General features: G+C 61.7%; 47 protein-coding genes (1 of these 47 running past the window's edge). 9 read left to right on the top strand and 38 right to left on the bottom strand.

The features are described 5' to 3' along the window. From E8F11_RS24440 to sstT, 5 genes are all read left to right on the top strand, one after another. Positions 1–1,034: the 3' portion of a 3-hydroxyacyl-CoA dehydrogenase gene (locus tag E8F11_RS24440; RefSeq protein ID WP_280291494.1), read on the top strand. 205 nt of this gene lie to the left of the window's left edge; only the last 1,034 of its 1,239 coding nucleotides appear in the window; its start codon lies off the left edge, out of view; the stop codon is at positions 1,032–1,034. 2 nt (positions 1,035–1,036) lie between these two features. Beyond that, on the top strand, positions 1,037–2,827 hold the full coding sequence (locus E8F11_RS24435) for an acyl-CoA dehydrogenase C-terminal domain-containing protein (protein ID WP_280291493.1): 1,791 nt from the start codon (positions 1,037–1,039) through the stop codon (positions 2,825–2,827). A gap of 62 nt (positions 2,828–2,889) precedes the next feature. Continuing rightward, on the top strand, positions 2,890–4,053 hold the full coding sequence (locus E8F11_RS24430; RefSeq protein WP_280291492.1) for an iron-containing alcohol dehydrogenase: 1,164 nt from the start codon (positions 2,890–2,892) through the stop codon (positions 4,051–4,053). Positions 4,054–4,146: 93 nt separating this feature from the next. Further along, complete coding sequence (locus E8F11_RS24425; RefSeq protein ID WP_280291491.1) at positions 4,147–4,584, top strand: thioesterase family protein; 438 nt, start codon at positions 4,147–4,149, stop codon at positions 4,582–4,584. Between the two features lie 312 nt (positions 4,585–4,896). Then, positions 4,897–6,141, top strand: a complete 1,245-nt coding sequence (sstT, locus tag E8F11_RS24420; RefSeq protein WP_280291490.1) for a serine/threonine transporter SstT — start codon at positions 4,897–4,899, stop codon at positions 6,139–6,141. 57 nt (positions 6,142–6,198) lie between these two features. Here sstT and E8F11_RS24415 read toward each other — a convergent pair whose 3' ends face one another. The 6 genes from E8F11_RS24415 to yrfG form a co-directional block, all read right to left on the bottom strand. Next, complete coding sequence (locus tag E8F11_RS24415; protein ID WP_280291489.1) at positions 6,199–6,591, bottom strand: hypothetical protein; 393 nt, start codon at positions 6,589–6,591, stop codon at positions 6,199–6,201. 172 nt (positions 6,592–6,763) lie between these two features. Beyond that, positions 6,764–7,252 carry a hypothetical protein gene (locus E8F11_RS24410; protein ID WP_280291488.1) on the bottom strand — a complete coding sequence of 163 codons (489 nt, stop codon included), beginning with the start codon at positions 7,250–7,252 and terminating at the stop codon, positions 6,764–6,766. A 422-nt stretch (positions 7,253–7,674) separates the two neighbouring features. Beyond that, a complete protein-coding gene (locus E8F11_RS24405; RefSeq protein WP_280291487.1) occupies positions 7,675–9,996 on the bottom strand; it encodes an FdhF/YdeP family oxidoreductase in 2,322 nt (773 codons plus the stop codon). Next, positions 9,993–10,838, bottom strand: coding sequence for a formate dehydrogenase accessory sulfurtransferase FdhD (gene fdhD / locus E8F11_RS24400; protein ID WP_280291486.1), 846 nt, complete (start codon positions 10,836–10,838; stop codon positions 9,993–9,995). Before fdhD ends, E8F11_RS24405 begins: the two co-directional genes overlap by 4 nt. 95 nt (positions 10,839–10,933) lie before the next feature. Beyond that, positions 10,934–11,830, bottom strand: a complete 897-nt coding sequence (locus tag E8F11_RS24395) for a LysR family transcriptional regulator (RefSeq protein ID WP_280291485.1) — start codon at positions 11,828–11,830, stop codon at positions 10,934–10,936. A 30-nt stretch (positions 11,831–11,860) separates the two neighbouring features. Then, positions 11,861–12,523, bottom strand: coding sequence for a GMP/IMP nucleotidase (gene yrfG, locus E8F11_RS24390; protein WP_280291484.1), 663 nt, complete (start codon positions 12,521–12,523; stop codon positions 11,861–11,863). 130 nt (positions 12,524–12,653) lie between these two features. Here yrfG and nudE point away from each other — a divergent pair, with 130 nt between their 5' ends. Together nudE and cysQ are read left to right on the top strand one after the other, a co-directional pair. Continuing rightward, positions 12,654–13,220 (top strand): ADP compounds hydrolase NudE, encoded by a 567-nt coding sequence (nudE, locus tag E8F11_RS24385; protein WP_280291483.1) that lies wholly within the window; start codon positions 12,654–12,656, stop codon positions 13,218–13,220. Beyond that, complete coding sequence (cysQ, locus tag E8F11_RS24380) at positions 13,217–14,038, top strand: 3'(2'),5'-bisphosphate nucleotidase CysQ (protein ID WP_280291482.1); 822 nt, start codon at positions 13,217–13,219, stop codon at positions 14,036–14,038. Before nudE ends, cysQ begins: the two co-directional genes overlap by 4 nt. Positions 14,039–14,096: 58 nt before the next feature. Here cysQ and E8F11_RS24375 read toward each other — a convergent pair whose 3' ends face one another. The 11 genes from E8F11_RS24375 to rfbB all read right to left on the bottom strand — a co-directional run bounded on the left by E8F11_RS24375 (position 14,097) and on the right by rfbB (position 29,450). Further along, positions 14,097–16,004 carry a beta-ketoacyl synthase gene (locus E8F11_RS24375; RefSeq protein WP_280291481.1) on the bottom strand — a complete coding sequence of 636 codons (1,908 nt, stop codon included), beginning with the start codon at positions 16,002–16,004 and terminating at the stop codon, positions 14,097–14,099. Between the two features lie 359 nt (positions 16,005–16,363). Continuing rightward, the gene (gene arcC / locus E8F11_RS24370) at positions 16,364–17,296 is read right to left on the bottom strand and encodes a carbamate kinase (RefSeq protein ID WP_280291480.1); all 933 of its coding nucleotides are present in this window, start codon (positions 17,294–17,296) and stop codon (positions 16,364–16,366) included. Positions 17,297–17,368: 72 nt separating this feature from the next. Then, positions 17,369–18,379, bottom strand: coding sequence for an ornithine carbamoyltransferase (locus tag E8F11_RS24365; protein ID WP_280291479.1), 1,011 nt, complete (start codon positions 18,377–18,379; stop codon positions 17,369–17,371). A 102-nt stretch (positions 18,380–18,481) separates the two neighbouring features. Next, positions 18,482–19,732 (bottom strand): arginine deiminase, encoded by a 1,251-nt coding sequence (arcA, locus tag E8F11_RS24360; RefSeq protein WP_280291478.1) that lies wholly within the window; start codon positions 19,730–19,732, stop codon positions 18,482–18,484. A gap of 18 nt (positions 19,733–19,750) precedes the next feature. Further along, a complete protein-coding gene (gene arcD, locus E8F11_RS24355; protein WP_280291477.1) occupies positions 19,751–21,178 on the bottom strand; it encodes an arginine-ornithine antiporter in 1,428 nt (475 codons plus the stop codon). 957 nt (positions 21,179–22,135) lie between these two features. After that, positions 22,136–23,509: a sigma-54 dependent transcriptional regulator gene (locus E8F11_RS24350; RefSeq protein ID WP_280291476.1), complete on the bottom strand. Its 1,374-nt coding sequence runs from the start codon at positions 23,507–23,509 to the stop codon at positions 22,136–22,138. Beyond that, positions 23,506–25,317: an ATP-binding protein gene (locus E8F11_RS24345; RefSeq protein WP_280291475.1), complete on the bottom strand. Its 1,812-nt coding sequence runs from the start codon at positions 25,315–25,317 to the stop codon at positions 23,506–23,508. The genes E8F11_RS24350 and E8F11_RS24345 overlap by 4 nt, the downstream gene beginning before the upstream one ends. 794 nt (positions 25,318–26,111) lie before the next feature. Continuing rightward, complete coding sequence (gene rfbD, locus E8F11_RS24340) at positions 26,112–26,978, bottom strand: dTDP-4-dehydrorhamnose reductase (RefSeq protein ID WP_280291474.1); 867 nt, start codon at positions 26,976–26,978, stop codon at positions 26,112–26,114. After that, complete coding sequence (gene rfbC / locus E8F11_RS24335; protein ID WP_280291473.1) at positions 26,975–27,520, bottom strand: dTDP-4-dehydrorhamnose 3,5-epimerase; 546 nt, start codon at positions 27,518–27,520, stop codon at positions 26,975–26,977. Before rfbC ends, rfbD begins: the two co-directional genes overlap by 4 nt. Beyond that, positions 27,517–28,389 (bottom strand): glucose-1-phosphate thymidylyltransferase RfbA, encoded by an 873-nt coding sequence (rfbA, locus tag E8F11_RS24330; protein ID WP_280291472.1) that lies wholly within the window; start codon positions 28,387–28,389, stop codon positions 27,517–27,519. The genes rfbC and rfbA overlap by 4 nt, the downstream gene beginning before the upstream one ends. After that, on the bottom strand, positions 28,386–29,450 hold the full coding sequence (rfbB, locus tag E8F11_RS24325; RefSeq protein ID WP_280291471.1) for a dTDP-glucose 4,6-dehydratase: 1,065 nt from the start codon (positions 29,448–29,450) through the stop codon (positions 28,386–28,388). Before rfbB ends, rfbA begins: the two co-directional genes overlap by 4 nt. A 393-nt stretch (positions 29,451–29,843) precedes the next feature. On the opposite strand from rfbB, the gene E8F11_RS24320 reads away from it, so the two are divergent. After that, on the top strand, positions 29,844–30,638 hold the full coding sequence (locus E8F11_RS24320; protein ID WP_280291553.1) for a MinD/ParA family protein: 795 nt from the start codon (positions 29,844–29,846) through the stop codon (positions 30,636–30,638). 763 nt (positions 30,639–31,401) lie between these two features. Here the strand turns inward: E8F11_RS24320 and E8F11_RS24315 are convergent. The 21 genes from E8F11_RS24315 to E8F11_RS24215 all read right to left on the bottom strand — a co-directional run bounded on the left by E8F11_RS24315 (position 31,402) and on the right by E8F11_RS24215 (position 55,773). Further along, positions 31,402–31,797, bottom strand: a complete 396-nt coding sequence (locus E8F11_RS24315; protein ID WP_280291470.1) for a VanZ family protein — start codon at positions 31,795–31,797, stop codon at positions 31,402–31,404. Then, positions 31,794–33,884, bottom strand: coding sequence for a YjbH domain-containing protein (locus E8F11_RS24310; RefSeq protein ID WP_280291469.1), 2,091 nt, complete (start codon positions 33,882–33,884; stop codon positions 31,794–31,796). The genes E8F11_RS24315 and E8F11_RS24310 overlap by 4 nt, the downstream gene beginning before the upstream one ends. Continuing rightward, positions 33,881–34,651: a capsule biosynthesis GfcC family protein gene (locus E8F11_RS24305; protein ID WP_280291468.1), complete on the bottom strand. Its 771-nt coding sequence runs from the start codon at positions 34,649–34,651 to the stop codon at positions 33,881–33,883. The genes E8F11_RS24310 and E8F11_RS24305 overlap by 4 nt, the downstream gene beginning before the upstream one ends. Then, positions 34,648–35,304: a YjbF family lipoprotein gene (locus tag E8F11_RS24300; protein WP_280291467.1), complete on the bottom strand. Its 657-nt coding sequence runs from the start codon at positions 35,302–35,304 to the stop codon at positions 34,648–34,650. Before E8F11_RS24300 ends, E8F11_RS24305 begins: the two co-directional genes overlap by 4 nt. 11 nt (positions 35,305–35,315) lie before the next feature. Then, positions 35,316–36,422: a polysaccharide biosynthesis/export family protein gene (locus E8F11_RS24295; protein ID WP_280291466.1), complete on the bottom strand. Its 1,107-nt coding sequence runs from the start codon at positions 36,420–36,422 to the stop codon at positions 35,316–35,318. Between the two features lie 244 nt (positions 36,423–36,666). Further along, positions 36,667–37,035 carry a hypothetical protein gene (locus E8F11_RS24290; protein ID WP_280291465.1) on the bottom strand — a complete coding sequence of 123 codons (369 nt, stop codon included), beginning with the start codon at positions 37,033–37,035 and terminating at the stop codon, positions 36,667–36,669. 124 nt (positions 37,036–37,159) lie between these two features. Then, complete coding sequence (locus tag E8F11_RS24285; RefSeq protein ID WP_280291552.1) at positions 37,160–38,569, bottom strand: mannose-1-phosphate guanylyltransferase/mannose-6-phosphate isomerase; 1,410 nt, start codon at positions 38,567–38,569, stop codon at positions 37,160–37,162. Between the two features lie 33 nt (positions 38,570–38,602). Then, positions 38,603–39,070: a GDP-mannose mannosyl hydrolase gene (locus tag E8F11_RS24280; RefSeq protein ID WP_280291464.1), complete on the bottom strand. Its 468-nt coding sequence runs from the start codon at positions 39,068–39,070 to the stop codon at positions 38,603–38,605. Positions 39,071–39,075: 5 nt separating this feature from the next. Further along, a complete protein-coding gene (locus E8F11_RS24275; RefSeq protein ID WP_280291463.1) occupies positions 39,076–40,284 on the bottom strand; it encodes a glycosyltransferase WbuB in 1,209 nt (402 codons plus the stop codon). Further along, positions 40,284–41,261, bottom strand: coding sequence for a GDP-L-fucose synthase (locus tag E8F11_RS24270; RefSeq protein ID WP_280291551.1), 978 nt, complete (start codon positions 41,259–41,261; stop codon positions 40,284–40,286). The genes E8F11_RS24275 and E8F11_RS24270 overlap by 1 nt, the downstream gene beginning before the upstream one ends. A 2-nt stretch (positions 41,262–41,263) precedes the next feature. Beyond that, positions 41,264–42,382, bottom strand: coding sequence for a GDP-mannose 4,6-dehydratase (gmd, locus tag E8F11_RS24265; RefSeq protein WP_280291462.1), 1,119 nt, complete (start codon positions 42,380–42,382; stop codon positions 41,264–41,266). Positions 42,383–42,425: 43 nt separating this feature from the next. After that, on the bottom strand, positions 42,426–43,451 hold the full coding sequence (locus tag E8F11_RS24260; RefSeq protein WP_280291461.1) for a glycosyltransferase family 1 protein: 1,026 nt from the start codon (positions 43,449–43,451) through the stop codon (positions 42,426–42,428). Further along, positions 43,435–44,643 (bottom strand): hypothetical protein, encoded by a 1,209-nt coding sequence (locus E8F11_RS24255; RefSeq protein WP_280291460.1) that lies wholly within the window; start codon positions 44,641–44,643, stop codon positions 43,435–43,437. The genes E8F11_RS24260 and E8F11_RS24255 overlap by 17 nt, the downstream gene beginning before the upstream one ends. After that, entirely contained in the window at positions 44,633–45,667 is a 1,035-nt protein-coding gene (locus tag E8F11_RS24250; protein WP_280291459.1) for a polysaccharide pyruvyl transferase family protein, read from the bottom strand. The genes E8F11_RS24255 and E8F11_RS24250 overlap by 11 nt, the downstream gene beginning before the upstream one ends. Beyond that, positions 45,630–46,214, bottom strand: a complete 585-nt coding sequence (locus tag E8F11_RS24245) for a hypothetical protein (RefSeq protein ID WP_280291458.1) — start codon at positions 46,212–46,214, stop codon at positions 45,630–45,632. Before E8F11_RS24245 ends, E8F11_RS24250 begins: the two co-directional genes overlap by 38 nt. A gap of 1,525 nt (positions 46,215–47,739) precedes the next feature. Further along, positions 47,740–49,131 carry an undecaprenyl-phosphate glucose phosphotransferase gene (locus E8F11_RS24240; RefSeq protein WP_280291550.1) on the bottom strand — a complete coding sequence of 464 codons (1,392 nt, stop codon included), beginning with the start codon at positions 49,129–49,131 and terminating at the stop codon, positions 47,740–47,742. A gap of 789 nt (positions 49,132–49,920) precedes the next feature. Continuing rightward, entirely contained in the window at positions 49,921–50,427 is a 507-nt protein-coding gene (rfaH, locus tag E8F11_RS24235; protein ID WP_280291457.1) for a transcription/translation regulatory transformer protein RfaH, read from the bottom strand. A gap of 78 nt (positions 50,428–50,505) precedes the next feature. Next, the gene (locus E8F11_RS24230; RefSeq protein WP_280291456.1) at positions 50,506–52,749 is read right to left on the bottom strand and encodes a polysaccharide biosynthesis tyrosine autokinase; all 2,244 of its coding nucleotides are present in this window, start codon (positions 52,747–52,749) and stop codon (positions 50,506–50,508) included. Between the two features lie 22 nt (positions 52,750–52,771). Continuing rightward, positions 52,772–53,206: a low molecular weight protein-tyrosine-phosphatase gene (locus tag E8F11_RS24225; protein ID WP_280291549.1), complete on the bottom strand. Its 435-nt coding sequence runs from the start codon at positions 53,204–53,206 to the stop codon at positions 52,772–52,774. A 249-nt stretch (positions 53,207–53,455) separates the two neighbouring features. Beyond that, on the bottom strand, positions 53,456–54,661 hold the full coding sequence (locus tag E8F11_RS24220; RefSeq protein WP_280291455.1) for an ISL3 family transposase: 1,206 nt from the start codon (positions 54,659–54,661) through the stop codon (positions 53,456–53,458). A gap of 509 nt (positions 54,662–55,170) precedes the next feature. Then, positions 55,171–55,773: a S1C family serine protease gene (locus tag E8F11_RS24215; RefSeq protein WP_280291548.1), complete on the bottom strand. Its 603-nt coding sequence runs from the start codon at positions 55,771–55,773 to the stop codon at positions 55,171–55,173. Between the two features lie 699 nt (positions 55,774–56,472). Between E8F11_RS24215 and E8F11_RS24210 the strand changes: the two genes are divergently transcribed. Further along, the gene (locus tag E8F11_RS24210) at positions 56,473–57,612 is read left to right on the top strand and encodes an IS481 family transposase (RefSeq protein WP_280287593.1); all 1,140 of its coding nucleotides are present in this window, start codon (positions 56,473–56,475) and stop codon (positions 57,610–57,612) included. The last annotated feature ends 59 nt before the right edge of the window (positions 57,613–57,671 follow it).

Below are 57,671 nucleotides of genomic sequence, written 5' to 3'. Positions count from 1 at the left end.
CCACCGAGCGCCTGGCGCGCATCATTCCGGTGGAGGGCATTGAGGCCCTGGCCGATGTGGACCTGGTGATCGAGGCCGTCTTCGAAAACCTCGAAATCAAGCAGGGCATCTTTCGCGAGCTGGACGTCCACCTGAAACCGACGGCGATCCTCGCCAGCAATACCTCGGCCCTGGATATCGACGCCATCGCCGCCGTCACCCAGCGCCCGCAGCAGGTCCTCGGCCTGCACTTCTTCAGCCCTGCACACATCATGAAGCTGCTGGAGATCGTCCGCGGCGCACACACGGACCCGGCCGTGCTGGCGGCCGCCCTCGACCTGGGCCGGCGGATGGGCAAGGTCAGCGTGGTGGCCGGCAACTGCAAGGGCTTCATCGGCAACCGCATGCTCCACACCTACGTGCGCGAGGCGCGAATGATGCTGCTGGAGGGTGCCTACCCGCACCAGGTGGACGGCGCCCTGCAGGGCTTCGGCTTCGCCATGGGGCCGTTCCGTATGTACGACGTGGTGGGCATCGACCTGGAATGGCGCGCCCGCGAACTGGCCGGCAAGGGCCAGGACGTCCCGGCGGTGCAGGTGGACAACCGCCTCTGCGCACTGGGCCGCTTCGGCCAGAAGGCGCGCATGGGCTATTACCGCTACGCCGAGGGCAGCCGTCACGCCGAGCACGACCCGGAGGTGGATGCCCTGGTCCTGCAGGTCTCCGAGCAGCTCGGCTTCGAACGTCGCGACATCGGCGCCGAGGAAATCCTCGAGCGTTGCCTGCTGGCCCTGGTCAATGAAGGGGCGAAGATCCTCGAAGAGGGCATCGCCGCCTCCAGTGCCGACATCGACACCGTCTACCTCAACGGCTATGGCTTCCCGGTCGACAAGGGCGGGCCCATGACCTGGGCCGACAACCAGGGTCTGCCAGCCATTCGCACACGCCTTGAGGCCTTGGCCGAGCGCTTCGGCCCCCATTGGCAGCCAGCGGCGCTGATCCGCCGCTTGGCCGATTCCGATCGCCACTTCACCGATTTCCAACAGGAGGCCTGAACATGACCTACAAGGCGCCCCTGCGCGACATGCGCTTCGTGCTCCATGAACTCTTCGACGTTGCCACCCACTGCGAGCTGCTGGGCAATGGCCTGGACCGCGAGCTGATCGACGGCGTGCTGGAAGAAGGCGCGCGCTACGCTGGGGAAGTGGTATCGCCGCTGAACCGCACTGGCGACGAGGAAGGCGTTACCCTGGAGCAGGGCGCCGTGACTACGCCCAAGGGCTTCCGCGAGGCGTACCGGCAGTACTGCGACAACGGCTGGGCGAGCATGACCGGTCCGGTCGAGTACGGTGGCCAGGGTTTCCCGCAGATGGTCGCGTTCAATTTCCACGAAATGCTGATGGGCGCCAGCCTGTCCTTCCGCGTCTACTCGGGCCTGACCGAAGGCGCCGTGCTGGCGCTGCACAAGCACGGCAGCGAGGCGCTCCGCGAGGCGTACCTGGGCAAGATGGTGAGCGGACAGTGGACCGGCACCATGTGCCTGACCGAACCCCAGGCCGGCACCGACCTGGCCCTGCTGCGCACCCGCGCCGAGCCCCAGGCCGACGGCAGCTACAAGCTTAGCGGCAGCAAGATCTTCATCAGCGGCGGCGAGCAGGACCTGTCCGAGAACATCATCCACCTGGTGCTGGCACGCTTGCCGGATGCACCCGCCGGGGTGAAAGGCATCAGCCTGTTCCTGGTACCCAAGTTCATCGCCAATTCCGATGGTACGCCGGGGAACAGGAATGACCTGTCCTGCGGCGCCATCGAGCACAAGATGGGCATCAAGGGCGCTGCCACCTGCGTGATGAACTTCGATGGCGCCACCGGCTGGCTCATAGGCGAAGCCAACCAGGGCCTGGCCTGCATGTTCACCATGATGAACGACGCGCGTTTCCAGGTCGGCCTGCAGGGCCTCGGCATCGGCGAACAGGCCTTTCAGGGCTCGCTGTCCTACGCCCGCGAACGCCTGCAATCGCGCGCCCTGCGCGGCCCGGCGGCGCCGGAGAAGCCGGCCGACCCGATCATCCACCACCCCGATGTGCGACGCATGCTGCTCACCCAGAAGACCCTGGTGGAAGGCAGCCGCATGCTGGCCGCCTACTGCGCGCGCCAGCTGGACCTGGAGCACGGCCATCCGGATGCCGAGCAGCGCAAGGCGGCCAGCCGCCGTGCGGCGCTGCTGATCCCCATCGTCAAATCCTTCCTCACCGACATGGGCCAGGAAGTGGCCAGCCTCGGTGTGCAGGTCTACGGCGGCCACGGCTACATCCGCGAGTGGGGCATGGAGCAACTGATGCGCGACAGCCGCATCACCCAGATCTACGAAGGCACCAACGGCATCCAGGCGCTGGACCTGATCCGTCGCAAGCTGATGGGTGACGGCGGCGCGGAACTGGCCGCCCTGCAGGACGAATTTGCCGCCCTCGCCGACGCCCAGGCCAATCGCACGGAACTGGCCGAACTGGCCGGTGCGGTGCTGGCGCGCCTGCAGGAGTGGCGTGCGCTGACTGCCGCCCTGCTGGATCGCGCGCGGGAAAACCCCGAGGAAATCGGCGCCGCCTCGGTGGATTTTCTCCAGTACTCGGCCTATGTGTTGCTGGCAGGCTTCTGGCTGCAGGCCGCGACCCGCGCGCAGGATGCCCTGGAGGCCGGCAGCGGTGAGGCGGATTTCTACCAGGCCAAGCTGCACAGCGCGCGCTTCTACCTGCGCCGTGTGCTGCCGCGTGCGAGCAGCCACCGCGAAGCCCTGCTGGGCGGCGCGGATTGCCTGATGGCCCTGCCCGAGGCGCATTTCGCCTTCTGACGATGCGAGCCCGGCGCGCCGCATGACGGCGGCGCGCCCCGACAACAAAGGAGGACGCCCAGATGCAGCCCTTCAGCTTCGCCACCACCGCGCAGATCCTCTGCGAATCCGGTTCCGCCGTGCGCCTGGCGGAGCTCTGCCACGAACGCGGCGCCAGCCGGGTGCTGCTGGTCACCGACCCGGGCATTACCCGTCTCGGCCTGCTCGACGAGATACTCTCCGGCTTCGCCGCCGCCGGCCTGACGGTGGCGGTCTACGACCAGGTCCAGGCCGATCCGCCGGAATCGGTGGTGCTGGAGGCCGTGGAGCTGGGGCGGACCCTGGGTGCCGAGCTGGTAGTGGGCTTCGGCGGCGGCAGCTCCATGGATGTGGCCAAGCTGGTGGCGCTGCTGGCGCATCCGGAGTGCCGCCAGGGGCTGGCGGACATCTATGGCGTGGGCAATGCCCGTGGCAGGCGCCTGCCGCTGCTGCAGGTTCCGACTACCGCCGGCACCGGCTCGGAGGTGACGCCGATTGCCATCGTCACCACCGGCGAGACGACCAAGATGGGCGTGGTTTCACCGCTGCTACTGCCCGATCTGGCTGTGCTGGATGCCGACCTTACCCTCGGCCTGCCGGCGGCGGTCACTGCGGCCACCGGCATCGACGCGATGGTCCACGCCATCGAGGCCTACACCAGCAAGCTGAAGAAGAATCCGCTGTCCGACCTGCTGGCGCGCGAGGCGCTGCGCCTGCTGGCCGGCAACCTGGATGCGGTGGTGCACAACGGTCGCGACCGCGAAGCGCGCCAGGCCATGCTGCTGGGCGCCTGCCTGGCCGGCCAGGCCTTCGCCAATTCTCCGGTGGCGGCAGTGCATGCCCTGGCTTATCCGCTGGGTGGGCATTTCCACATTCCCCACGGCCTCTCCAACGCCCTGGTGCTGCCCCATGTGCTGGGCTTCAACGCCGAGGTGGCGGCGCCGCTTTATGCGGAGCTGGCGCCCCTGGTGCTCGGGCGCAAGCTCAAGCCCGGTAGCGAGGCCCATCTGACCGAGCAACTGATCGTCGAACTGGCCGATTTCAGCAGCCGGAGCGGCCTGCCGACCCGCCTGCGCGAAGCCGGCGTGCCGGAAGCCATGCTTGGACAACTGGCCAGCGACGCCATGTTGCAACAGCGCCTACTGGTGAATAATCCGCGCGAGGTCAGCGAGGCCCAGGCCCTGGCCATCTACCAGGCGGCCTATTGAGCCTTCTGTAGGAGCCAGCTTGCTGGCGAATGCTTCCGTTCGCGAGCAAGCTCGCTCCTACATGAATCAATCCAACCGAACCCAGGGAACCCCATGAGCCAGCCCCAGCACCTGCGCGGTGACTACCGCCATTTTCAGCCCATCACCACGCGCTGGCACGACAACGACGTCTACGGCCATGTGAACAACGTGGTCTATTACGGCTACTTCGACAGCGCGGTGAACGCCTATCTGATCGAGCAGGGAGGGCTGGATATCCACGACGGCACCGTGGTGGGTTTCGTGGTCAGTTCCTCCTGCGACTACTTCGCCTCCATCGCCTTCCCCGACCGCATCGAAGTCGGCCTGCGGGTGGGCAAGTTGGGCAACAGCTCGGTGCAGTACGAACTGGCGATCTTCAAGCAGGGTGAAGACGAGGCCTGCGCCGCCGGACGCTTCGTACACGTTTTCGTCGACCGTGAGAGCAACCGGCCGGTGGCGATCCCTGAGCCGCTGCGGGCGGCATTGGCGGAGTTGCTGGTAGCGGGCTGATCTGCTTCTTTCCCACACAGTCGTCCCACCGCCATATATGGCCTGTGGACAACTTTCAGCATTTCGGCCTGAAACCGCCGGAATGGCGACATCCACGGGGCCAACGGTCCGCCCGGTCTACCCATATCGGGCGCGAATCAGCACAATGCGCGCCAAACCCGAACGTCCCGACCGGCTGCGAGGTGAAACACCGCGCGGCATGGTTATTTCTTTTCCGCTTGATCTGCGGCAGTGAAGGCGGGGCGCCATCGGGATTCAATTTCCACCTGGGGCCGGCCCGTCGTGCGGCCCGAACGTTCAGCGGTACCTGCAATGACCCATGCAAACGGCTCCATCCTGCAACGCTTGAAACGCACCAGCCTGGTGACCCGGATCCTCATCGGCCTGCTCGCCGGCATCGCCCTCGCCCTGACCTCGCCCGAGTCCGCCAGCGCGGTCGGCCTGCTCGGCAAGCTCTTCGTCATGGCGCTCAAGGCCGTGGCGCCGGTGCTGGTGTTCGTCCTGGTGATCGCGGCCATCGCCAACCACAAGCCGGGCGAGCGCACCCATATCCGCCCGATCCTGTTCCTTTACCTGATCGGTACCTTCTCCGCCGCGGTGGTGGCCGTGCTGGCCTCCAGCCTGTTCCCCTCGACCATCGCCCTGTCGACCGGTGCCGCCGACCTGGCGCCGCCCGGTAATATCTCCGAAGTACTGCTGAGCCTCTTGGGCAGCGCCGTGGCCAACCCGGTGACCGCGCTGATGGAGGCCAACTTCATCGGTATCCTGGTCTGGGCCATTGGCCTGGGCATCGCCATCCGCCAGGGCAGCGAAACCACCCGCAATGTGTTCAGCGACCTGTCCCACGGTGTCTCGCTGATCGTGCGCGTGGTGATCAGCTTCGCCCCGCTGGGCATCTTCGGCCTGGTGGCCTCCACCCTCGCGGAGAACGGCGTCGGCGTACTGGCCGACTATGCCCATCTGCTGGCGGTGCTGCTGGGTTGCATGCTGTTCGTGGCGTTCGTGGTCAACCCGCTTATCGTGTTCTGGAAGATTCGCCGCAACCCCTATCCGCTGGTGCTGACCTGCCTGCGCGAAAGTGGCATCACGGCTTTCTTCACCCGCAGCTCGGCGGCGAACATCCCGGTCAACCTGCAGCTGTCCGAAAAACTCGGCCTGCACGAAGACACCTACTCGGTATCCATTCCGCTGGGCGCCACCATCAACATGGCCGGTGCGGCCATCACCATCACGGTCCTGACCCTGGCAGCGGTGAAAACCCTCGGCATCGCGGTGGACATCCCTACCGCCATCCTGCTCAGCGTGGTGGCCTCCATCTGCGCCTGTGGCGCGTCCGGCGTGGCCGGCGGCTCGCTGCTGCTGATCCCGCTGGCTTGCAGCCTGTTCGGCATACCCAGCGAAGTGGCGATGCAGGTGGTGGCCGTGGGCTTCATCATCGGCATTCTCCAGGACGCCGCCGAGACCGCGCTGAACTCTTCCACCGACGTGCTCTTCACCGCGGCGGCCTGCATGGCCAGCGGCGACGTGACCGAGGCGCGCGCCGAACAGCTCGGCTGATCCGTTGCCCGAAACGAAAAAGCCCGGCAGATGCCGGGCTTTTTCATGGGCGCACACTTAGTCGTGGCGATGCTTGCGGTGGCGATGGCCGTCGCCCTTGCTCAGCTCGGTGGCGATGGCGCCACCGGCTGCGCCGCCCAGGCCCGCGCCGATGGCGGAGCCGGTGGAACCGCCCAGCGCGCGGCCGGCTACCGAGCCGCCTGCCGCACCCAGACCACCGCCGATCGCAGCTTCGGTCTTGCGGCCGCTACGCGCGGTCATGGCGCCACCGGCCGCACCACCCAGGCCGGCGCCGATGGCCGCGCCAGTGCTGCCGCCAACAGCGTTGCCAACGACGTTGCCAAGGACGCCGCCGAGGCCGCCGCCGATGGCGTTGTTGGTGGTCTCGCCGGCCACGACGGCTTGGGTCGCCAGCAGGCTGAGGGCGAGGGCGGTTACTGCTTTGCGCATCTTGCTAAGTCTCCATTTCGAAGGGGAAGTCCATGGTCCCGCGGCTTCTCCGGGGGTATCCATGACGCAGGTCGGAATTATGAGTTCGGGAGGGGGGCGGCTGTCGCTCGACCAGGCCTCAGCCCGCAGAAAAAACCCGCTGGAAGCGGGCTTTTTCGGTTAGTGGCGTTGATCAATCATCGTCATGCCAATGCTTGTGCTTGTGCTTGCGATGGCCCCAGGCATGGCCACGGCCCGGATGGTCGCGGTAGGCGCGGCGGTAGTGGCGATGATCGTCGTCGTAGTCGTCATCGTCGTAGCGATTCCGGTCGCCGTATTCGTTGCCCAGCGCACCGCCGGCGCCGCCGCCGAGGGCTGCACCGATCAGGCCGCCAGTGGTGCCGCCCATTTGTCTGCCGACGACTTGACCACCAGCAGCGCCCAGACCGCCGCCGATAGCAGCTTCAGTACGGTTGCGGCGAGAGGCACCTACTGCACCGCCAGCTGCGCCACCCACACCAGCGCCGATGGCTGCACCGGTGCTGCCGCCGACAGCGTTGCCGACCACGGAACCCAGGACCCCGCCCAGCGCGCCGCCAACACCGGCTTCGGTATTGTTGCCTGCGAAGACGCTGCCGCTGGCCAGGCCAAGAGACAGAAGAAGGATCGAGGTGTACTTCATGATGAGGATCGCCTCACTGGTTTTGGTGAGGGGATATTTACCGTAGGAATTAACTTACGCAAGTGCCGGGCGACGAAAAACACTAACTTTTCACATTTTTTTCACTTTCGACTTTAAAGGCAGAACTTTTTCTGTTCTTCGCTGTCGGAGCTCTATTCCAGCCCTCTCCAGTCCTGCCTTTCGGGCTTTCTGCATGCTAGCAAAGTGCCGTGAAAGTTTCGTTTGCGTGGGAACTTTATATAGCGTTTGAAGCGATGTTTCAAATTGTTTCTCGGAAATAAAGTTCCACGAAACAAAGTTCCCTTATTTCCATTAAAAGTTCATTGCCGCTATTGCGCCCATGTAGGGTGCGCCGTGCGCACCGGATACTCCGTGCAGGATTACCGGTGCGCGCAGCGCACCCTACGGGGCGGCCCGCATCCTCAGTGGATGCGGCCGTTGTCGCGAGAGGCTTCGAGGCGGATGGCGACGAATTTCGAGGTGGGGGTGTAGCTGCCGTCGCCGTAGCTTTCCAGCGGCACCAGGGGATTGGTCTCCGGGTAGTAGGCGGCGGCTTGGCCGGTGGGGATGTCGAAGGCCAGCAGGCTGAAGCCGGACACCCGGCGCTCCACACCGTCGTCCCAGAGGGTCACCAGATCCACCTTCTGCCCTGGCTCGAAGCCCAGGCGGCGGATGTCCGCCTCGTTGGCGAAGACCACCTCGCGCTGGCCGCGCACGCCGCGGTAGCGATCGTCCAGGCTGTAGATGGTGGTGTTGTACTGGTCGTGGGAGCGCAGCGTCTGGAGGATCAGATGCGGCGTCTCGCCGGTGCTGCGGACCTTCTCGTGGAGCAGATCCGCTGGCAGCGGGCTGGCCGTGAAGTTGGCGCGGCCGCTGGAGGTACTCCACTGCCGGGCGTTGGCCGTGTTGCCCAGGTAGAAGCCGCCCGGATTCTGTACACGTTGGTTGAAGTCCTGGAAGCCGGGGATGGTGTCGGCGATCAGTTCGCGGACGCGGTCGTAGTTGGCAACCATGGCGTCCCAATCCACCGGGTGATCGCCCAGGGTGGCCTTGGCAATGCCGGCGATGATGGCCGGTTCCGAGCGCATCTCGCGGGAGGACGGCTCCAGCTGGCCATAGGACGCATGGATCATGCTGAAAGAGTCTTCCACTGTCACCGCCTGCGACCCTTCGGCCTGGCGGTCGATATCGGTGCGGCCAAGGCAGGGCAGGATCAGCGCCTCGCGGCCGGTGGTCAGATGGCTGCGGTTGAGCTTGGTGCTGATCTGCACTGTCAGTTCGCAGTTCTGCAGGGCGGCGTGGGTGCGCGGGCTGTCCGGCGTGGCCTGGGCGAAGTTGCCGCCGAGGCCGATGAAGACCTTGGCCTGGCCTTCGAGCATGGCGTTGATCGCCTCCACCGTGTTGTGGCCGTTCTGCCGCGGGACCTTGAACTGGAAGCGCCGCTCCAGGGCATCCAGCAGCGCCGCCGGCGGCCGGTCATTGATGCCCATGGTGCGGTCGCCCTGCACGTTGCTGTGGCCGCGCACCGGGCAGAGGCCGGCACCGGGGCGACCGACGTTGCCGCGCAGCAGTTGCAGGTTGACGATTTCCTGGATGGTCGGCACCGAGTGGCGATGCTGGGTGATGCCCATGGCCCAGCAGATGATCACGCTGCGGGCATCGCGGTAGATGCGTGCGGAGATCTCGATCTCGTCCAGGGTCAGGCCCGATTGCTGCTCGATCCGTTCCCAGGGCGTGGCATCCAGTTCCGCCAGGTAGGCGTCTACGCCCTCGGTGTGTTCGGCGATGAAGGCGTGGTCGAATACCGCAGGCTCGCCCTTCGCCTGGGCTTCCCGCTCCCACTGCAGGAGGAACTTGGCGATGCCGCGCAGAGCGGCCATGTCGCCACCCAGGGCAGGGCGGAAGAACGCGGTATTAAGCGGCCGCGAGCCATTGCTGAGCATTTCCAGGGCGTGCTGCGGGTGCTGGAAACGCTCCAGGCCGCGCTCCTTGAGCGGATTGAAGCAGACCACCTGGGCACCGCGCTTCACCGCCTCGCGCAGGGGTTCGAGCATGCGCGGGTGGTTGGTGCCGGGGTTCTGGCCCAGTACGAAGATGGCGTCAGAGTGTTCGAAGTCGTGGAAGGTCACGCTGCCCTTGCCGACACCGATGCTCTGGCCCAGGGCCACGCCGCTGGCCTCGTGGCACATGTTCGAGCAGTCGGGGAAGTTGTTGGTGCCGAAGGCGCGGACGAACAGCTGGTAGAGGTAGGCCGCCTCGTTGCTGGCCCGGCCGGAGGTATAGAACTCCGCCTGGTGCGGGCTTTCCAGGCCGCGCAGGTGACGGGCAATCTGCGCGAAGGCGTGTTCCCAGCTGACCGGCACATAGTGGTCGGTCTGGCTGTCGTAGCGCATGGGCTGGGTCAGGCGGCCCTGGTACTCGAGCCAATAGTCGCTCTGCTCACGCAGTTGGCTGACGCTGTAGCGGGCGAAGAAGGCCGCATCCACCCGGCGCTTGGTGGCTTCCCAGTTAACCGCCTTGGCGCCGTTCTCGCAGAACTTGATGCGGCCGTCCTCGGGGGAGTCACCCCAGGCGCAGCCGGGGCAGTCGAAGCCGCCGTTCTGATTGGTCTTGAGCAGGGCGCGGAGGTTCTTGAATGGCTGTTTGCTGTCCAGCCAGAAGCGGGTGACGCTTTTCAGCGCACCCCAGCCGGCCGCGGCGCCTTTGTAGGGTTTGTAGCGGGGTTCTACGGGTTGCAGGCTCATTGGCTCGATGTTTTCGGTTGCGGCGCCGGGCTGTAGACCCGTGGTGCGCTGTGGTGGGGCAGATGGATGAGGTTGAGGTGGTGCCGGCGCGCCCATTCCACCGTCAGGGTGGTAGGGGCGGAGAGGCTGACCAGGGTGGACAGGCCGGCGCGCACCGCCTTGTGGATAAGTTCCAGGCTGCAGCGGCTGGTGACCACGGCGAATCCGGCGCGGGGGTCGAGGCCTTCCCGCAGCAGGGCGCCGATCAGCTTGTCCAGGGCGTTGTGGCGGCCGATGTCTTCGCGGCACAGGCGCACCTCGCCAGTGGCATCGACGAAGAGCGCGGCATGCAAGGCGCCGCTGCGCCGGGCGAGGTCCTGGGCGGCAGCGATGCGCTGGCGCAGGTCGACGAAATGTTCGGCCGGCGGCAGGGGCGCGGGGGCCAGGGAGCGCAGTTCGGGCAGCGCCTGTTCAAGCGCTTCCACGCCGCAGAGGCCGCAGCCGGTGGTGCCGGCCAGGTTGCGACGCTGTTCCTTGAGGGACCAGAAGGCACGGTTGCCGATGTCCACCTCGGCATGCAGGGCGATGCCTTCACCTTCGACCTGGACATCATAGATCTCGTCGATGGCCTGTATCACGCCATTGCTCAGGCTGAAGCCGGCGACGAAGTCCTCCAGGTCGCTGGGAGAGACCATCATCACGGCGTAGCTGATGCCATTGAAGGAGATGGCCAGGGCACATTCCTCGGCCAGGACGGCGTCTTCCACACGGGCATCGCCGTCCAGCTCGGCATAGGTATAGCCGGCCGGGGAGGGAGGGGTATCGACTTTGGTAAGTTCGCGCTTGGCGTCTGGGCGTGCCATGGATCTGCCCCTGCGACGGAATGACTCAGCCATCCTAGGCCCGCCTGGCACGGGCGTCTAATCGCTATTCCCGATGCGCTGATCGAGCGCGTTTATCACGAGGTCGGATCGAGCCCCAGCAGGGCCTTTGCCTCGGTGAAGCAGGCATCCGCCAGCGCCGAGCGGGGGGCGCTGCGGCGCAGGATCAGGCCCAGGGGCGCGAGGGTGCGGGCGTCCTCTATGGGGGTTAGCGCCAGGTGCTCGGTGAAGTCATCGAGGCCGCTATCCAGGGGCATGATCGCGCAGCACAGGCCGGCGCTGACGGCCCGCAGCAGCTGGTGCACGGCGTCGGTTTCCAGGCGTGGCTGGGGTGACAGGCCGCGGCTGCGGAATCCGTGGTCGATGGATTGGCGGAAGTGCATGCCGCCCGACAGCAGGCCGAGCGGCAGGTCGATCAGGCTTTCCCAGGACAGCGCGGGGGCCTCGAAGCTGAAGTGGCGACGGTCGTGCAGCAGGCCCATGCGCGTCTTGGCCAGTTCCAGGCTCTCGAAGTGCTCACGGTCGAGGCGGTCCAGGTAGGACAGGCCCAGGTCCAGCTGGTTGCGTGCCAGGCCTTCGAGAATCTGCTCGGAGCTCAAGGAGAACAATTGGAAGCGCAGGCTCGGGTGCTCGCTGGAGAACGCCTCCACCAGGCGCATCGGATCGAAGCCGGCCAGCGGCACCACGCCCAGGCGCAGGGTACCCACCAGTTGGCCGCGGCAGGCAGCCGCCTCGGCATAGAGGCCGTCGTGGGCCGCCAGCAGGGTGCGCGCCCAGGCCAGCACGCGCAGGCCGGCATCGGTGAAGCCCTCGAAGCGCTGGCTGCGAATCACCAGTTCCAGGCCGAGCTCTTCCTCCAGACTGCGCAGGCGCATGGACAGCGTCGGCTGGGTCACGTGGCAGCGCGCCGCGGCTTGGCCGAAGTGGCGGGTTTCCTCCAGCGCGATGAGGAACTTCAGTTGCTTGATGTCCATGGCGTTTCCTCTCGGCGTGCGGATGCCGGTTCAGAGTCCCAGGATCAGTGAGCGGTAGCTGTCCACCGCGGCGAATTCCTCGGTGTCCTTCGGGCCCTTGCGGCTGTCCGGCTCGCGCACGGCCAGCAGTTGCGCGACGCCATACTGCCGGGCGCTGCGCAGGATCGGCAGGCTGTCGTCGATGAACAGGCTGCGCGCGGGATCGAAGCCGAAGTCCTGCTGCAGGGCCTGCCAGAACTGCTGGTCTTCCTTGGGGAAGCCGTAGTCGTGGGAGCTGATCAGGCGATCGAACCAGGGCGCCAGTTCGACCCGCTCCATCTTCAGCGACAGCGAGTCGCGATGGGCGTTGGTGATCAGCGCCACGCGCTTGCCGGTGCGGCGCAGGGCAGCGAGAAAGAGGTCGGCATCCGGGCGCAGTGCGATCAGGTGGGCCACTTCGCGCTTGAGGTCGCGGATCGACAGCTTGAGTTCGCGGCTCCAGAAGTCCGTGCAGTACCAGTTGAGTTGGCCAGCGTTGTCACGGAACAGCGGCAGCAGTTCGGCGTCGGCCAGTGCGCGGCTGATGCCGTGGTGCTCGGCATAGCGCTGCGGCAAGTACTCCATCCAGAAGTGATTGTCGAAGTGCAGGTCGAGCAGGGTGCCGTCCATATCGAGCAGCACGGTGTCGATCTCGGTCCAGGGCAGTAGGGGCATGGGCGGTGTCGGTCGATTTCGAGGGGGTGTCGCCATTGCATCGCTGGTCGTCGCTGGCATGCAATCTCCAGCGGGGACATTGGGCAAAGGCGGGGTATGATAACCCGCCGGTCATGCCAAGGAGTCCGCTATGCGTCAGAAGCCCACGGTGCTCGCTCGCGAAATTGTCGCCAGCAGCCGCCTGTTCCGTGTCGAGGAGCTGCAGTTGCGATTCGCCAATGGCGTTGAGCGCACCTACGAGCGTCTGGTGGGCAAGGGCTCCGGCTACGGCGCGGTGATGGTGGTGGCCATGGTCGATGCCGAGCACGTGTTGCTGGTGGAGGAGTACTGCGCCGGCACCGACGACTACCAGCTGTCCCTGCCCAAGGGACTGATCGAGCCGGGCGAGGACGTGCTTGCCGCCGCCAACCGCGAGCTCAAGGAGGAGGCCGGATTCGGTGCCCGCCAGATGGAGCACCTCACCGAGCTCTCGCTGTCCCCTGGCTACATGAGCCAGAAGATCCAGGTGGTCCTGGCCCGCGATCTCTATGAAGAGCGCCTGCCGGGCGACGAGCCCGAGCCGCTGCGGGTGGACCGTATCAGCCTGCGCGAGCTTTCGAGCCTCGCCCAGCACCAGCAGTTCAGCGAAGGACGCGCCCTGGCGGCGCTCTACCTGACCCGCGATATCCTGACCCAGCGTGGGGAGTACCCATCGTGAGCCATCCCTTGCTTCCCGCAGTAATCGACCTGGTTTGCCAGGCGGGCGATGTCATCCTGCCTTACTGGCGTGGCGAACTGGATGTGATCGAAAAGGCCGACGCCTCGCCCGTGACCGCCGCCGACCTGGCCGCGCACAAGCTGCTGGCCGCCGGACTGGCGGCGCTGGATGCGAGCATCCCGGTGCTTTCCGAGGAAGCTGCGGACATTCCCCTGGGCGAGCGTGCCAACTGGCAGCGCTGGTGGCTGGTGGACCCGCTGGATGGCACCAAGGAATTCATTGCCGGCAGCGAGGAGTTCACCGTCAACGTGGCCCTGGTGGAAGCCGGGCGGGTGGTGTTCGGCGTGGTCGGCATGCCGGTGGGCGGGCGCTGCTACTACGGTGGTGCCGGGTTGGGTGCCTGGTGCCTGGATGTCGATGAGGACCCCCACGAGATCAGCGTGCGCATCGCCCCTGACGAGGCTTTTACCGTGGTCGCCAGCAAGCGCCATTCGAGCCCGGCCCAGGAGCGCCTGCTGGCCGGCCTGAACGAACGCTTCGGTGACCTGGCGCTGGCCAGTATCGGCAGCTCGCTGAAGTTCTGCCTGCTGGCCGAAGGCTCCGCCGACTGTTATCCGCGTCTGGCGCCCACCAGCCAGTGGGACACCGCAGCCGCCCAGGGCGTGCTCGAAGGCGCCGGCGGCGAGGTGCTGGACCTGGCCGGTGAAGCCTTGACCTACGAGGCCCGCGAGCACTTCCTCAATCCTTCCTTCCTGGCCCTGCCGGTCGCCGCCGAGTGGCGGGCGGAGCTGATCCAGCTGGCGCGGGCGCTGGACTGAGCAACGAGCAACGAAAAAAGGGCCCCGAGGGGCCCTTTTTCATGGTTGGCATTTCGCGTCAGTCCAGCATGTCGGCGAAGCGTTCGTCCTTCTTGTACAGCAGCGGCTTGGCGAAGCCGGGCACCTGGATGCCCTGGCTGCTCAGTTCGATCAGCTGTTCGTCGATCAGGTCATTGCCGAAGTTGTAGATGATGTCGAACTCGCCGAGGCGGGCGCGGCGATCGTATTCCTCAGCGTTGGCGCGGGTCTGCTCGCGTTTCGCGCTGTAGGCAGCGAAGGCGGCATCGCCGTGGCGCTTGCGCAGCATCTTCTCCGCCAGGCGTGGCGAGATGACCACGCCCGTGGCGTTATTGCCGCCGAAGCCCTTGGAGTTGATGAAACAGACGTCCATCTGGCGTTCGCCCAGAGGCAGGTCGCGGGTTTCGATGGCAAGGTGCTGGCGGTGCACATCGTCGGCGACCCGGTCGATGGTCTTGATGCCCGGCAGGATGCCGTACTTGAAGGTGCCCAGGGCGGCGATCACCTGGTCGCCGCTGGCGGTGGCCAGGGAGTGGCCGACGTAGGCCTTGACCGCGGCAACCGGCCACTCCTTGATGCCGAAGGCGCCGGCGACGCGGTCCAGCAGTTCGGATTCGGTGACGCGGTTGGCCGGGGTGCTGGAACCATGGGCGTGGACGAAGCTGCGCTCGCGCACGCCGTCGGCGCCGATCAGCTGGGTGGCGGCGGCCACCGCCTTGGCCAGGGTCAGGTAATTGCCCGGGCCGGGGGCGGAGATGGATTTCTTGAACCCGTCGGCATTGATGAACACGTCGGTCACCGCGCCGTGGATGTCGGCGCCCAGCTCCAGGGCCAGGGCGTCATCCATCAGCACCACGTACTGGCTGGACTCGGCGAGGGTGAAGCCGCAGTTCTCGCCGAAGGGGCGGCTGGCACGGTGGAAGTCCACTTCCTCGCGGCCGCCGACCTGGCGCAGGCCGTCCTCGGTGGCCAGGGCACCCATGGCGCCGTAGCCGTCGATGCACTCCTGGTTGATCGGTGCTTCGGCGTTGCCCACCAGGGCCACGCGGGCGCGGCCGGAGTTGATGAGTTCGATGCCCTTCTGCAGGTTGTAGAGGAAGGTGGCGCAGGCGCCGGTAACGCTGCCGGTGGTGCCGACGCTGCCCAGCACATAGGCGTTGATGAAGTCGGCCGGCATGGTGTTCAGGCCAAGCGGGCACTGCTTGGCGGTGACGCGGCCGCCCTTGAGGCGCGACTGCATCATGCCGCCGAAGCCGTTTTCGTCCAGCTGGCTCATGATGCTGCCGGAGAACACGGCGATCTCGTCGGGTTGCACGCGGTCGACGATGGCCTTCCAGGGCAGGCCGATGGAGCGGATGGCGTCGGTGGCGGCGACCACCGACATCTGCAGGCCGCGCGGGTGGAAGCGCGAGTTGTACAGCTCACCCGGCTCGAAACCGCTGGGCAGTTGGCCGGCGGACTTCACCGGCAGCTCGCGGTAGCTGTCGACCTTGAAGTCGCAATTGCCGTGGATGGCCACGCGCACTTCGCCGTTGTCCAGGGTTTCCACCGACCAGTTGGCCGGCAGCGGCTCGGGCAGTTGCTTGCGCGACGTGGTGAAGCTGAGGGCCTGGCCGTCTCCCACCTGGGCGGTGAGGTTCTTCTGCCAGTGGGCGGCGTCCACGTCCAGGTGCTGTTTCTCGATGCGGCGCACCAGGGTGGAGTCGAGAATCTGCGCGGCGAAGCGGGCTTCGATCGCGGCGAGCGTCAGGGACTGGCCGTCGCCGTCGAGGTACTGGCCTTCGGCAACCGAGACCAACTTCATCATCACGGCGAGGCCTGCCAGGGTTTCCTGGCGTGCCTGGGCGTCCAGGGTCTCGATCACGATACGACGGAAGCCGTGGTGGAACGAGCTTCGCCCAGCCGCGTTATAGCCGCCAAAACCCACAATCACTGGAAGTCGGGACATCTCTCGAAAACTCCTCAAAAAGACCATCTCATGCCGGCGGGCGGGCTTGGCGGCGGGTTGCCGCTCCAGGGTGGCGGCTTTGTGCAGCGTCAAGCATCGCGGGCCAGGTGGCATGAGCCAGGTGGCAGCTCGAATTTAACGGGATGTCTACCTGACGAGGGGTATGACTATCAAGTCACGCCTTTGGTCATTCGGCGGAATGATTGGGGAGATGTTGCAAGGGAGTGAGGACTCTGTGGGGGCGATTTCAATCGCTGGGCAGACCGCAGGTCTGCCCTTCGGACATTCAAGGGTCAGCTGCGCTGCCCTTAGCGAATGAATTCGCCCCCACAGGAGCATGGCATGCTCGTGCCTGTCGCTCAGCGGTACTGGATCCCCGCTGCGCTGGTGCTGACGCTGGTGCCGGCCTGGCCAAGGGCGATGGCTTCGATGTCCTTCAGCGCACCGATCACCGCGGGCTTGCCGGTCTTCTGGGCGAATTCGCTGGCGGCCTGCACCTTCGGCCCCATGGAGCCGGCGGCGAAGCCGAGGCGTTCCAGTTCGTCCGGGTGGGCCTGGGCGATGGCCTTCTGAGTCGGCTTGCCCCAGTCGATGAAGGCCGCCTCGACGTCGGTGGCGATCACCAGCAGGTCGGCTTCCAACTGCTCGGCCAGCAGGGCGGAACAGAGGTCCTTGTCGATCACCGCCTCGACGCCGGAGAGCTTCTTGCCCGACGCGTCATACATGGTCGGGATGCCGCCGCCGCCGGCGCAGATCACCACCGTGCCCTTCTCCAGCAGCCATTTCACCGGGCGGATCTCGAAGATGCGCTTGGGCCGTGGACTGGCCACGACACGGCGGAACTTGTCGCCATCGGGGGCGATGCTCCAGCCCTTTTCCTTGGCCAGGCGCTCGGCTTCTTCCTTGGGATAGACCGGGCCGATGGGCTTGGTGGGCTTCTGGAAGGCCGGGTCCGACGGGTCCACCTCGACCTGGGTCAGGATGGTGGCGAAGGGCACTTCGAAGGGCAGCAGGTTGCCCAGCTCCTGTTCGATCATGTAGCCGATCATGCCCTCCGTCTCGGCCCCGAGGACGTCCAGCGGATAGGGGTTCTTGGCGTCATAGGCGGCACCCTGCAGGGCCAGCAGGCCCACCTGCGGGCCGTTGCCGTGGGCGATCACCAGTTCGTTGCCTGGCGCCACCTTGGCGATCTGTTCGCAGGCGATGCGCACATTCTCCCGCTGATTCTCCGCGGTCATGGCCTCGCCACGGCGCAGCAGCGCGTTGCCGCCCAATGCGATGACGATTCGCATAGTGATTTCCTCCTGAGGGGTGGAATGCGTCCCGGACCGGCGAACGCGTCGCGGTCCGGGGCGTATCGGGACTTACATGTCGGCGAGGGTCGAAACGAGGATCGCCTTGATGGTGTGCATGCGGTTTTCCGCCTGCTCGAAGGCGATGTTGTACGGGGACTCGAAGACGTCTTCGGTGACTTCAATGCCGTTCTTCAGGTTCGGGTACTGCTCGGCGATCTGCTTGCCGACCTTGGTTTCGCTGTTGTGGAAGGCGGGCAGGCAGTGCATGAACTTCACCCGCGGATTGCCAGCGGCCTTCATCATGTCCATGTTGACCTGATAAGGCAGCAGTTCCTTGATGCGCTCGCCCCAGGCCTCCACCGGCTCGCCCATGGAGACCCAGACGTCGGTGTGGATGAAGTCCACGCCCTTGACCGCTTCCTTGGCGTCTTCGGTGAGGGTGATGCGGGCGCCGCTTTCCTCGGCGAATTTCTTGCAGGCGGCGACGTGTTCGTCACTCGGCCACAGGGCCTTCGGTGCGGCGATGCGGACGTCCATGCCGAGCTTGGCGCCGATCAGCAGCAGGGAGTTGCCCATGTTGTTGCGGGCGTCGCCCAGGTAGGCGTAGCTGATCTCGTGCAGCGGCTTGTCGCTGTGCTCGCGCATGGTCAGCACGTCGGCGAGCATCTGGGTCGGGTGGTACTCGTCGGTCAGGCCGTTGAACACCGGCACGCCGGCGTACTTGGCCAGGTCTTCGACGATTTCCTGCTTGAAGCCGCGGTACTCGATGGCGTCGTACATGCGGCCGAGCACGCGGGCGGTGTCCTTCATGCTCTCCTTGTGGCCGATCTGCGAGGAGGTGGGGTCGATGTAGGTGACGTTGGCGCCCTGGTCGTAGGCGGCCACCTCGAAGGCGCAACGGGTGCGGGTGGAGGACTTCTCGAAGATCAGGGCGATGTTGTTGCCCTTGAGGTGCTGTTGCTCGGTGCCGCTGTACTTGGCGCGTTTCAGGTCGCGGGAGAGGTCCAGCAGGTAACGCAGCTCACGAGTGCTGTGGTGCATCAGGCTGAGCAGGTTACGGTTGTGCATGTTGAAGGCCATGATTCTTTCTCCTTGTGGGTAACTTGAAATCAGGCTCCGTCAGAACAGCTTGTGGCTGGCGGGGCAGGCGGCTCCGGGTGGGGAGCCGCCAGGAGTGTCAACTCAGTAATCGATCGGGTCGCGCAGGATCGGGCAGGTCATGCAGTGACCGCCGCCACGGCCGCGGCCCAGTTCGCTGGCGCTGATGGTGACCACCTCGACGCCAGCCTTGCGCAGCAGGGTGTTGGTGTAGGTGTTGCGGTCATAGCCGACCACCACGCCGGGCTCCAGGCAGACCACGTTGTTGCCGTCGTCCCACTGCTCGCGCTCGGCCTCGAAGGCGTCGCCACCGGTTTGCACCACGCGCAGTTGCTTGAGGTTGAGGGCCTCGGCGACCACCGAGATGAAGTCCTTCTCTTCGCGGCGGATGTCGATGCCGTAGGGACGGCTTTCATCCGGGCGCAGCACGAAGGGCACGATTTCCTTGACCACTTCCGGGAAGACGGTGACCAGGTCGCGGTCGCAGAAGGTGAAGACGGTGTCCAGGTGCATGGCGGCGCGGGACTTCGGCAGGCCAGCGACTACCACTTTCTGCACGGCGCCTTTGGCGAACAGCGATTGCGCCAGTTGGCCGATGGCCTGGCGGGAAGTGCGCTCGCCCATGCCGATCAGCACCACACCGTTGCCGATGGGCATCACGTCGCCACCCTCGAGGGTGGACATGCCGTGGTCCTTGTCCGGATCGCCGTACCAGACCTCGAACTCGGCCTCGGTGAAGGTCGGGTGGAACTTGTAGATGGCGCTGGCCAGCAGGGTTTCCTGGCGACGGGCCGGCCAGTACATGGGGTTGAGGGTCACGCCGCCGTAGATCCAGCAGGTGGTGTCGCGGGTGAACTGGGTGTTGGGCAGCGGTGGCAGGATGAAGCTGGAGTGGCCCAGGTAGTCGCGGTACATCTTGATGGCGCTGACGCCTTCACTCTCCGGCAGGTCGGAACCGGCGACGCCGCCGATGAGGAACTCGGCGATCTTGCGCGGCTCCAGGCCTTCGATCCAGGAGCGGACTTCATTGACCAGGCCGACGCCGACCTGGTTATTGGTGATCTTGCGATCGAGGATCCATTTCAGCGCTTCCTTGTTCTGCACGATGTCGGTGAGCAGGTTGTGCATTTCCAGGACATCGATGCCGCGCTCGCGCATCTTGGTGACGAAGTCGAAGTGGTCGCGCTTGGCCTGGTTGACCCAGATGACGTCGTCGAACAGCAGCTCGTCGCAGTTGTTGGGGGTCAGGCGCATGTGCGCGAGCCCCGGCGAGCAGACCATTACCTTATGCAGTTTGCCGGCTTCCGAATGAACGCCGAGTTTGACTTTGGACATGGCAGGTCTCCTTACGAGTTACAGGGTCAGGAAGCCGTCGTAGAGCCCGTAGGCCGCCACGATCGCGCCGATGACCACGGCTGCGAAGATCAGCTTCTCGACATTGGTGAACACCGGCTGGCCAACTTCCCGTTTGGCCTTGGCGAACAGAATCACGCCCGGTGCGTAGAGCAGGGCAGAGAGCAGCAGGTACTTCACGCCGCCGGCATAGAGCAGCCAGACGGCATAGATCAGCGCGATGGCGGCGATGACCAGGTCCTTGTTGCGGTCGGAGGCATCCTGCTCGTAGCCCTCGCCGCGCAGGGGCAGCAGCACCGCGTAGGCAGCGGACCAGAGGTAGGGCACCAGGATCATCGAGGTCGCCAGGTAGATCAGCGACAGGTAGGTGCTGGAGCTGAACAGGGTGATGATCAGGAACAGCTGCACCATGGCGTTGGTCAGCCAGAGGGCGTTGGCCGGAACCTGGTTGGCGTTCTCCTTGCGGATGAAGGCCGGCATGGTGTGGTCCTTGGCCGCGGCGAAGAGGATCTCGGCGCAGAGCAGTACCCAGGAAAGCAGGGCGCCGATAAGGGAGATGACCAGGCCGACGCTGATCAGCACGGCGCCCCAGCTGCCGACCACATGCTCGAGCACGGCCGCCATGGAGGGGTTCTGCAGCTTGGCCAGTTCCGGCTGGGTCATGATGCCGAGGGACAGCACGTTCACCAGCACCAGGATCAGCAGCACGATGACGAAGCCGAGCACGGTGGCCTTGCCCACATCGCTTCGCTTCTCGGCGCGGGCGGAGAAGATGCTCGCGCCCTCGATGCCGATGAACACCCAGACGGTGACCAGCATCATGTTGCGCACCTGGTTCATCACACTGCCCAGCTCGATGTTTTTCGAACCCCAGATGTCAGCGGTGAAGATGTCCAGCTTGAAGGCGAACAGGCAGATGAGGATGAACAGGACCAGCGGCACGATCTTGGCGACGGTGGTCACCATGTTGATGAAGGTCGCTTCCTTGATCCCGCGCAGGACCAGGAAGTGCACGGCCCAGAGGACGATCGAGGCGCCGATGATGGCCGCCAGCGTGTTGCCCTCGCCGAAGATCGGGAAGAAATAGCCCAGGGTGCTGAACAGCAGCACGAAGTAGCCGACGTTGCCCAGCCAGGCACTGATCCAGTAGCCCCAGGCCGATGAGAAACCCATGTAGTCGCCGAAACCCGCCTTGGCGTAGGCGTATACCCCGCCGTCGAGGTTTGGCTTGCGATTGGCCAGAGTCTGGAAGACGAATGCCAGGGTGAGCATGCCCACCGCGGTAATGCCCCAGCCAATGAGAATGGCGCCGACATCCGCGCTGGCCGCCATATTCTGCGGTAACGAGAAAATGCCCCCGCCCACCATCGAGCCGACTACCAGCGCAACCAGGGCGCCAAGCCGAAGTTTGTCGGAAGAATCTGACATCGTGCACCTCCATTTGGAGTAGGAACTGTGCTTATTGAGCGCCTGATTGTTCTTACGGCGTTCTGATCCAGATCAATAGCTGGCTAATGAGTCATACGGACAATTTCCTTACTGTCGTAGAGGGAGGGATTACTGCAGATCGCCGCCCAAAGGGAGCAAGATAGAGCGTTTGGCTAGCCATCCAGGGCAGCGCCTAATACACACTAGTCGGTTTTCTAGGGGCTTCAAGTTGCAACTTCCCGGCCCTGCTTCCTATGACGCATCCCCATAATCCTTGGACGAAATGACCGATTTGTGTCGGACATTTCGCTATTTAAGTGACGTTTTTCAGTAGGAAAGTTTTTAAAAATCAGGCAGTAAAAAGCCCGTTCAAAACCCGGCAACTTCCCCTCGAACGACACCCGTTCGTCCGATATCCGAAACATGAATTTGAATCCCGTAGGGTGCGCCGCGCGCACCGCCAATCGGGCGCGGTATATCGGTGCGCGCAGCGCACCCTACGCCTGGGGCAACTCCGCAGTAACCGTAGGATGGGTGGAGCGGAGCGATACCCATCGGCATGGGTGATGGGCATCGCGTTGCTCGCGGAACACCGCCCGACCCCTCCTACGGGGCTGGTGGAAATCGCTTCGCGGTTTCCACCCTACGCGGGAGCTCGCGAGCGTCTCGTGCTTTCCACGGGCATGAAAAAGCCCGGCGCGAGAGCCGGGCTTCGGGCTTCCGGCGGGTAGCCGGGAGGAGCCTCGGGCGTTTGGCCCGATGGCGATCTGGGGAGGAGCCCCTGGCTGGCTTGTGACCGCTTCGGGGGAGGTTCGGCGCCTGGGCTCCGGGCCTCTGGTCCCTGCACACCGCAGGGGCTGTGCAGACAGGAGCAAGCTCTGTGCCATTGGTGTGCGAGCGCTCTATTACGGGCCTTGCGTCCCTGCGCTCGCATGCCTCTAAGCGGTTTCTTGCCGATCAATCCTGCTCATCGGCGGGATTTCCGCCACTGAAGCTGAGGTTGTGCTTGCGCAGTTTGTCCGAAAGGGTCTTGCGCGGCAGGCCGAGGGCTTCGGCCACGCTGCGCAGCGAGCCATGGGGCCGGGTCAGCTCGGCGGCGATCAGGGCGCGCTCGAAGGCTTCCACCTGCTCGCTGAGGCCGCCGGCCACCTGGGGCAGGTCCACCGGCGTATTGTCCAGCGCCAGATCCAGGCCCAGGGCGAAGCGCTCCGCGGCATTCTGCAGTTCGCGCACATTGCCCGGCCACGTGTGGGTCAGGAGCAGGGCGCGCTGGTTGCTGTCGAGGCTGCGCGCGGCCATCCCGTGGCGGCCGCTGGCAGCCTCGGCGAAGTGCTGGAACAGCAGCAGGGCGTCTTCGCCACGTTCGCGCAACGGCGGGATGCGCAGGCTGGCGACATTCAGCCGGTAGTAGAGGTCGGCGCGGAAGCGGCCCTGGTCGGCGGCCTGGCGCAGGTCTTCCTTGGTCGCGGCGATCACGCGGATATCCAGCGGGATCAGCTGATTGGCGCCGAGGCGCTCGACCGCCCGCTCCTGCAGCAGGCGCAGCAGCTTGACCTGGACATCCAGGCTCATGCTCTCGATCTCGTCGAGGAACAGAGTGCCGCCATTCGCGAACTCGAACTTGCCGATGCGGCGTTTCTGCGCGCCGGTGAAGGCGCCCTGCTCGTGGCCGAACAGCTCGCTCTCCACCACCGACTCGGCCAGGGCACCGGCATTGATGGCGACGAAGGGGCCGTCCCGGCGCGCCGACAGGTCGTGCAGCGCACGGGCCACCACTTCCTTGCCGGCACCGGTTTCGCCAAGGATGAGGACATCGGCGTTGGTGGCAGCGAGGGCACCTATCTGTTCACGCAGGCGCCGCATGGCCGGCGACTGGCCGACCAGGCGGCCGCTGAGCTGCTGGCGGTCGGAGAGGGCCAGGCGCAGGCTGCGGTTTTCCAGCACCAGGCGGCGCAGGTCGAGGGCGCGGTGCACGCTGTCCAGCAGCTGGTCGCTGGGGAAGGGTTTTTCCAGGAAGTCATAGGCGCCGGCGCGCATGGCCTGCACTGCCAGGGGCACATCGCCGTGGCCGGTGATCAGCAGCACCGGCAGGTCGGGGTCGCGTTCGCGCAACTGGCCGAGCAGCTCCAGGCCGTCGATGCCCGGCATGCGGATATCGGTGACCACCACGCCCGGCCAGTCCTTGCCGACCCACTCCGCCACCCCTTGGGCGTCGCCCAGGGCCTGCACCTTGAGGCCGGCCAGGTCGAGGGTCTGGCTGAGGGCCTGGCGCAGGTGCGGGTCGTCGTCGATCAGCAGCACCTGGGTGTGGGCATCAAGGGCGTTGGTCATGCAGAGAGGTCCTCGGGAGGCTGTGGAATGACGCCGGGGGCGCCGTTGCGCAGGCGCAGGGTCAGCAGGGCGCCACCCTCCGGGTGGTTGGCGAGCAGCAGCTCGCCGTCCAGGGCGCGCATCAGGCTATCGCAGATGGCCAGGCCAAGGCCAAGGCCCTGGGCGCTGGTCTTGGTGGTGAAGAAAGGTTCGCGGGCATGGCGCAGGGCGTCCTCGGAGAAGCCGGGGCCGTTGTCGCGCAGGTGCAGGTCGACGCCGTCGGCGCTGGTTTCGGTGCTGAGCCAGATGCGCCTCGGCTGGGCCTTTTCGGCCAGGGCGTCGAGGGCATTGGCGAGCAGGTTGCCGAGCACCTGGCGCAGGCGGGTTTCGCCGGCCTGGACCCAGAGCGGCGCGTCCGGCAGGTCGCGGATCAACTCTACGTCCATGGCCCGGCGGCGCTTGGCCAGCAGCGCCAGGGCATCCTCCAGGGCGGGCTGCAGGGCGACGCTTTCCGGGGCATGGCGATCGCGGCGGGCGAAGGCGCGCAGGTGGGCGATGATCGACGCCATGCGCCCGGTCAGTTCGCTGATCTGGCGCAGGTTGCCGCGGGCGTCGTCGAGGCGCTCGTGGTCCAGCAGTACGCCGGCGTTGTCGGCGTAGCTGCGGATGGCCGCCAGGGGTTGGTTCAGTTCGTGGCTGATGCTCGCCGACATGGTGCCCAGGGCCGACAGCTTGCTGGCCTGTACCAGTTCGTCCTGGGCGCGTACCAGTTCCTGCTGGGCCTGTTCACGCTCCAGTACTTCGTCCTTGAGTCGGCTGTTCAGTGCTTCGAGGTCCTGGGTGCGTTCCTGCACGCGCAATTCCAGCTCGTGACGGGCGCGGGCGTCGAGGGCAATGCGGTCGAGGTAATGACGGCGCCGCTGCATCATCAGGCCGAGCAGCAGCAGCAGGGTGAGGAGGGTGGCGCCGCCGATGGCCACGGTGGTAGTCACCTGGCGGTCGATCAGCTGGCGCGGAGCGAGGATGCTGGCGGTCAGGCCAGTCTCCTTGAGTTCGCGGCTCTGGGTGAGCCAGGCCTTGTCGACCAGCTTCAGCGGTGGCGGCGATTGCGTCGGGTATGGCTGGTTGGCGGCGATGGCGGCGCGTTCGGCATTGTCCAGCGGGCGGGTGGCATGGAAGCGCCAGTCGCTGCGCGAGGAAATGATCACCACGCCATTGGCGTCGGTCACCATGAGCTGCTCCGGGGTATTGCCCCAGAGGGTTTCAGCGTCGTCCAGGTCTACCTTGACCACCAGAATGCCGATGATCCGCGCGCCGTCGCGCACCGGGCTGGCGAAGAAGTAGCCACGCTTGCGCGACGTGGTGCCGAGGCCGAAGAAGCGCCCCTGCTTGCCGGCCAGGGCCTCACGGAAATAAGGGCGGAAGGGGAAACTGCGGCCGACGAAGCTGTCGGGCTGATCCCAGTTGGAGGAGCTGAGGGTCAGGCCGGCGGGGCTCATCAGATAGATCACGTCGGCGCCGGTTTCCAGCCGGACTTCGGCCAGCAGGCGGTTGGCCTCGGCCTGGAGGCCGGCGCTCTGCGGCTGGGCCAGCAGGGTGCGCAGGGGCGGCAGGTCGGCGAGGATGGGCGGCAGCACCTCGTAGCGGCGTAGCGTGCCCAGCAGGTTGGCGACGTAGAGGTCGAGGGTCTGGCGATTCTGCTCGGCCAGGGACTCGCTGTAGTAGCGCTCGCTGAAGTGCTGCAGCGGCCAGAGCAGCGGCGCCAGCAGCAACGCCAGCAGCACCAGGCTGCGCCAGCGTGGGCGATGGGGAGTGGGGGTGGTGGTCATGCTGTCACTGTGCGCCGGTCGATGAGGCGCATTATGGCATCAGACTTAGCGGTCAGGAGCGAGGAGGCCGCGGCGCGGGAAATCGTAGGAGCCAGCTTGCTGGCGAAGGTTCGCGAGCAAGCTCGCTCCTACGGGAGCTAGTGTGTCGCCCAGGCACTCGGCCAAGCCCACGTTGATGGGTATCGCTCCGCTCCACCCATCCTACACAGCTGACCCGTAGGATGGGTGGAGCCTGCGATACCCATCGAACCCGCGTGATGGATATCGCCCCGCTCGCGGAACTCCGCCAGCCCCTCTGTCCCCGGATTGCATCCGGGCTACACAGCTGACCCGTAGGATGGGTGGAGCCTGCGATACCCATCGATCCCGCGTGATGGGTATCGCTCCGCTCGCGGAACTCTGCCAGCGCCTCTGTCCCCGGATTGCATCCGGGCTACACACCTGACTCGTAGGATGGGTGGAGCCTGCGATACCCATCGATCCCGCGTGATGGGTATCGCCCCGCTCGCGGAACTCCGCCGGCGCCTCTGTCCCCGGATTGCATCCGGGCTACACACCTGACTCGTAGGATGGGTGGAGCCTGCGATACCCATCGATCCCGCGTGATGGGTATCGCCCCGCTCGCGGAACGCCGCCCGCCCCTCTGTCCCCGGATTGCATCCGGGCTACACAGCTGACTCGTAGGATGGGTAGAGCCTGCGATACCCATCGATCCCGCGTGATGGGTATCGCCCCGCTCGCGGAACGCCGCCCGACCCATCCACGAACTGGTGCGCGCGGCGCAGCCTACCGCGTCAGCGCGGTTGCCGCAGGCACTCCGCCAGGGCGCTGCGCCAGTCCGGCAGGGTCACCTGCCAGTCGCGGGCCAGCTTGCTGCCATCCATACGCGAATTGAGCGGCCGCTTCGCGGGCGTCGGATAGTCGCTGGAAGGGATCGGCAGCAGCCGCGCACAGGGCTTGCCTTCGGCCCGCAGTTGCTCGCCGATGGCGCTGGCGAAGCCGAACCAGGAGGTTTCCCCCTGGTTGGTCAGGTGGTAGACGCCCCAGTTGCGATTGCCCGCCTGCCACTTCTCCACCAGTTGGGCAGTGGCCTGGGCGATGCTGCCCGCCCAGGTCGGCGCGCCGACCTGGTCGTCCACCACGCGCAACTCCTCACGTTCTTGCAGCAGGCGCTGCATGGTCAGCAGGAAGTTGCGCCCGTGCAGGGAATAGACCCAGCTGGTACGCAGGATCAGGTGCGCGCCGCCGACGGCCTGGATCGCCTGTTCGCCGGCGAGCTTGCTGCGGCCGTAGGCGCCGAGGGGATTGGTCGGGTCATCTTCGCGGTAGGGAGCCGGCTTGTCGCCGTCATAGACGTAGTCGGTGGAGTAGTGGAACAGCGGGATGCCGAGCGCGGCCGCTTCTTCCGCAAGTACACCGGGAGCAGTGGCATTGATGGCGAAGGCAGCTTCGGGCTCGCTTTCCGCCTGGTCCACCGCCGTGTAGGCGGCGGCGTTGATCAGCAGGTCGGGCGACTGGGCGCGGATCTGCTGGCGGATAAGCTCGGGCTGCGCCAGATCGAGTCGATCACGCCCCAGGGCGACCACCTCGGCCTTGCCGGCGAGGATCAGCTGGAGCTCGCGCGCGACCTGCCCGTGGTTGCCAGTGATGAGGACCTTCATGGGAACAGGTCCGCATCCTTGAGGGCAACGCCTGCCTGGTCCTTGGCGGACAGGATCGGGGCCCCGGTCAACGGCCAGTCGATCGCCAGGTCCGGGTCATCCCAGCGGATGCAGCGCTCGTGACGGGGTGCGTAGTAATTGGTGGTCATGTAGAGGAACTCGGCCGTCTCGCTGAGTACCAGGAAGCCATGTGCGAAGCCTTCGGGCACCCACATCTGAAGCTTGTTCTCGGCTGACAGATAGGCTCCGGTCCATTGGCCGAAGGTGGGCGAACTGCGACGGATATCCACCGCCACGTCAAAGACCTCGCCCTGCACCACGCGCACCAGCTTGCCCTGAGCCTGTTGCACCTGATAGTGCAGGCCACGCAGCACACCGCGCTGGGAGCTCGAATGGTTGTCCTGAACGAAATCCGGCTTCAGGCCAGTGAGCTCCTCGAACACGCGCGCGTTGTAGCTCTCATAGAAAAATCCGCGCTCATCGCCGAAGACCCTGGGCTCCAGGATCAATACGTCCGGCAGTTCGGTTGCAATAACTTTCATGCGTGTTCACCTGCAAGTTTGAATAAGTACTGGCCATAACCGGTCTTGCCGAAGGCCTTGGCCTGGGCCAGCAACTTATCCTTGTCGATCCAGCCGTTCTGAAAGGCAATTTCTTCGAGGCAGGCCACCTTGAGCCCCTGACGATGTTCGATGGTCTGCACGTACTGGGAGGCTTCCAGCAGGCTGTCGTGGGTGCCGGTATCCAGCCAGGCGAAACCACGGCCAAAGCGCTCGACGCGCAGGTCGCCGCGCTTGAGGTAGGCATTGTTGACATCGGTGATCTCCAACTCGCCCCGGGCGGACGGTTTCACGGCCTTGGCGATCCGGATCACGTCGTTGTCGTAGAAGTACAGGCCAGTTACCGCATAGCTGGACTTGGGCTGCTTGGGCTTCTCTTCGATGGAGACGGCTCGACCTTCGCTGTCGAAGTCGATCACACCAAAGCGCTCCGGGTCGTTCACCCAGTAGCCGAAAACAGTCGCCCCGCTCGGATGGCTGGTCGCGCGCTTGAGCTTCTCGGTGAAGTGCTGGCCGTGGAAGATGTTGTCGCCGAGGATCAGGCACACCGAATCCTGGCCAATGAACTCTTCGCCAATCAGGAAAGCCTGCGCCAGGCCGTCCGGCGACGGTTGCACGGCAAAGGTGAATCGGACTCCGAACTGGCTGCCATCGCCCAGCAAGTCGCGGTACTGCGGCAGGTCATGCGGGGTAGAGATCACCAGGATTTCGCGAATGCCGGCGAGCATCAACACCGAGATCGGGTAGTAGATCATCGGTTTGTCATAGATCGGCAGCAGCTGCTTGGATACGCCCAGGGTGATCGGGTGCAGGCGAGTACCGGAGCCTCCGGCAAGGATGATCCCTTTCATACGGAAGCTCCCAGTCGTTCGCGCTGGTAGCTGCCGTCCTGTACTCGGCGACACCATTCGAGGTTGTCCAGATACCACTGCACGGTCTTGCGCAGACCGGTGGCAAAGGTCTCTTGTGGCACCCAGCTCAATTCGCGCTCGATCTTCCCGGCGTCGATGGCGTAGCGCAGGTCATGGCCCGGGCGGTCCTTCACAAAGGTGATCAGCTGTTCGAAATGCTCGATGCCTGTGGGTTTCTTCGGCGCCAGCTCTTCCAGCAGGGCGCAGATACCACGCACCACATCGAGGTTCTTCTGTTCATTGTGGCCGCCGATGTTGTAGGTCTCGCCGACCTTGCCGTGCGTCACCACTTCCAGCAGGGCACGGGCATGATCCTCGACGAACAGCCAGTCGCGGACCTGCTGACCATCGCCATAGACCGGCAGCGGCTTGCCTTCCAGGGCATTGAGGATCATCAGCGGAATCAGCTTCTCGGGGAAGTGATAGGGGCCGTAGTTGTTCGAGCAATTGGTCAGCAGCACGGGCAGGCCATAGGTGCGATGCCAGGCACGGACCAGGTGGTCGGACGCCGCCTTGCTGGCCGAGTAGGGCGAGCTGGGCGCGTAGGGCGTGGTTTCGGTGAAGAGGTCGTCGACGCCGTGCAGGTCGCCATACACCTCGTCGGTGGAGATGTGGTGGAAACGGAATGCGGCCTTGCGTTCGGCGTCCAGGCCAAGCCAGTAGGCGCGCACGCTTTCCAGCAGGCTGTAGGTGCCGACGATATTGGTCTGGATAAAGGCGGCCGGTCCGTCGATGGAGCGATCGACATGGGATTCCGCTGCCAGGTGCATCACCGCGTCCGGCTGGAAGCGCGCCAGGGCAGCGCCCACGGCCTCACTGTCAGCGATGTCAGCCTGGAGAAACTGATAGCGCGGGTTGTCTGCCACGGTTGCCAGCGACTCGAGGTTACCGGCATAGGTCAGCTTGTCCAGGTTGAGGATGTCGTGGCTGGTATGCGTGAGCACGTGGCGGATCAGCGCCGAGCCAATGAAACCGGCTCCGCCAGTGACCAGAATTCGCATGTCTATTCCCCGAATTTGAAGATGATCGGCATCTAGTGTGGGCTCGCATCTAACCTTGCGGGCGAGCCGGTTGTAAATGCGGGAATTCTACCCCCTGTCTGGGCCAGCCGTTGCATAGAACGCACCGACATGGCCAAAACCTGCCGTGGGAAATGGGCTACTTGCTGGCTGAGACAACCTGGGCCTTGAGTGGGTAATCGTTGACGGCAACTTGCCATCACATTGACCCCCATGGCAGAGTCCGTAGGAAGCGATGAGTAGGAATTTTCCTATGCATCAATCAGCAACGGTGGGCGGGGATACGGCAGCCCACGAATGCTGATGAAGGCCCTGTCCGATTGGCGTCAGCTCTGGTCGGCAGGAGGACTCCAACAGGGAACGTGTGGGGTGAGCGTGGAAGTGAATCAGATTCAGGTTATTGCAGTGACCAGCGGCAAGGGTGGCGTCGGCAAGACCCAAGTGTCGACCAATCTGGCGATCGCGCTGGCGAGAAGGGGGCGCAGAGTCGCGCTGCTGGACGCTGACCTGTCATTGGCCAACGTCGATATCGCCTTGGGCCTGAATGCCAAATTCAGTTCCGCTGACGTTTTTGCTGGCAGGTGCAATCTCGCAGAGATTGTCGAAATCGGGCCGGCAGCCATTCAGGTGGTGCCGTCGGCTTCCGGCGGGGCGCAAACCAGCTCCACCGAGCTTGCGGGGCTCATTCACGCTTTCAGTGAGATCGCCAACGACCTGGATGTACTGGTCATCGACACGGCCAGCGGCATAGACCAGTCAGTCATCAACTTCGCGGTTGCTGCCCGGGAAGTCCTGGTCGTGGTGTGCGATGAACCCACGTCGGTCGCCAACGCATACGCCCTTATTCGGCTGCTTCATCTCTCTCACGGCGTAAGCCGCTTTCACCTGCTCGCAAACATGACGCGTACGCCGGAGGAAGGGCCCTACCTGTACAAGAAAATGCTCAAGCTCACAGAGCGGTCTCTCGACGTGGCCCTGCATTACCTGGGCGCCGTACCTTACGACGAGCAATTGCATGCCGCAGTCCGCAAACAGCGTGCCGTTGTCGAAGAATTCCCCCGATCGAAAAGCGCAATCGCCTTCAAGAAAATCGCCAATCGGGTCTACGGCTGGCCCTTGCCAGATACGCCAACGGGCAACCTGGAGTTCTTTCTCGAAACGCTGCTGTGAGCGAGGCGCCCATGGCACCGTGCAAGACCGCCCGCCTGCTCCCCTCTCCCTCTGGGGCGAGTAGGCACGCATTTGGAGGCACTGCCTCCAGTGCCTACGAGCGACTGAACGCTATGCGTTCAGGCCGGGGGGCGGGGCCGAGGCTGGGGCGGGCTGCGTTCGTATCAGTGAAGCCGGTCCCCGCTCGGAGCGCCCGTAGGGTGGGCTTCAGCCCACCAACCGAGGTCAGCGTGGGCTAAAGACGAGCGCCGCCCGGCCCATCGGGAATGAGGCGAAGGTGCGGTTCCACACCTCGTAGGGCGGACAGCGCTTTTTTTGCGTGTGTGGGCGAATTCATTTGAACGTGGGAAACCACGTCCTGAGTCACCGGCTCTGCCTGTGACGACTCAAGTTGTCTGGCTAGAGCGACGGAGTTGACCAGGTAGGGTGTGCCGTGCGCACCAGCGGTTGAGCGTCGGGCAGGGGCCGATTCGGCTAAAACGGAGCGCCGCCCGGCCCACCGGGAATGAGGCGGAAGTGCGGATCCGCACGTCGTAGGGCGGACAGCGCTTTTTTGTGGGGGCGAATTCATTCGCTAACCGGACCGCAGGTTCGGCCTGCAATACCCCAGGGGGCAACTGCGCTGCCCTATGCGATTGAAATCGCCCCCACAAGTCGAGACGTGGCGCCTATCGCTATGGTTGAGAATTCATTCGTGAAAACCGAGGCCCATGGTTGGGATATCCCCGGGTGCTAGCCGGGCTCCTGGCTACCAGCAGGACTTTTACGAGGCATCCACCTCGGGCTCGCCGGCTTGCTCGACCTGGCCAGGCGACCAGAACCGGCGCAAGACCAGCGTGCAGCCAATGCCGCTCAGCACGCCCAGCACGTTGGCCACGATGTCGGCCAGGGATGCCGTGCGCAGGGGCAGCAGTTCCTGCCCCAGCTCGACGCCCACGGACACCAGGAAGGGCCACAGGAACAGCCACGGCAACCGGGTACGTGGAAAGGCCAGCCAGGCGCTCAGCGTGAGGCAGGCAAAACCCACCCAATGGTGCAGCTTGTCCTGGTTTTCGAAGGCCTCGGGCACCGGATCGCTGCGCAGGCCGGCAAGCAGGATCACCAGCAGCACGGCGCAGAAACCCAGGCGCGCGAGACGGGTGGTCCAGACAGGGTTCATTCCACCACCTTGTCGAAGTTGTTGTGGAACAAGTCGATGTTGCGTCCCTCGGTCAGGGAGTAGAGCGAGTAGCTGCGGCCCAGGGAGGCACCACCGTCACGGGTCAGCGGCGTCCATGCCAGGTTGGCCCGGCGCATGGTGGAGCTGGCCATCAGCTCGTCGAAGGGAATAGAGAAGTAGATGCCCTTGCTGAAACTACCTTCACCGTACTCATCCTGGGTGACGTTTGTGAGAGTCACGAAACCACCGAAGCGCACACCATTGCGGAACTCCCGCGAGAGGTCGACCGTAAAGCCGTAGTCCCGGGCCAGGTAGCGGCCCACGCTGACAGCGGCGAGGATGTCCTCGAAGGGCAAGCGGTAGTAGCCGGTCACATGGCCAGTCATCACGTTGTAGTCGCGCAGGCCGAAGTCCTGCTCGAAGTCGCGCTGTTGCACCCAGTTCCAGTTACCACCAATGGCCCAGCGCTCGCCCATCGGGCGATACAGCAGTTCGCCGCCCACACCCGCGAACATCGATTCCAGGTAGCCGCCATAGACCATGCCGTAGAGGTCCTCGTCCAGCTGACGTGCCTTGTTCAGCTGGAAGGTGGGCATGGTCACATCCGAGGTGGTCATGTACTCGCGCAGGAAGGTGCGCACCCGCGGCAGGTTGCTCGGCGCGGTGTATTTGAAGTCGTCGAAGTTGTTCACCAGGTTCCCGCTGAGCATGCCGTTCCACCAGAGGTCACGCTGGAAGCGGTATTCGGCGGTCAGGTCGGCGGTGAACTGGTAGAGCAGGAAGCCATCCGGGCCGCCGACGTTCTGCTTGTAGCCCAGGCCCAGACCATAAGTGAACGGCGACAGCTCCTGAGCGAACAGCTCCTTTTCCTGGTGCGGCACCGGCGCATTCTGCTCGGTGGTGCGACGCAGGTCTTCCACTGGCCGATCCTTCAGGGCCACCTCGCGGAAGGTCTCGCGGGGCAGGCTGATTTCCTGTATTGGCACACCATTGCGGTTATCCACAACGGTGAACCAGTCGATCTCGTCGTTCACGCTGTTGTCGAGAATGCGTGCAGCGCGGCCCACCGCCTTGGGCTGGTGGAAGTAGCGGGTCTGCTCGCCATAGACGATCAGCTCCGAGTCGCGCTGGGCGATGCGTTCCACGCGGTAACCGGCATTCTTCTGCAGGCGTTGGGCCACGCCTGCCCATTTCACATCCTCAGGCGCCACCGTGGGCATACTCGCCTGCACCTTCTCGGCCGGCGGGTCGAAGGTCTTGGCCGGCGCCTTGCGGGTGGCGAAGTTGGTGTGCAGGGTGATGCCGAACATCGCGGTATTGCCGCGCTCCCAGGCAGCATGCAGGTCCACCGAGTCGCTGGCCTTGAACACCAGGCCCAGGTTGATGGGGGAGTCCTGAACCTGGTTGTTGTCCTGCGGCTCCTTCTGGTAGTCGTTGCCCTCGTACTCCAGCTTGATCGACAGGGGGTCCCACGGCGTTTGGTAGTTCACGCCACCGAAAAAGGACGGACTTCCACGGAAGTACTGGTTGGTGTTGACATCACCCGTCCCAGTAGCCCGGGGGCGTTCATCGAACTTATCGCCAAGGACGATGCTGACGGGGTTGTCGATATCCCCCCGATTGCCGATATAGCCCCAGGCCAGACCCAGGCTAAGGTCGAAATCGCCCAGGCGCTTGTTACCAACAAAGTATTCGCTGGAGAACAGGCCGGTACCACCCACGTCGCGACCGCCCAATGCCACTTCCGGTAGCCAGTGGCTCTCCTTGAGCAGGCGGACCTTGGCATCGATGGCCTTGTCCTTGTAGCTCTGGTCGCCACTGAGGCTTTCAGGGCCGTAATCCCGGTTGCTGATTGCTGTATAGCGGAAGGTGCCCTCCAGCCAGTCGAAGGGCTGGAAGGAGACGCTATAGCGGCTGTAAGGGTCAGTGCGGTTGGCGTTCACCGACAACTCGCCGGCAGGCGCCATGCGCGCAGTGGGCGTCTGCAGCAGGCCAACGCCACCGAAGTCATTCTGGGTATAGCGGGGTTCCGCCTGGGCACAGACAGTGCAGCCCAGCAACAGGCAGGGCAGGAAGTGGCGCTTCATCGGGCCACCTCCAGCGGCTGGGTGCCGATAAAGGCCGCAAACTCCGCATTCAGGTCCGGCGTCGGGTCTTCCATGCCGGCACCGCGCACCGGCACATAAATGCGTGCGCCAGGCGCCGGTGGCGGCGCCTCCTGGCGGTTCCACAGGGCAACGCCCTGGCGCTGCACCTGGCCATCAGGCTGGACCACGAAAAGCTCATCCGAGTCGGCCTCGGCATGCCGGGGGCAGGCCGCCAGGTAGCCCCGCGCGGGTTTGAACGGCTCGAAAGGCAAGCTGCACTCCGCCTGCACGGCGCCCTCCACCCGCACAAAGTCAGGTCTTGGCGGGTACAGCAGGCGGTCGCCGGCGCTGAGCACGGGGTTGTGCTCGCGGTTCAGCTCCACCCTCACCGGGTCGAGCACGGCCAGGCGGCGGCCAGTTACCGGCATCGCCTGCACCTTGTCGGTCAGGCGTCTGGCCAACTCGGCCAGGGCCGGGCGGTTATCCAGCAGCGCATTGCGCTCCAGGGCGGCCAGGTCGAACAGCACGCCGAGCTTCAGGCGTGTCTGCTTCTCGCGCAGCGGGCGATGCAGCCAGGCCGCGCCCAGCAGGTAGGCATTGGGGCTTACCTGTGCAGGCAGCAGCACATCATGGAGGCGTGTTTCTGACGTGATGGAATAGGGGCCGGGCTCGGCGGCATCACCCTCAACCGTTACGGTGGGGGCGGCGCTAGCGGCGCAAACGAACAGGGCGCTGCAAAGCAGCAACCAGGATGCGGGAAGACTCATTGTGCGTTCGGTTTCATCGGGCGCACCTGGATGATGCGCAAAGGCAGCTCGGGGGTTACATGCTGGACGCTGGCCAGGATGAAGCCGTCGGCGGGGTCCACCCAGTACTGGTTGCGGGCTGAAAAGCCCAGGCCGGGTATCTCGATGTGCTCATCGACGCGCAACAGCTCCAGGTCGCGGTCGAGGATGCGAACGGTCTCCAGGCCCTGCTTCTCGAAATGGCTGATCAGGCGGGCGCCCATCTGGTAGCGCCCGGCAAAATCCACCTGGCGCTCGGCGCGCAGGCCATCCGGGATGCGGTGCAGGCCGGTGCGAAAGGGCGATTCGCCTATAAAGTGCGTACCGTCCAGGTTGTCGTTGAAGCCCACGGAGCGGATGGCCAGGCCGTCCTTCATCATCAGCACCTGTTGGGTCGAGGCAAGCCAGAACTCCACCCCTTCCTGCAGGCGCACCAGTGCCATCACCGCCTCCCCGGTGGGGGCGGTGATCACGATCTGGTAATAGGGAACGGCATCGACCTGCTCGCGAGTCAGCTCCAGGGGCTCAGGCCCCTGCACGGCAGCCTTGAGAGTATCCAGGCTGGCCGTCATCAACGGGTTGCAGGCACTGAGTAGAGCGGCCAGGGGCAGCATGGCCAGGCGCGTTATCTTCACGTCACTGGCTCTCAGTTGCTGTTGTCGCTCATGTCATCCTGAATGGCGACCCCGGTACGCAGCAGGTTGGCGGTGGGGAACACCTGGCTGATAAAGCGGTTCCAGCGGGTGACATCGGCTGGGCCGACATAGACCACATCCTGCGGCTGCAACTTGAAGTGCTCGGCCAGGATGAAGGCGGAAGGAGACTTGAGGTTGAGCTGGTAGACCTTGGCGACGTCGCGCTGCAGGTCATCCACCCCACGGATCACATAGACTTCCTTGCCGCTGGAGGTTTCCTGGCGCAGACCGCCAACGCTGCCCAGGGCATCGGTGAGGTTCATGCTGCTGCCCTTGAAGAACAGGGCGCGGGCGGCATTCACCTCGCCCAGCAAATAGACCTTCTTGTTGTCGTTGTAGGGCAGGTGGAGCTGGTCGCCGTCCTTCAGGTAAATGTTGTGAAGGATCGAGTCTTTGCGGTTCAGGGTGTCGAGGTCGATGACATATTCGCGACCGTCGCGCTTGAGCACCAGGCCGGAGATATCGGCAGCGTTCGCAACAACAGCGCCCTGTCCGACGGCATCCAAAAGGCTTAGGGGCGTATTGGTGACCGGTACGGGGCCGGTCTTGCCAAAGGCGCCGGAGAGAATCACCTTCTGGCTGGCAAAACGCAGCACGCTCACGTCCACCTGCGGTTCGGCTACCACTCTGGTGAGCTGGGAGGCGATCAGTGCGCGCAATTCTTCGATGGTTTTGCCCGCGGCTTCGACATTGCCCGCATAGGGATAGAACAGCGAGCCATCCGGGCGCACCAGGCGGCCGTTGGCCTCGATCTGCTGTTGCGGACCGGAAGGGGCTGTGAGCTCTGGGTGATCCCACACGGTGATGTAGACCAGGTCACCCGCGCCGATGCGGTACTCCTCGGGCTGATAGCTCAAGAGCTCCGGCGCCAGCTTCGCACCGTTCATGCCGTTCTCGATGGCCACCAGCTTCGGTGTAATGGGAACCAACTCGATACGGCTGCTTTCCGGCGAACCTTCGCGCACCAGGTTGCCGGAATCCATGTGTTGGCCAGGGGAGAACATACAGCCTTGCAGGGTGAGGCCAAGCAGCATGGCCAGGGGAAGTGCGCGAGTCATGGTCAGGTGGTCTTGTGCAGTAATACAGGCCTGACCGCAGGTGGCAGCGCCGGTATCAGAGGTAAAGGGTCATGTTTTCAGGTTGATGCCGTAGCCAGCAGGAGCGTGCCGTGAGGCTATGCGCAGTAGGGCGCAAGGAAGCTGGGCTTATGTGACGATCAACCGGGGCCGGAAGTTACAGCCCGAATGCGAAACCTCCCAGCACAGCTGGGAGGTATCAGGGTACAGCGGCTAAGCGCAGGGCTTAGTTGGTGGTGCCGGTGGTGCCGGTGGTACCAGTGGTACCAGTGGTGCCGCCAGTGCCCGGGGTGTTGTCGTTGCCGCCGCCGCCGCTATTGGAAGCGGCAACACCGGCTGCAATGGCTGCTGCGCCGATTGCCAGGCCGGTACCCACAGTAATGCCGCCGGCAACCGGGGTGGACAGGCTCAGGCCCTGGGTGGCGCCAGGTTTGTTGGCAATGGCGTTGGAAGCCTTGGAAGCGTTTTGGGCGCCAGTTGCCGATTTGGTCGCGGCGTTGGCGGTGCCGGTCTGTGCAGCACCAGCGGCGGGGGGGGCGGCCATCAGCGGCGTGCTGAGGCTGGCGATAACGGCAAGTGCCAGAAGTTTTTTCACGTTCATGCTCCTTTTGTGAGCGGATGTCCCTAAGGAACGGTTGGTGTCAAAGGGTATGGATAAATAGTGTGCATTGCAAGCCGGGAGCCGCGCTGAACTTGGCTCGATGGGGCTTTTGTTCGGCTTAGGCCCTGCCGTACTTGTCCTCGAAACGCACAATATCGTCCTCGCCCAGATATGAGCCGGACTGCACTTCGATCAGTTCAAGCGGGATAACGCCCGGGTTTTCAAGGGCATGAACCTGCCCAATCGGTATATAGGTCGACTGGTTTTCGGTCACGAGGTAGGTCTGATCGCCATTGGTGACCTTGGCGGTGCCGCTGACCACAATCCAATGCTCGGCGCGGTGATGGTGCATTTGCACCGACAGCTTGGCGCCTGGCTGCACGGTGATGCGTTTGACCTGGTAGCGATGGCCGTTGTCGATGGAGTCGTACATACCCCAGGGGCGGTAAACTTCGCGGTGGTTGATGTGCTCTTCGCGTGCGTCGGTTTTCAGCTGTTCAACGATCTTCTTCACGTCTTGTACATGGTCTTTGTGGGCAACCAGGACAGCATCCTTGGTTTCCACAATGATCAAGTCTTCAACGCCTACGGTTGCAACCAGCCGGTTGTCGGCATGCACATAGGTGTTCTTTGAGCGCTGGTCCAGCACGTCGCCTTTGAAGACGTTCCCTTGCTCATCCTTTTCACTCACATCCCAAAGCGCGGACCATGAGCCGATATCACTCCAGCCAGCGTCCAGCGGCACCATGACCGCATCCTGGGTTTTCTCCATGACGGCGTAGTCGATGGAGTCCTCAGGGCATTCAGTGAAAGCTGCCGTATCAACGCGGGTAAAGTGCAGATCTTCTGAGCCGCCGGCCAAAGCCTTGCGGCAAGCCGCAAGAATGTCAGGGCGGAACTGCTGCAGCTCTTCCAGATAGCGGCTGGCGCGGAACATGAACATCCCGCTATTCCAGTAGTAGCTGCCAGTGGCCAGATAATCTTGAGCAGTCGCCAGATTCGGCTTTTCCACAAAGCGGCTCACTGCAAAACCACCGTCGCCTACCTTGCCGCCGCGCTCGATGTAGCCATAGCCCGTTTCCGGGTGGGTGGGCACGATGCCGAAGGTGACCAGCTTCCCCGCTTCCGCCAGAGGCAAAGCGGTTTGAATGCTGGCCTGGAACGCTTCTACGTCCTGAATCAGGTGATCCGCTGCCAGCACTAGCAGAATCGCATCGTCTGCTTCTTCACAAGCTTGCAACGCAGCCAGCGCAATAGCCGGAGCGGTGTTGCGGCCAACCGGCTCGAGCAGGATCTTGGATTGTTCCAAACCCAGCAGCCTCAACTGCTCTGCGGCCAGAAAGCGGTGTTGCTCGTTGCAGATCAGGCGAGGAAGGCCGCTACCCAAACCTTCAAGGCGCTTGATGGTTGCCTGCAGCATTGAGAGGTCAGCGTCAGCCAGCGGCAGAAACTGCTTGGGGTTGAGTTGGCGCGACAGGGGCCAAAGGCGCGAGCCAGAACCGCCAGCCATGATTACTGGGAGAAACATATTGAGCATCCTTTAATGTTCTTTGGCGAGTTACTACAGGGCGTCCAGGTATGCCCTGGTGTTGTCATGGACCTCAGCACTCAAGCGGGCTTCAGCGGGCGTCCACCAGCGGTACCGATCATGCTGAGCGTGCGGTGGCTGCAGCGTTTCCGTCGCCGGTAGAACGATTCGATAGCCAAGCACGATGTAATGCGTATCCGGGCCATCGCCTTGGTCGGCGAAAATGCTGTCGGAATAGAAGTGCTCATACACGCCCAGTAATTGGGCCTTGCAGCGTTGAAAGGGGCGGCCAAGCTCTACGTCGGTAAGTCGGCTGAATGCCTCATCCAAAGACTCGTTCTTCAGGATTCGCCCGCCAGGCACGAACCAGAATCCCTGGGCAGGCCGGTTAAGGCGTTGGCCGAGGAGAATGGATCCCTCCTGGTTCTGCACCACGAGATCGATCGACACCAATGGAGTCGATGCCACCACCGCGCGGAATGTTTCACTGTTAAGCCACATCTGTGTCAAACCTCGGCCAAAACGCGCTTCAGGATCTTGTCCTTATCGAGAAAGTCGCGCGCATACTCAGTGGCAACAACGTTCGGCGACGGCATTGCCAGAGCCTGCTCGATCCCGGTGATCAATGCAGCGACTGACTCCGGTTCAACCAGCGTTGCGATGCCTGGATGCTCACTGCAAAGCAAGCCCAAGCTGGTATCCGGGTCAGCTGTGATCAAGGCATTGCCGCCCACTGCGAGGATATTGGTCAACTTTGACGGAAGTACTGCGTCGGCAGCCCCCCTTTTCTGGATGACCAGATGGCAATCTGCCGATGCCAGCAGCGATGGCAAGTCCTCATAGGGTTGCAAGGGGCCGAATACCACGTTGTCCAGCCTCTTTTGCTGCACCAGATCCAGCAAACGTGCTTTCCCCGCGCCCTCACCAACGATCAGAAACACGAGGTCGTGTCGGTGCTGCAGTCGCTCGGCCGCTTCTATCACGGTTTCCAGCCCCTGCTTTTCCCCGATGTTGCCGGAATAGAGCAGCACTCTCTTGCTCAAGTTGACATCAAGGCGCTCAAGCAGGGACGGAGAACGATCGATGTCTCTAAAGCGAGCAACCTCTGACCAGTTCGGAAAGAAAAGCAGGTCTTCTGGCGCGACGCCCTTCTGCCGAGCACGCTGCAACATGCCACTGGAGATGGTCGTTACCCTATCGAAGGCACGCATAACCGTCCGTTCCACGGCGAAGGCGAATCGCTTGAGCATTCCGCCTCGTGCAATACCAAGCCCGAACAGTGCATCCACTTCATAGTCCTGGATGTGCAGCACCGACTTAGCGCCGGTCAGCTTGGCCACGAGAAGAGCCTGTGGTGAACAGAACAGGGTCGGCACCACCAGCATGACCAGGTCCGGTTTCCAGCGGAGTTGCGCCAGCATCGCCAGTGACGAGGACAAGGAAAAGCTGACCAGATGCAGTATGCGTTTAAGCGCACTGGGCTTTGCAGGCACATAAAGCGGGCAGCGGATGACTGTTACACCATCCTCTGTGCTTTTCATGAAGCGCCTCGAGTCGAATCCTGGGCGAACCTTCCACTCGGGGTAGTAGGGCGGGGCAGTCACCACCCGTACTTCATGTCCTTGCTCGGCGAACCAGCGAGCCATCTCACCGCTGTACTTGCCGATTCCTGTGAGCTCTGGGCTGTAGTTGATGCCATACAGAAGGATCTTCATCAGCGCGTCCGTGCTTGGCCTACGTTCTCGACATACCAGCCAAAGGCATTGCGAAGGCCATCCTCCAGGCTGATGCTGGCCTGCCAGCCAAGCGCTTTCAGGCGCGACACATCCATCAATTTCCTTGGTGTGCCGTCTGGCTTGCTGGCATCGAAGGTCAGCCGCCCATTGAAGCCGGTAACTTTCGCAATGGTCTCAGCCAGCTCGCGAATGGTGCAGTCCTCGCCAGTTCCAACGTTGATATGCGAGAGCATCGGCTGGGTATTGGCCTGGTAGGTAGTGCTGTCCAGTTCCATGACATGGACGCTGGCTGCCGCCATGTCGTCCACATGCAGGAATTCGCGCATCGGCTTGCCACTACCCCAGATCACCACTTCCTCGTCGCCACGCTGAGTCGCTTCATGGAAGCGGCGAAGCAACGCCGGAATTACATGGCTGTTCTCGGGATGGTAGTTGTCGTGCGGACCATACAGATTGGTCGGCATCACGCTGCGGTAGTCCCGATCATACTGGCGGTTGTAGCTTTCGCAGAGTTTGATCCCCGCAATCTTGGCAATGGCGTACGGCTCATTCGTTGGCTCAAGAATGCCGGTCAGCAATGCATCTTCGCGCATCGGCTGTTCGGCATGCTTGGGATAGATGCACGAGGAGCCCAAAAAGAGCAGCTTTTGCACGCCGCTCTGGTGCGCGGCATGGATGATATTGGCCTCGATCATCAGGTTCTCGTAGATGAACTCGGCCGGGTAGGTGTTGTTCGCATGAATACCGCCCACCTTGGCAGCGGCCAGGTAGACCTGATCGATCCGTTGCGATGCAAAGAAGTCTTGCACCGCCTTCTGGTCAAGCAGATTCAACTCGTCACGAGCCGCGGTAATGACGCGTCCGTAGCCCAAGGCCAGCAGCTTCCGAACGATCGCGGAACCGACCATCCCCCGGTGCCCGGCAACGAGGATGGTCTGATCAAGATCACGCGCCATCATCAGTTCTCCACTGCTACCGGTACTTCGTGGCCGTGCTCTTTAAGCAGTGCATGGCGCTTAGCAACCTTGAGGTCTTCGCGGACCATCTCGGCGCACATTTCCTGCACGGTGATTTCCGGGACCCAGCCCAGCTTCTGCTTGGCCTTGGTGGGGTCACCCAGCAAGGTTTCGACTTCAGCGGGGCGGAAGTAGCGCGGATCGACGCGAACAATCACATCGCCGACTTTGAGTGCCGGTGCATTATCGCCTTCGATGCGCTCAACGACGGCGATCTCGTCGACGCCCTGGCCTTCGAAGCGCAGGGAAACGCCAAGCTCGGCGGCCGACCAGCGAATGAATTCACGCACGGAGTACTGCACGCCGGTCGCGATCACGAAGTCATCCGGCTGCTCTTGCTGCAGCATCATCCACTGCATGCGGACATAGTCCTTCGCATGGCCCCAGTCACGCAGGGCATCCATATTGCCCATGTACAGGCACTGCTCCAGACCTTGCGCAATGTTGGCCAGGCCACGGGTGATCTTGCGGGTTACGAAGGTCTCACCACGGCGCGGCGACTCGTGGTTGAAAAGGATGCCGTTACAGGCATACATGCCATAGGCCTCACGGTAGTTCACCGTGATCCAGTAGGCGTACATCTTGGCCACTGCATAGGGCGAGCGCGGGTAGAAAGGAGTGGTCTCCTTCTGCGGAATTTCCTGCACCAGACCGTACAGCTCGGATGTGGACGCTTGGTAGAAGCGAGTCTTCTTCTCCAGCCCCAGCAGGCGAATGGCTTCGAGGATTCGCAGCGTGCCCATGGCATCGACGTCAGCCGTGTATTCAGGCGCCTCGAAGCTCACCGCAACGTGGGATTGCGCCCCCAGGTTGTAAACCTCGTCGGGCTGAACTTCTTGAATGATACGGGTGAGGTTGGAAGAGTCTGTAAGGTCTCCGTAATGCAGTACGAAGTTGCGGTTGTCAACGTGCGGGTCTTGATATATGTGGTCGACCCGTTGAGTGTTGAAGGAGGACGCACGACGCTTAATGCCATGGACTTCGTAGCCCTTTTCCAGCAGAAATTCTGCGAGATAGGAGCCGTCCTGGCCAGTGATGCCGGTAATGAGGGCTTTTTTCAATTTCTAATCCTTTTCTTTTGAAAATTTGGCTTGCTAGATTTGCTTAGATTGAATTGGGTAGTAGTTGGCGATATACGGAAAGTGTTTCTTGATAAGTCCTTTCCCAGCTAAATTTTTCCGCTTGGCTTATACCAAGCGAAATTAATTTTTCTCTATATTCAGATTGCTCTAATTTCTCTAGGGCAGACTTTATTTCGTCGGGGGTTCCCCTTTCCATCAGAAGTGCTGCGTCGCCAGCCACTTCTGGTATAGATGACGAATTTACTGCTATCACTGGACATCCTGCTCGCATGGCCTCTATAACGGGAATGCCAAACCCTTCATAGAGAGATGGGTATATCAATGCAATGGAGTTGTTGTATTGACTATTTAGTTCGCACTCGTCTATATAGCCAAGGTGCTTGTACCGACCAGGGATGTTTTTTTCAAGTATTTCAAACTCCTCTTTTGTGAAGGGACCTCCACCTACGCAAGAGATGGATATCTCGTTTAGCATTGATAGAGCCTTTACTACGCTTAAGAAGTTCTTGTATCGCCCACGCTGCCCAACAAAGAGCACTTGATTTTTCAGTGCTCTTTCTTTCGCTGGGTAGAATCCACTGGATACTCCATTGTGGACCACGAATATTTTTTCAGGCGTTATGTCAGGCAGGAGGTCCAAGAGGTCATTTCTTGTATTGTGCGATACGCATATTATTGCGTCAGAATTTTTTATTGCGTGGTTTTTTTGGGTTGAGTGAACTAATTTTCGCAGTCCGCCAACAAATTTCTCGTAAGTAAAATCATGAACTGTTGTTATGATTCTGAGATTGTCTTTTTGGGCAGGGATTCTGTAGTAGGTGGAGTGAAATATCGACGTGTGCTTGGGATGCTTTAGTTTGCAAGGACGATATCTTTCCAGGGGGCGGGGTCTTGTTTGAATATGCCCGGGCGATGTTTCTGTTTGGTCATAGCTTATTTTGGTAAATGCAATTTTGTCTCGTGTTAACCGCTGCTCTAGCTCTCTGAATAATATGCTTATTCCGCCGGTCCGCTGTAGGGTTGCTACGATGTTATCTATGAATATCATGATTAACTTTTCTATGCGCTAAAAGAGATAAGGTGATTATCGATATTTTTAGGATAAAAAGGGTTGAGTATAGTGCCAGTGAGAACTTTAATTCTGGAGGTTCGTCGATCGCCTTGTTTATAAAGGCGTAAAAGAATGCAAAATATAAAAGTGAAGCTGCTACTGCGGTATTCAAGTACGCTTTCTTTGTGCATGCAAGGTAAGGAACCAACCCTGCCGAGCTTATATTTGCGGCATGAGCAATAAGCATTGCAACGATTATTTTGTTCTGGATTTCGCTAATATTTGAACTTGAAAAGAGCCCTAGGTAAGTTTCGGAAAGAAGCAGCATTGCTGTGCATAGAATAGTTGCTAGACCAAAATTGGTTACTATTCTTTTGGGGAGTGGCCAGCCCCCTTTCAGTTTTGTTATTTCTACAGACTGATTATTGTTGAGAAGTACAAAGGGAATAGCCAAAAAAAAGGATATTCGACTCAATAGGGCCATCGTTTCATAACTTTCCTGAGGTAGGAAAATTTTTGAGAGAATTAGGTCTCCAGAAATTATTATTGAAGATGCGATTGCCGCAAAACTCAGGCTTATAGAGCTTGTTATAAAGCTCGTTATGCTTGATTTTTTCTTGGAGTTTGACTCTTTCTTGCTGGGGTAAAGTGCAATCAAGCAGACAAGAAAAATTGCCAGAGCACTGTAAAGCACCAGCAAGTGGCTTTCTATCTCCGAAGAACTTATTGGGCGGAGGAGAAGTAGGAGGAAACAGGCTGTATTGATCCCTCCGCCGCGAATGAATTCATAAACATAAGCTGACTTTTCATATTTTATGATGTTGGAGAGATAGAAAGTTATCAACGAGATGAGAGTGGCAAGCAGCAGGTTCTGCGTGGTTAGAACTTTATTGGTTATACCTTCGTAACCTTCAATGGCCAGGCATGATATTACGAAGACTGCAATGGTAGTGAGTAGCCCTGCTATCTTTTTGTTTTTATTGAATGACTCCGAGTAGTACTCTCTATTGATCGATATTTCAAAGCCAAGAAGGCAAATTGCTGATGCAATGTTGATAAAGGAAATAGAGAATGCGTACTCTGAAAAGGCGGCCGCACCATAATTCTTTCCAATTATGATTGCGCAGGCCAATGCAGAGGCAATGTTTATTCCGCGTGCGGCGGCGGATTTTGCAACTTTAATTATCATTAAAGAAATTGCGTGCTAGTTGATTTTTTTTAGCAGAAGCGTCTTGCTGGTCTTTGAATTTTTTGTCGGTTAATTCATTCATTTTTATTAGCGCGTCGCTAACATTTTCTGGGATATTCTCGATATCAAGTATTGGGACATTTCCTTCCATGCAAAAGGCAGCGGTTTTCGTAGTTCTTGATATGCCAATTAGCGGAACGTGCCCGTGCCCCAGTATTAACGCATGCAATCTCATGGCAATTAGCAGTCTGCTGTTTCGGATTTCCATGATTGCTTCGTTTATATCCGAGGGAATGATAATCCTGTCCGCGGGGATGCCGAGGCTTTGGTATAGAGAGAGTTCGTCTGACTCTCGTCGCTCCATTGCGATATAGAATAGATCGCTTTGGTTTTGGTTGAAGGCTTCAGTTATGCCAGAGTGAATTTGTCGAAGCTTTTCTTCGTCAAGATTTTCCAGAACTAAGGAAATAAGAACCTTTTTTTGAGTGGCAATCGCTGTGGGGGACGGTAATAAGTATGCTGGGTCTGCATATACTTGAGTAGATTTATTTGGTGATATGGATTTTATAACGTTCTCGGATGCTTGGTCTCTAAGGTTTAGCTTGCCCAGGAGTGCGATAGCAGTTTTTGCGTAAGCCTTTCCTAGTTTCGTATTTAGTTGGTCGGCTCCAATAGGAAGGGTCGTGACTCTTTTTGAGAGAAGCTTGGACGCTATGACGGACTGCAAGAAGAAACTAAGCACTCCGCTTATTAGGCCGATTCCTAATTTGTCTTGGATGAGAGAGCCGCCCCCGATATATACGGTGTCAGAAGATGCCATCTCTTTGCAAATCTGAAACCACGATCTTATTGATCTCCGATTAAAAACTATTTCCGGAATTCCATATTTTCCTAGTGTTCCTGACTTGACTGTTGTCGCTGAGACTGTCTGGTACTTCTTTCTTAATTCAAGGTATGTGGCAACGGCGATGGCTTCGTCGCCTAAATTATATCCAGAGAGTCCGATGATTAGTGCTCTTTTCATTTCTTCGCTTTCTGTGAGGTGCTTTTATGATTTCTACAACTTTAATGATGGCTGCGAATAGCAAAAGTGCCGTCAGGTAAGTGAAGATTTTGTTCGTTGTGTGGTATAGGTCGCCTCGCAAAAATTGAAAGGCACTCCACGAAATTGCTGGCGTCAAAAATACCAAGAGACTACTTCGAGATGAGATATCTATTATGAGTTTTACTAGTAATGAGCCCAAGATAACGGTAAATAGCGCGCCAATTACATTGCTGTTGTAAAGGAGTTCATTAAGGCCGCCCAATGAGATCTGCGAATTCTGATCTATCCAGCGATATGTAACAAATTCTTGGGTGTAGGTGGCATTAGCTCCATAACCTTTATCGATGCCGGCGGCCTCAAGGGTTGATCGCGGTAAAAATGCAATTAGGCTGGTGGGGATGGTGTTTTGTTGTGAGTTCCGCTCAAGAATGTTTAGTCCGTTTTCTGATTGCGGAATTTGCTCGGTTTCGAATATCGTTGAGAGCACACCTTGTATTTCGGTGTCCGAGTGAATTCTTGTGCTCATGGCGAACTGGGTAAGTGCTATTGCCGAGAGTGCCAGTGCAGCAATTATTTTCTTGGTTAGCCTAAATCTTTTTGAGTGATAGTTATTTATGAAGAGAAAGATGAAAGCAAATTCAACAAGAGTTGCTCTCGCGCCAGTAAGGATTATGGCGACCAAAAGTGGAGCGGCATCGAGCAGAAGTCTGGTGGGTCTAGGGTTTGAGGCGTATCGGCAAGATATTATTAGTGAATAAATGGAGATGCATGCGGAAATAAGTGCGTTTTCGGTGGTTGTGTCGGAAAAAATAAGTGATCGAGCTGCGAGGTTTTGAAAATATTCACTAAATCCGTAGCTATAAATTTTTCCGGCGAGCCAAAATAGAGAAGTATAAATTAGTGCTCTGGATACGTTTAGCGGAATCGGATGGGAGAATGTTTCGGATGTTTTAATTATGTTATCAGATATTTTTTTATTTCGTGCATTGCTGTTGATGGATAGTATTGCGATTACAATGGCTGCACTTGCGCAGTAATAGAATGAAAGAAGCGCCAAATTTATTGTGGTGAACTTAAAGTGCAGGCCTGATATTGTGAATGAGTTCGTATAATTTGTTGTTGAGTATAGGGTGTCAAAGAAATAAAATATAAAGAATGTGGCAATAAATATGGATTCTGCCGAGTAGGGGTTGTGTCTGATTCTATTCCTTAGCTTTGATATTATAATGGCTAGGGGAAGAAATGATATTAGCAAGGATGTCGTAGTTAGAAATATTTCTGCCATGGTGCTAAAGGGGCTTGTATTCTTTTGGGTTAATTTTGGGGCTGCTCTCGCGGCTACTAATTCAAGAGTGCAACTTCAAGTCTCTGAATAGTGCAGCTTTACTATCATTCTCACTATGACCCAGCCGGATCTAGGTCGACTAATGTCGCATACTTGCGACGCAACTCGCCTGTCCTTCTGTTCTGCGCGGGCGGAATAGCCACCGGCTGCAGATATCGACGCCGTAAGTTCTGCGTCACGATAAAAGCATTGGCGGTAGCGGTAGGAGCGGGTGACCGGCTAGGAGTCGAGGATGACCGTGAGGATGGGCCAGTTGATGGTACTTTGGCGGCTCCCTTCATCCACGGCCCTACTTTCAGGCGGAGGGGAAAAGGGGGACGGGAAGACGTTGCGTGGTGAACGATGCATTCCCGTTCGTTGCGGTAGAAGCTGAAAGCTAGTGGGCGCGCTCTGCCGATTTTAGTCTCAATGTCCGCGTTCTGAAACAGGTCGCAATCAGCCAGCAGGCTGTGCTGGTCATCCATCAATAATTGATGGTAAGAGCCGGTTACGCCGTTGGTGGCGCCGTGGTGCTGGATATCCGGGTAACGCATGGGTGTCAGTCCTTTAGCTCGTTCCTGAGCCCGCTCCGATCCTGGGGCGGGTGCCGTAAATCATGCTAACGAGGCAGGTATCTGCGAGGCAGACCCTCTCTGCTGATAAGGGGCAGGAAACGATTCATTCGCGAGCAAGCTCGCTCCTACCGGAGTCGAGCAGGCGTTCAGGATTAGTAGATGTCCTTGGATAGCAGGGTGAATGGCGTTTTGATCAGGATCTTGAGATCCAGCCAGATGGACCAGTTGTTGATGTAGGCCAGGTCCAGCTCTACGCGTCTTTCCATCTTGTCGATTGTTTCCGTCTCGCCCCGGCTGCCGCTGATCTGTGCCAGGCCGGTAATGCCAGGCTTGATGCGGTGACGGGCCATGTAAGCGTCGATCTTGCCGGTGTAGTAGTCGTTGTGCGCGACGGCGTGCGGGCGCGGGCCCACCAGGGACATGCGGCCTTGCAGCACATTGAACAACTGTGGGAGCTCGTCGATGGAGGTGCGGCGGATGAAGCGGCCAACGCGGGTGATGCGTGGGTCTTCACGGGTGGCCTGCTTCACCTGGGCATCGGCATGCACGCGCATGGAGCGGAACTTCCAGACCTTGATGACCTTGCCATTCCAGCCATGGCGCTTCTGTTTGAAGAGTACCGGGCCCGGAGAGGACAGCTTCACCGCCAGGGCGGTGCCGAGCAGAAGCGGGCTCAGGAACAGGATGGCCAGCAGGGCGACGCTGCGGTCCAGTGCGGCCTTGGTCAGCGCGCCTGTGGGGTAGCTGGTGAGCGGGCTTTCGTTGAGGTTGATCGCGGCCAGGCCATCGATATCCGTTACCGAGTGGTTGAGCAGCTTCAAGCTTTGCAGGTCGGGGATCCACACCACGTCGACGTTGGCATCGAGCAGGTCGATGTAGAGCCCTTCAATCTGGTCCGCGGCGGACAGGGGCAGGGCGATGTAAAGACGGCGCACCTTGTGGGTGGCGATCAGTTCGCGCAGATGGCTCAGGTTGCCGACGATGGGGTAGAGGCCGTCATCCAGGTGAGGGTGATCGTCGGCGGTCACCAGGCCCACCAAGGGCTCGTTACGCTTGCGCACCAGCTTGTCGGCCAGCTCCTGGGCCAGGTCTCCGGTGCCGATCACCAGTGAGGTGCGGGCGGATTGAAGCTGTTGGTGGTAACGGCGGGAGAAGGCATGCAGGGGCAGGAACAGGCAGGCCTGAATGATGAATCCGGCGCCCGCCCAGGTGATGATGATCTCGCGGGAGAACAGCTCGCTGGTCTTGGTGAGGAAGGCGATCACCGTCAGGCCGGAAAGCAGGACCAGCCAGCCGGCCAGCAGCCGACCCAGGCCTACCACGTAGCCATGATGCTTGTGGTAGACGCGCATCAGCGAATAGGCCGGCACGGAACCCAGCAGGGTGTACAGGGCGAGGATGCGGTATTGGGTTTCGATATGCCCAGTCTTGCCCATGGCCAGGGCACAGAGCAGCAATGTTAGCATGCCGATTGCGGCTGCCCACTGGCCCCAGAACGTCAGGCCGCGCGCGTCCGGTGTGGTGTTTTCCCGCTTGCTGATCAGGTTGATCTGGCTGGTGCGCGTACCGGCGGCATTGTGGCGGGCCTTGATGGCCTGTTGGGGAGCGCCTGGCGCGGTGCGGCGTTGGGCCTGGGGCCGTTGAGCTGCTGCCTGAGTGTGTGTGGGCACGACTGTTACCTGTCCTGGGGGCGACGCTACGATCGGGAAGCTAGCCTGCCTTCCTGGGGCTAGCGGTGTGGTTTCAATACGAAATTCCGCGGTGCTTCCTTGTCTGTTTCCGAACCTTGTCCGGGTTACCCTGGGCTTGTGGCCCTGCCTTGTGTTGCTCTGGATTTCGGATTTGGTCCGATCGTGCTTTTGGCACGCTACCGCCCCAGGGTTACTCGTCGATTCCCTGAGAACGATCGCCACAGGCGATGGCTTGCCTCGGGCATGGCCCGAAGCGGCAGTGGTTGGAGTGGATGAAAGCGGGCGTACCGAGTCTGTGCTCGGCTAGCGCTTTGCAGGGGAGAGTCATTCCCTGACGACGTAACTGCCTGTAGGCAGTTGCCTTACATCCTGCGGGAAGAGGCCTTGCCTGTTCCTGCGTGGGCATTCTACGGATTCATCCGAGATTGTGAAGAGCGTCAACCTACACCGCTCGTCGAAAAGTTGACGTTTCAAAAATGTGTCTATCTTGCGGATGACCGGTGAGTCAGAAATATGCCTACGACATGAATGGCATATTTCCTACGCGCTAATCCGACGCATTCCCCAGGATAAAGTTCCGACGGACGGCGTCTTTTTTTGAGGCGCTCGTTAAGAACGCCCACACCTTGGTCGGCGGAATCGTCAGAGCTTGTCGATGCTATCCAGCGGGACGCTCAAGGTGTGCTGGCGTTGCAGGAGTTGCAGGAGGATAAGTACGCGCTCGGTTCCGTCCTTGGCCAGGAAGATGGCCTCCAACTCCTTCAGGTTGCCGCTCTTGATGCGGACGCGATCGCCTGCGCTCAGGTCGGGTTCGGGGAGTAGGGGGGAGGTGAGGCGTTGCTTCAGGTCTTCGACAAGCTCATCGGCTATGGCTGCCGGCTGGCCACCGAAGCACACCAGTTGGCTGACGCCGCGAGTGGAGCGGATCGGGAGCCAGTTGTCATTCACCTGGTCCAGTTGAATGAACAGGTAGCCGGGAAAGAGTGATTCAACGTGCTGCTGTTTTCGACCAGCACGCAAGCGCGTTACGCAATGGGTGGGCCGGAAGCAGGTGAAAGCTTGGCGATGCAGGTGCTCTTGCGCGCGCGCATCTTGCTTCGGCTTGCACTGGATCAGGTACCAGCGGGGGGCTGCAAGTTGGCCTTCCATGCAATTCACCTCCCTTCTCGATCTGAGGCTTGGCTACTTGTCCCCTCTCCCGTTTGCGGGAGAGGGGACTGGGTGGGCTTATGCCTTGTCCGATTTGTACTCGTACTGGTAGTAGGCGTAGTTGCCGTAGTAGCCGTAGGCCGAGGCCTTGCGCTCAACGGCGTTGAAGATGGCGCCCTTGAGGTCGATACCGTTCTGTTCGAAACGGCGCTTGGTCAGCAGGATTTCCTTGGCGGCGTTCATACCGAAGCGGGTCACGATCAGGCTGGTGCCGGCCTGGCGGCCCACCAGGGCGGCATCGGTAACCGCCAGAATCGGCGGGGTATCGATGATCACCAGGTCGTAGCGGCTGCTGGCCTGCTCCAGGAACTGGGTGAAGTTGGCGTGCATCAGCAGTTCGGAGGGGTTTGGCGGAATTTGGCCACGGGTGATCAGGTCCAGGTTTTCCACTTCAGTGCGGGTGGTCGCCTTGTCCAGATCGATACGGGCGGCCAGCAGGTCGGAAAGGCCATTTTCCGCCTCCTGGCGGAACATCTTGTGGACGTAGCCCTTGCGCATGTCGGCATCCACCAGCAGAACCCGCTGCCCGGTCTGCGCAACGATCACGGCCAGGTTGCTGGACACGAAGGACTTGCCCACGGTGGGGCTGGGGCCGGAGATCATCAGGATATTGTTCTTCGCCTCAAGGGTGGCGAAGTGCAGGCTGGTGCGCAGGCTGCGCAGGGATTCCACCGCCAGGTCGGCCGGGTTGGTCACGGCCAGCAGGTGCGAGCTGCTGTTGGTGGCGTCTTTGGTTTTGCCCTTGAAGTTCAGTTCGTGGGTAGCCTGCACCTTGCTGTGGGGGATGGAGGCATACACTGGCAGGCCCATCTGCTCGATCACGTCCGGGTCTTCCACGCCACGGTTCAGGGCTTTGCGCACCAGCACATAGGCCACCGCAATTAGCCCGCCCAGCAGGGTTGCGATCAGAACAATTAGCGGCTTCTTGGGCTTTATCGGTTCTTCGATGTTGGCATCGGCGGCGTCAATAATGCGCACATTACCCACAGTACCGGCGCGCAGGATGTCCAGTTCCTGGGACTTGTTCAGCAGCTGGGTATAGATCTCTGTGCTCACCTGCACGTCGCGGGTCAAGCGCAGCAGTTCCTGCTGGGTTTCCGGCAGGTTTTCCACCTTCTTCATCAGGTCGCGCTTGGTCTGTTCCAGCTGACTCATCTGGGTGATGAGCGCCTGGTAGCTGGGGTGCTGCCGGGTGAAGCGGCGCTCCATTTCAGCACGCTTGAGCTTCTGCTCGGAAATCAGGGTTTCCAGGGACACGATCTGGTCCAGCACCGCCTTGGTTTCGATGGTGATGTCCACCGAGCGGGCACTGGTCTGGTAGGTGTTCAGCTTGGCTTCTGCCGCTTCCAGTTGCTTGCGCACCTCCGGCAGCTGGCCCTGGAGGAACTCCAGGCTCTGCGCGGCTTCGGCGGAGTTGCGCTGGACGTTCTGCAAGACATAAAGGCGGCTAACTTCATCCAGCACCCGGGTGGCCTGCGCCGGGTCTTCGCTTTCCAGGGAGAGGCCAATGATGCCGGACTCCTTGCCCTTTTCACTCGCCCAAAGGTCTTTCTGGTATTGGAGAATTGTGCTTAGGCGGCGTTGCTTGGATACGCTGAACAGGGTGCCCGGATTGGCATCCAGCTTGGCGATCTGCACTTTGAAGCCATTCTGGTCCAGTTGCTCGCCGACGTTGCCGCTGAGCAGCACTTCATCATCTTCGTTCAGCAAGGTGAAGGCGCCGTTGCCGTCGGCTTGCAGGGTCAGCTCTTCGCCGAGGTAGACCTCCGGCACCTCCAGCTGGAAGACGTCCAGTACTTCGCCACCCCAGGCATAGCTGATAAGACCAAAGACCGGTTCGGCTACTTCGTGCTCGCCGACCGGCTGGAAGCGCCGCGCCACGAACTGGCCGAACAGCGGGAAATAGTGGGGCTCGACGATGATGTCGAGCTTGAGGTTTTCCACCGCCTGCCCCAGGACGGAGCGGGACTTGATCAGCTCTATTTCGGTGACGGCCGCCGAGGTGCCGCCAAACATCTCGGTCATTTCCGACATGCCGGTCATGGCTGCCAGACCGCCTTTCTTTTCCTCCACCTGCACCAGGGCGTTGGCCTGGTACACCGGCGGGGTCAGCACGGCATAGGCGGCGCCAAGCACGGTGAAGAAGGAGGTGATGCCGACGATGAGCCACTTGCTGTCGAGCAGGGTGCCGAGCAGTGCGAGCAGGTCAATGTCGTCTTCGTCGTGGTTGTCTTGGACGGGCAGGCTGTTTTGGCTGGTCATCTGGAGCGCTTCTTCAAAGGGGTCAGAGTTTTTGCGACCAGCTTTCGACGCCTTGCGCCATCAGCTGATAGACATGTTCGAAGGCAGGTTTTTGCTGGCGGTAAGGGTCAGGGATTTCCTGATTGCCCTGCCATTTGCCGAGAAGGAAGGTCTTGCCGCGTGCTTCTGGCGCCAGTTGCGTGATCCGCTGGATATGACCCTGCTCCATGGTGAGGATCAGGTCGTACTGGCGCAGCATTTCGCGGGTCAGTTGGCGGCCCTGGTGGTCGGGGTGGTCCCCGCCATGCTCACGCAGCACTTCGAGTGCGGTGGCATCCATGGGCTTGCCCTCCAGGGCATGGATGCCCGCGGAGGCGACGGCGATCCCGCGCGGGGCGAGTCTGGATACGAGCAGGGCTTCGGCGGTCGGGCTGCGGCAGATATTGCCTACGCAGACAACCAGGATGTTCTTGAACATAAGGGCCAGCACGGGTTGCAGGGTCGTTTTTTTACAGCCGCGCGGGTGTGCTGCGAAGGAGGAAAGCGGATTCCGTTCCAGCATCCCGATACGGCATCCCCAGAATTTCGCAACTGCTGGGGAGCGTGAAGGGGGGCAACTGTAGGGGGGGCGGGGATGAGGGTCAAGACTCCTTGGTCGCTTTCTGCCATAGGAAAGAGCCTCGGTCCGAGATATTGGCCCTGGGCAGGGGGGCAAATGTTTGGTTCTTCACGGATTTCCGGGGAAGGCGGCTTTAATTTTCATGAAAAAGAAGTCGCTGTCCCGGTAGCCGTAGGCCATGCGCTTAATCACCTTGATGCGGTTGTTGATGCCCTCCAATTGGCCGGTATGCATGGGCCAGCGCACCCGGCTGAGGATGCCGCGCCAGTAGCCACTCAGGCGTTTGGCAAACAGCATCAGCGCCGGGATCTGGCTTTCCTCGGCATGGCGTAGCCACTGCTTCCAGGTCGCCCGCCACTGCCAAACGCTGGGGGCCGTCCACAGCCCCTTGAGCTGGGCCTTCATCAGGTACACGGTCATCAGCGTCTGGTTGGCGTTCAGCAGTTCTTGCAGGTGGATCTGCTGCTCGGGCTGGCGCAGGTTTTCCGGATTGCGCAGCAACAGCCAACGCGCCTGCTTGATCACGCGGCGCGCCGGCTTGTCGTGGCGCAGCCGATTGGCCTCATCCACCCGCACCCGATCGAGCACTTCGCGGCCGTATTTGGCCACCACATGGAACAGGTCATAGACCACCCGGGCATGCGGGCAGTGCTGGCGCACCTCCAGGTCGAAGGCGGTGTTCATGTCCATGGCCACCGCCTCGATGCGGGCGCAACCGGCCGGCCCCAGGGCTTCGAAGAATGGGCGGATGGCCTCGCGGCTGCGCCCTTCGCCGATCCACAGCACCCGCCGGGTCTCGGCATCCAGCACCACGCTGGCATAGCGATGCCCCTTGTAGAGGGCGAACTCGTCCATCACCAGGCGCCTCGGTACGGCCGGCGGCAGCGCGCTCAGTTGCGCCTGCAAGCGGCGTCGCTCGAGCAGGCGCACGGTGCCCCAGTGCAAGCCGAACAGCTCGGCGACATGCCGCGTCGGCAGGCGTGCGCACCAGAGCGCCACCGCCTCGGCCAAGCGCCGGGTCAGGCGGGCATGGCGTCCCAGCCAACTGACCCACTCGGCCCGCCGGCCACAGCCGCTACAGGCCAGGCGCCGCAAGTGCACCCGCAACCGCACCGGACGTCCCAGGATGGGCAGGTCGCGGATGCGCCGCGTGCAGTACTCGTGCACGGCCGGGCAAGGCTGCTGACAACCGCCGCAACGGGGCACCCGCCGCGGATCGGGCCTCAGCTCGATCTGCAGCGCTTCGGTTTCGGAATCGATGGAGACAACAGAAAACCCCTCCCAGAGTGGGGGGAAAGCGGTAGCATTCGGCATCAGAACGGCGGTTTCGGTTTAAGGGTTTGCTCGCACAAACATCTTCAACCAAATCGCCGTTCTTTTTTCAGGGCTCCCCGGAAATCCGCGAAGAACCAAATGTTTGGCCTGGGGTGGGGCGTGGGGACATTTGAACTCGGAAAACCACGTTTCAGGACGGGGTCATGAATAACCGGCTCTGCCCGTTACTTAAGTTGTTTGGATAGAGCGACGAAGTCGACCAGGTAGGGTGCGCCGTGCGCACCAGTGGTTGGGTATGGCGTCGGATCTGATCCCGGGATCGGTGCGCACGGTGTTCAGCCGGGTAGGGTGGATAGCGCTTTTCTATCCACCAGCGAGGCGTGCAAGACACCGATGGTGGAAATCCCGAAAAGGATTTCCACCCTACGCGCTGGCTCGCCGCCGAATTTGTAGGAGCGAGGGGGACGCCGAGTTCTTGCTAGCGAAAGGTCGTGCTCGGACTCTTCGCGAGCAAGCTCGCTCCTACATTAAATGTAGGGGCCGCTGGGTCATTTGATGGTGGCGAGGCGTCGCTCATCTGTTGGCTGCAGTTTCGCCTGGAGCAGCATCCATTCCCGCTGGATGACCGAATAGGGAATGAACACGCTGATTCGCTGGGCCCCCTGCAAGCCCGGGTGGTGGCTGACGTCGTTGAGGTTTACCGAGTAGATGCCCATGTTGATGCCGACAACGCTGCCGTCTTCGGCCATCACCGGGCCACCCGACATGCCCTTGGCGATGGGGGCGTCATGAATGGCGTAGAGCTCGCCGCTGTCTTCATTGGTATTGAGGAAGGGCGCCGGATAAACCTTGCCATGGCTGCTGCCGCCAACCAGATAAGGGCTGGAGCCCGCGGCAGTGATGTTTTCGCCCGGTTGCGCGGTGCGCCACGTCGGTATTTTGCCGTCGGCCTTGTGCCGTATGAACACCAGGTCGCAGCCCGTACTGCAGCGGTACTTCTCGTAGGGAATCAGCGGCGTGTGGGCAGTGGTGACGGCGTATTCCTCGTTCCACTGCACGGCCGAAGCCATATAGAAGTAGGGAAGCGGAAAGCCCGAGAAAATCGAGAAGTACGTATCTGTGGTGGGACCTGAAATATCAGGTTTGACCATTCCGTTGCATCCTGCACACAAGGCTCCTGCCATGAAGATGGCGGCAATCTTGCGCATGGTGGCTCACCGACGTTTGGCGTTAAGAGGCGCCTCTCCTGGCTGGGTTATGTCCGCCGGTGCCCCTGTACTGCTTCATCAGGTAAAGCCCGTTGCCATCACTTATGGGTGACGAACGGTAGTCGCATTGGATCGCGTCGATATAGGTCAAATAGCGTTTGGCCATATGACCGCTGGTCCGGATTGCCCGGATGTTGGAGTGTGGTGCGCGGCTGGCAATTTGCTGCTACGGCTGCAAAAGGTGCGTCGCGCCAAGGGGTTGCGTCGCTGCTAATTCGTATACAAATCAATCCAGAAGGATCAATGGGCCAATTTGTAGTTCCCGCTAGTCGTTATTTTGGCGGGGCTTGTCGGCCCGCCCGCCATTTGCTCCTGCTTGGCTTTTAGACGGAAGGACATGTGGTCGCCGCGTGCTGGATGGCTGATGCCGAAGCATGGCCACCCACGGGTAGTGCGACTCGACCGGCGTATTCAAACCCTGCCGCGGCGCTACCTGTTACGACTCCATGTGTCTGGCTAGAGCGACGGAGCTGACCAGGTAGGGTGCGCCGTGTGTTCAGCCGGGGGACATAGGTAACGGGTGTCGGGAGACATAGGTAACGCTTCTAGGCTTGCGGAATCCTTCGAATTGGAGTTCGAGCGATGCCGTGGCAGGAGTGCAGCACCATGTCGATTCGACGCGAGTTCGTGCGGTTGGCCGAGCAGCCGCAGAGCAACGTGCGCGAGCTGTGCCGGCGCTACGGCATCAGCCCGAAAACCGCCTACAAATGGCTGCAGCGCCACCGCGAGCACGGTGAGGCGGGGTTGCAGGACCGCTCGCGGCGGCCGCAGCACAGTCCGGGGCGCAGCGACCCCCGCTTGGAGGAGGCGGTGGTGCAGCTGCACCGCCGGTTCCCGTTCTGGGGCGCCCGCAAGCTGCGCAGCCTGCTGCCGGCCGAGTTCGCGCGGCCCCACCACAGCACCATCGACGCCATCCTCCGCCGCCAGGGCTGCCAGGTGCGCTACCACGCCGAGACGGCCGAGGTCCCGGCGACGCAGCGGTTCGAGCACGCTCAGCCGAACGAGCTCTGGCAGATGGACTTCAAGGGCCACTTCCATCTCAACGCAGGTGGCTCGCCGCGCTGCCACCCCTTGACGCTGTTGGATGATCACTCGCGCTTTGCCCTCTGCCTGGAAGCCTGCGAGGGCGAACGCCTCGAACTGGTGCGGCCGCACCTGATCCAGGTCTTTCGCCGCTATGGCCTGCCACGCCGGATCACCGCCGACAACGGCCCGCCCTGGGGCTCGAACATCGCCGGCGGACTGTCCGCCCTGGAGGTCTGGCTGATGCGCCTCGGCATTGAGGTCAGCCACAGCCGCCCCCACCATCCGCAGACCCAGGGCAAGCTGGAGCGCTTCCACCAGACGCTCAAGCGTGAAGTGCTGCACCGCGCGTTTCGCGACTTGGCGCACTGCCAGCAGGCGATGGCGCACTGGCGGGAGCAGTACAACCACGATCGCCCGCATGAGGCGCTGGGCCAGTTGCCGCCGATCACGCGCTACCAGCCCAGTCGGCGCAGCTACCCGGAGCAACTGCCGGAACTGGACTACGAAGCGAGCGACCGGGTGCTCAAGGTCGGGCGCATCGGACAGATCAATTTCCAGGGCCGCCGCGTGTTCGTCGGCGGGGGGTTGTACGGGGAGCGCGTCGCGATCCGCCCCACCGCCGTCGAGGGCGTCTACGATGTGGTGTTCATCCACAAGACCCTGCGCCAACTCGACTTGAGGCAACGCGTGACATGATCATCAACCCGTTACCCATGTCTCCCGACAGGCGTTACCCATCTATCCCGGCTGAACAC

The organism is Pseudomonas sp. BN417 (genome assembly GCF_029871205.1).
In the GTDB taxonomy this organism is placed as follows: domain Bacteria; phylum Pseudomonadota; class Gammaproteobacteria; order Pseudomonadales; family Pseudomonadaceae; genus Metapseudomonas.
The sequence above is the reverse complement of the archived record's forward strand: the minus strand, read 5'-3'. Positions and strand labels throughout refer to the sequence as shown.

Coding starts and splice junctions, on each gene's coding strand:
- yrfG (WP_280291484.1), bottom strand. CDS start 12,523: ATGCCCCTACTGCCCTGGACCGAGATCGACACCGTGCTGCTCGATATG.
- E8F11_RS24225 (WP_280291549.1), bottom strand. CDS start 53,206: ATGTTCAAGAACATCCTGGTTGTCTGCGTAGGCAATATCTGCCGCAGC.
- E8F11_RS24295 (WP_280291466.1), bottom strand. CDS start 36,422: ATGACTCGCGCACTTCCCCTGGCCATGCTGCTTGGCCTCACCCTGCAA.
- E8F11_RS24255 (WP_280291460.1), bottom strand. CDS start 44,643: ATGATAATTAAAGTTGCAAAATCCGCCGCCGCACGCGGAATAAACATT.
- E8F11_RS24215 (WP_280291548.1), bottom strand. CDS start 55,773: ATGGTCAAACCTGATATTTCAGGTCCCACCACAGATACGTACTTCTCG.
- E8F11_RS24315 (WP_280291470.1), bottom strand. CDS start 31,797: ATGAACCCTGTCTGGACCACCCGTCTCGCGCGCCTGGGTTTCTGCGCC.
- E8F11_RS24275 (WP_280291463.1), bottom strand. CDS start 40,284: ATGAAGATCCTTCTGTATGGCATCAACTACAGCCCAGAGCTCACAGGA.
- rfbD (WP_280291474.1), bottom strand. CDS start 26,978: ATGAAGGTCCTCATCACTGGCAACCACGGGCAGGTCGCGCGCGAGCTC.
- E8F11_RS24310 (WP_280291469.1), bottom strand. CDS start 33,884: ATGAAGCGCCACTTCCTGCCCTGCCTGTTGCTGGGCTGCACTGTCTGT.
- nudE (WP_280291483.1), top strand. CDS start 12,654: ATGCGTCAGAAGCCCACGGTGCTCGCTCGCGAAATTGTCGCCAGCAGC.
- rfaH (WP_280291457.1), bottom strand. CDS start 50,427: ATGGAAGGCCAACTTGCAGCCCCCCGCTGGTACCTGATCCAGTGCAAG.
- E8F11_RS24410 (WP_280291488.1), bottom strand. CDS start 7,252: ATGAAGTACACCTCGATCCTTCTTCTGTCTCTTGGCCTGGCCAGCGGC.
- E8F11_RS24210 (WP_280287593.1), top strand. CDS start 56,473: ATGCCGTGGCAGGAGTGCAGCACCATGTCGATTCGACGCGAGTTCGTG.
- E8F11_RS24285 (WP_280291552.1), bottom strand. CDS start 38,569: ATGTTTCTCCCAGTAATCATGGCTGGCGGTTCTGGCTCGCGCCTTTGG.
- arcA (WP_280291478.1), bottom strand. CDS start 19,732: ATGTCCAAAGTCAAACTCGGCGTTCATTCGGAAGCCGGCAAACTGCAT.
- arcC (WP_280291480.1), bottom strand. CDS start 17,296: ATGCGAATCGTCATCGCATTGGGCGGCAACGCGCTGCTGCGCCGTGGC.
- fdhD (WP_280291486.1), bottom strand. CDS start 10,838: ATGGCACGCCCAGACGCCAAGCGCGAACTTACCAAAGTCGATACCCCT.
- E8F11_RS24260 (WP_280291461.1), bottom strand. CDS start 43,451: ATGATATTCATAGATAACATCGTAGCAACCCTACAGCGGACCGGCGGA.
- E8F11_RS24345 (WP_280291475.1), bottom strand. CDS start 25,317: ATGACCACCACCCCCACTCCCCATCGCCCACGCTGGCGCAGCCTGGTG.
- arcD (WP_280291477.1), bottom strand. CDS start 21,178: ATGTCAGATTCTTCCGACAAACTTCGGCTTGGCGCCCTGGTTGCGCTG.
- E8F11_RS24375 (WP_280291481.1), bottom strand. CDS start 16,004: ATGTCCCGACTTCCAGTGATTGTGGGTTTTGGCGGCTATAACGCGGCT.
- E8F11_RS24220 (WP_280291455.1), bottom strand. CDS start 54,661: ATGCCGAATGCTACCGCTTTCCCCCCACTCTGGGAGGGGTTTTCTGTT.
- E8F11_RS24305 (WP_280291468.1), bottom strand. CDS start 34,651: ATGAGTCTTCCCGCATCCTGGTTGCTGCTTTGCAGCGCCCTGTTCGTT.
- E8F11_RS24365 (WP_280291479.1), bottom strand. CDS start 18,379: ATGGCCTTCAACATGCACAACCGTAACCTGCTCAGCCTGATGCACCAC.
- E8F11_RS24350 (WP_280291476.1), bottom strand. CDS start 23,509: ATGACCAACGCCCTTGATGCCCACACCCAGGTGCTGCTGATCGACGAC.
- E8F11_RS24405 (WP_280291487.1), bottom strand. CDS start 9,996: ATGAGCCTGCAACCCGTAGAACCCCGCTACAAACCCTACAAAGGCGCC.
- rfbC (WP_280291473.1), bottom strand. CDS start 27,520: ATGAAAGTTATTGCAACCGAACTGCCGGACGTATTGATCCTGGAGCCC.
- E8F11_RS24415 (WP_280291489.1), bottom strand. CDS start 6,591: ATGCGCAAAGCAGTAACCGCCCTCGCCCTCAGCCTGCTGGCGACCCAA.
- E8F11_RS24425 (WP_280291491.1), top strand. CDS start 4,147: ATGAGCCAGCCCCAGCACCTGCGCGGTGACTACCGCCATTTTCAGCCC.
- sstT (WP_280291490.1), top strand. CDS start 4,897: ATGACCCATGCAAACGGCTCCATCCTGCAACGCTTGAAACGCACCAGC.
- E8F11_RS24270 (WP_280291551.1), bottom strand. CDS start 41,261: ATGGCGCGTGATCTTGATCAGACCATCCTCGTTGCCGGGCACCGGGGG.
- E8F11_RS24435 (WP_280291493.1), top strand. CDS start 1,037: ATGACCTACAAGGCGCCCCTGCGCGACATGCGCTTCGTGCTCCATGAA.
- E8F11_RS24230 (WP_280291456.1), bottom strand. CDS start 52,749: ATGACCAGCCAAAACAGCCTGCCCGTCCAAGACAACCACGACGAAGAC.
- E8F11_RS24250 (WP_280291459.1), bottom strand. CDS start 45,667: ATGAAAAGAGCACTAATCATCGGACTCTCTGGATATAATTTAGGCGAC.
- E8F11_RS24395 (WP_280291485.1), bottom strand. CDS start 11,830: ATGGACATCAAGCAACTGAAGTTCCTCATCGCGCTGGAGGAAACCCGC.
- E8F11_RS24245 (WP_280291458.1), bottom strand. CDS start 46,214: ATGAGCACAAGAATTCACTCGGACACCGAAATACAAGGTGTGCTCTCA.
- E8F11_RS24430 (WP_280291492.1), top strand. CDS start 2,890: ATGCAGCCCTTCAGCTTCGCCACCACCGCGCAGATCCTCTGCGAATCC.
- E8F11_RS24280 (WP_280291464.1), bottom strand. CDS start 39,070: ATGTGGCTTAACAGTGAAACATTCCGCGCGGTGGTGGCATCGACTCCA.
- rfbA (WP_280291472.1), bottom strand. CDS start 28,389: ATGAAAGGGATCATCCTTGCCGGAGGCTCCGGTACTCGCCTGCACCCG.
- rfbB (WP_280291471.1), bottom strand. CDS start 29,450: ATGCGAATTCTGGTCACTGGCGGAGCCGGTTTCATTGGCTCGGCGCTG.